Here is a 57,671-nt window from a genome sequence, read left to right on the forward strand (position 1 = left end):
CTCCATGTATCGCGGCCCACGCTTTCTCGAAAGCGCTGGCCATTTGCGCCGAGCCCTTGCCGGCGCCAATGACGATAGTCCGTCCTTTTGGCTTCGGCGGAATATGCGCTGCAATGGTCCGCTCCGGATCCGCCGCTTCGACTGCTGCCTGAAACAGCTTCGTGAAGAATTCCTTGTCCTGCATCGGTCTCAAACTTCCATATCAAAAACGAAAACACCGTCAGTCCCACCGGCGGTCGAAGCAACGATCCGCCCAGCAATTTCCTGATGTTCCGGATGAACAAGATAGGCGTCACGCGCTACCGCATCGGCAAAATCGAGAATAAAGCCTTCAGAAAATCCCTTGTCCATGCCCTCCTCAGGGCTGACATTTGCCCCGGACATGATGGTCAGCGCACCCTTCAGCTTTGCGCACAAAATTTGAAGATCGCGGTAGATGGACTGGCGGTCCAATGACGGCACGTCGTCACGAAAACGCAGAAATACACAATGACGGATCATAGAAGTGACTTTCCTTGCAAGGCGTGGCGCATCCTGACGACATTCCTCGAAATTGCGAGCGCTATTTCGAGTTGCTTCAAAATTATCATTTCAAAGGGGCCGGCGACTATATAGCTCAAGATAGAAGCTGTTCCACGGACAGCGCCATGGCCAGCAGCCGTCTGTCTGCGCCATGTCGAGCGACAAGCATCAGTCCGCCCGGCAAAGTCAGGCCCGGCATTGGCAGACTGATCGCAGCAAGATCGAACTGATTGGCGACCTGTGTGTTGCGCAGGAGCAGCGTCTCAACCCGCTTGTAAACGGCGTCGTCCCTCACCGAGGCGATCGTTGGCGCGGCAATAGGTGTTGTCGGCAAGGCGAAGAGATCATAAGCGGAAATACGTTGATCCATCTGCCGCACCAGCGCCTGTCGCTTCTGCATCAGCTTAATATAATCGGATTCGGAAACACCAAGACGACGCAAGAGCGGACGCTGGACGCGCTGATCAACGTCGAGCGTCTCATCATGCAACCACTCAGCATGAATCCGGCTGGCTTCAATGCCGGCGATAGAACCGATCGACGTCGCATTGGCCAACGCATCGATCAGATCATCTACCGTAGAATCGAAAATGATCGCTCCCGCTTTTGCGCAAGCCTCCAGGCATTGTTCGAAGGTATCGGCAATCGGCTTTTCCATCTCCGCAAACAATTGCCCTCGCGGTACACCTATCCGCAGTCCATTCAGCGAAATCGCCTCAGGGACCGGAACCGCCTCCCCGCTCATAACAGCATCGGCGATCGCGCAATTGGTAACCGACCGTGCCAATGGCCCGATGGAATCGAGACTTGGTGACAACGGAAACGCACCTTGCAGCGGCACACGCTTGGCTGTCGGTTTAAATCCAACGACTCCGTTCAGCGCTGCAGGAATGCGCACCGACCCTCCCGTATCAGAGCCTATGGAAATTTCGCTGGTATCCTCCGCCACCGATATACCGGCGCCAATGGACGATCCACCGGCGACGCGATCCGGATCGACAGCGTTCGGCGCTGTCGGATAGTGCGGGTTCAGGCCGACAGCGGTGAACGCAAATTCAGTCATGATCGTCTTGCCGATGATCACCACCCCGGCAGCACGTAGTCTTTCAATAATGAGAGCGTCGGCAATTGCCGGGTTGGCCGTACGCCGGATGGTCGAACCGGCCAGGGTCGGTTCGCCTGCGACATCGAAAAGATCCTTGATCGACACAATCCGCCCGTCGAGCGGTCCGAGACCCGCCCCCTCGCGCCGGCGGCGATCGGCAGCATCAGCCTCGCGGCGCGCCGTTTCGGGATAGAGTTTGACGAAGACGCGCTCATCTTTGTCGCCTGCCGTCAGTCGCGCCAGTCTTTCCTCAAGCCTGTCTCGAGCGGTCGTTACTGGCTGTGACATGGTTTATCCTGAATAGATAGAAGGGTCTTGCTGGCCCTTATAGCTGCAAGTATCTGTTCATGAAAAGCCTCGCATCGAAAGCTGGCGGCAAGCGATCAAATCGCCTCATACCGGTATGCACCAAAAGCAATGCTGCTGTGCAACATTCGCAATTTTAAATCGATACAGATCGCAGCATAATTGTTTTCAGGGAGGGCAATAAAAGGGGTAAGACCAATGAGCCTTCGCAACCGTATTCACAAATATCGTCAGTACCGGCAGAATCTCCACGAACTGCGTTCGTGCACCGATCGCAATCTTGCTGATCTCGGCATCGCACGCACGGACATCCGGCGTATTGCCTGGATGGCCTGCATCTAATAGACAATCGTGCCGTTGAATTGATAGCGCCGCAGCTCAAAGCTGCCGGCGCTGTTTTCGTTTAAAGGTCTAGATTCCCGGAACGCTCGCGACATGCTGTCGATTACCGGCTTGGCCAGGTATTCGAAGAAAGTGCGCTCGTGCGTTGAATAAGAATATCTGCAAGCATCGCCGGGGCGATTAAACCAGAATGCGGGCGTTGCAGATTTCGTGCTTCTGTTCGCCCGTCTTATCAGCCACGAATGCGATGGAAAAAATACATCACATCGATATACGCTACTTATGTTTACGTGGTGATACTTGGTGCAACTCCAGACAGGTACTATAAAATCCAAGCCGGCGGACGTTGTGGCCCGCGATGGCCCTGATCCAAACCTACCAATGTTGCTTAGACCTTTTGGCTGCACCCGACTGCGCGAGTCGCCCTCTGGCCAAGCCAACTAGTCATCGGACTTTACGGTAGTTTTTCTACTCACGGCGCCAAAACGGACGCCAAAAATGGGCGACCGCGGGTTCAACACGAACAATAGTGGATCGGCCCAGGCCGGACAACCCACCGTCTTTGCAGGCTAAATCACACTTGCTTATGTCACGACCGCGTCACGCGCCATTTATTAATCCTCTATTAATCAACACGGGTAGCGGGGGCTTACTGTCAGGTTGAGGCAAATGAATAAAAGAACTTATTGGGCTAAGCGAAAACGCAAATAAATCCTGAAGAGAAATACTCTTCTCATCAAAGGGCGTAGGGAACTATTATGAGCGGAACAACACCTGATCATATTCATTATGCAGCAAAGCTTGAAGGCGACTCAAAGTTCAAAAGTGGCATATTCATCTATGCCGAATCGGGAGTGGTATTTCAGGGCCTGGTTCAATCCCTGGAGAGAACATTTCCCGACATTGATGTTCACCTGTCCAGCAAATTCGTCGAGTACGAAAAGTTTGATGAAGATGTCGGCCTCGTGCTTATTCACAGCGGCTTTGTCGCCGATGTAACCGAGTGCATCGCACGTTTCAAAAAGCGCTTTCCCAGCGCATCGATCACAATGATGATCGATGAAAACAGCGCCGGTTTACAAGAGTTGAACAGCCTGTTCGATAACCGGCAGGTCCAGGGACTTCTCCCCTTCAGTCTCAAACTCGATATCTGGCTGGCGGTGATCTGGCTGCTGCTGAATGGCGGTGAATATTATCCTTCGGCGATTATCCGTTCAATCGAGAAGAATTCGAACATGGCCGGTGGCCAGGCACATGCGTTCGGCAACCAAGGAAAAAACAGTTCGGGCGTCGTCAAGCAGATCAAGACCCTGACGCTCCGCGAAACTCAGATATTGGAACTCCTGTCGGAAGGCCTGCAGAACAAAATCATTGCGGATCGCCTGACATTGTCCGAACACACCGTCAAGGTTCATGTGCACAATCTTATTCGCAAGCTTCGGGTTCACAATCGCACCCAAGCCGCAGCGGTATACCGGAACAGCATGGATCAGGAGGCGTACCAGCCCCCTTTTAAAGCGTACGGTACGGGCATGGGTCGCGTGGACGGCTCGATTGAGATGGCCCGGGCCGTATAAGTCAAACAATGTCCCGCATTAATGATGTATTGATGCTGGTGGGCGAACTCAACGATAGGTGGACGAACACCAAAAGCGTGTTCATCTACCTGATTGCCCACCTCTTAACTCCGACAAGGAAGTTGCAAGTGTCATCTTTCTGACACTTGAACACGACCAAAGCCCGCATCGATCTGCTGGAGCGCCTGGCAAAGATTCGCTCGACAAAGTCCGGAAACCAAAAGTGCCGTACTCACGATAACGGGCGGGGTGACGCGCGAGCAGCGCCTGCGCAACAATACAACCATTGTATTCATTCGTTTGGCAACACAGGAGCTTTGCATCGACCCAGCTGATGGGAATCGTCGATATGGACACAATTTGAAATATGGAAAAGTCGAAGCGCTGGACGATGCCGAGAAGAAGCTAATCCAAGGGACAATCGACGCCTTTATCCATGTGAACAAATCGATCTGTCATTCACAAAGCTCAAAAACAATCCAGGTCTGACGGGCCAAGCGCACAAGCGCCAAAAGTTGTATCTTGAAATTAATCGCTGACTGCAAATGCGAAGGGCTCTGTTTCTGGAGCTATAATAATTATTACTATGGTTTCGCTAGTACTGTTAATCAATTTTAATTATTGACGAAAAGTCAATATACTATAACTTATTTGTCAAAAGCGAATCGAAAAAACTACAAAATAAAGAAGAACTATAAATACAAATAAAGTATTTTTCAGAATGTCCGCATCTGTATTTCGTTGTAACTATCAGTACTTCTTGGTGGGGCAAGGGGAGCTCAGGTTATATGGCATATAACCACGGTCTTGGCGGTAGTGCCTTGAGTTTTTCTGAACTGCCAAGGCAAATAGAGGAATGAATGGGGTCGTTGGGGGGCCCGAGTTATGCCGTATAGAAGAAAACCGCTGAACGAACAGCGGAGAAAAAACACAATGGGAACGGGCCGCCTTCTCCAAGAGATGGCGTCCTTTATCCCTGCGATTGCCGGGCTCACCGTCCAGTTCCCGGCATCGGCCAGAACTTTCCTGGCCACGCGTGGCAAAGAGTTTCTCCGTTGCACATCCCAATCCAAGGCAGAAGGCAGTTGCCGAGCATAGCGCCGGCCCTGCCCCAGGCCAAAGGAACGGGAAAAGCAATCTCACGCAACATTTGCCAAGGGTATTTATGCGAAATCGTCTGCAGACATTCTGCCCCTCAAAGACAGTGCATTCACGCATCGTGAACGCACTGTGGATAGAGTTTGGTGGAACCCCATGGAATATGCCGCCAGATTGGGAGCCCGAGCGAGCATGGGCGCGACAGCTTGACCTGACACTGATTCCCAATCTCGGCCCGATGTCCGTCGCAATTCTCGATCAATGGCTTGCCGCCGACGATGATGACGAAAGTGATGAGGGCACAGAGCGGACTGGCGGCGCGGAGTAGCTCTCTTCCAGAAATTTTATCCAGACACGAGAAAGAAAAACGCGCCCCGGAAGGGCGCGCAATGCGTGGCTTTCACCTGTCGTTTTCTGAACTTTATTTTGTAACTAATCCCCTACTAGACCAGTGCTACGCCGAAATTCTGAGTTTACTGTTTATAGAATATTTAGAATTCCGGCGTAGGTCCCCACTGACTGCCCGCTTGCTCCCACACACGCTTGAATGCTTTTTTGTTTTGTTTTCATGCGTTAAACTTGCGACCACGTGATGAGATTATGTTTCACAGCGTTACGCAAGCGTGACTCAAATGCCTTTTTCTCGTGTTTTTTCAAGAAGTCACGTAATTAATATGGGTTAGGCGCAATCAGGACGAAATAATCAATAAGTTCAGACCCGAAGCTTGCTCCACTGCGTGGTTTCGTTGAATTGCCATCCGGCGAAATCAGGCTGCAGCTCTGTGACCGGTTTAGCGCTTTTACGCTCCAGAAGAACGTCGAGCAGCACCGCGGCATCTTCACGCTTGATATTGCGGATATGTGGTTTCAATCGTTCGGCCGCGCGATCGATGTCGGGCGCGACAACCTCGAATATCCGCCGCCAGGTCCGTTCCTTGAAAAACACGGCATCGGCGCGCGCGCGAATGAGAGTGTATTCCCCGGCATCGATTGTTCCGGCGGCAAGCGCCGCATCGAGCGTCGCGTCGATGGTCACCATGGCTTCGCTGAAGGCGATGTAGCCGAATTCGGCCGGCGCATGAACCTGCGCGACGGCCGCATCGTCTTCCAGGCCGCCAAAGGCATAGCGCTCGAACACGTCGCCAATGCCGATCATGCCAAACGGATGGCACTCGGCAGCGCGCAGGGCGCCCATGCTGGCCGCGCCGTAAACGGTGGCTCCGCGCGACAGCGCGTAGAGAATCTCCTTGTGCCAGACCGCGGCAACGTCTTCGAACCGCCCGTCGACCACTGCGATGACGCGAAAGCCTTGATCTACCGCATGGGTGATATCACCGCATTTGGCCGGACCGCGGCAGGTCAACCCATATTCAGGCAGCACGCGGTCTTCACCGCCTCGCACAGGTACAAATTCAGTTCCGGAAAGGCTTGGGCCCGCAAACAGGATCTTCATCGCCCTCTCCTATTGCCGAAGCATGGCGTTGAGCGCACGGCCGCCAAAGCGATGCTTGCGGATACCGGCCGGACTTTCCAGCTCGTTGACCAAAACACGGCAGACTGACATTCCGTAATCCTCGCCGCCCATGGGAACGACAACGACGCTGCCAATACCGCGCCGGCGCAAGGGTTCGAGATAGGTTTCGAGGCTGGCGCGGTCCGCGGGTTCTGGCTCGTCAAACCGCCAGTGACCGGCCGGTTCGGCGTGGATATAGACGCCGAGATCCGGCGCAAGGCGCTGCGCATATTCGGATGGGTCGAAATCATCGCGTGCACCGGAAATATTGGTGATTCGTGTCTGGGCTGCCTCGGTTATAGCCCGCATAGCTGCAACGCACGGCGACAAATGGCAACCATAACCAGCGGCCAGATCGAAATGCAGATAAGTGCCATGCTGTGTCGCCGGGCTGATCGTCGCCATGAACACCGGCAGGCCAATATCCGACGTTACGTTGAACAGCCGCAAGACAAAGTTTGCCGTGGCGATCCGCTCCGCCAGCCAGTCAATGCCGCTATCTCCGAAAACCGCCGGATCGACGCAATGCGCCTGCACACCTGCGTCGCGTTGAAAGCGCCATAACTCCGTCGCATCGCGTTCGACACGCTCGCACAATCCGTGAATGACTGCTTCCAGCAGGCAATTGCCCGAGGCAAGGCCATCGGTCGATTGGCAATAATGCCAGGACTGCCGCGCCGACGTGAAATCGAGCGAAACCAGTTCGCGCGGCACAAAAACCGGCTTTTGTTTCAAAAGGTCGAAGCCTTCGAGCCAATAATCGTTCTCATCGGCTCCGGCCTCGTCCGCGCCACGCATCAACAGCATGCGCCCATCAAAAACATCGTGGCCGGCGTCACGTAGCTCGCGGCGGCTGGCGGCAAAGGAAGCGAGCGGAACATCTTCCGCAATGGCGATTTCGGCCGCCTCCATCACAGCGGAAGCGCGGGCATGCGCGGCACTGATGCCTTTGCCCTGGCTGACGGCCAATGTCCGGCTATTGGGCCGCACGGCCATCCACACGGGAATGCCGATCCGGTCGAGGCCGGTCACCTCTGCCATCCGGACGATGCCCAAACGCGGAAAGTGCGGCCGCAACCGGTTCACGGTTTCGTCCGCATCGATCAGTCTTGTCGATGACGGTTCTCCTGGACGGAAAGCAGAACGAAGGTTCGCTTCGTCTGCCGCCAGCCGGTCAAGAACCGGTACCTCGGCCAATGGTTTCATTGCCACTCCATCAGGCCGCAAAGCACGCATTTATTGCAAACTATCCAGATGCTGGATAACGCGCTTGCAACAGTGTTTAGTTTAGTGCCGCGGGACCAGCGGAATGCGCCCGTTCCGACGGATTGCTGCGGTACCCACTGGCCACAACCGGACCGGCAGAATGCGCATGCTCCGACGGATTGCTGCGATACATGCTGTCCACAACCGGACCAGCGGAATGCGCACGCTCCGATGGATTGCTGCGATACACGCGGTCCACAACCGGACCGGCGGAATGCGCTCGCTCCGATGGATTGCTGCGATACACGCTATCCACAACCGGGCTGCTGGAGTGCGCACGATCAGATGTTTCATCCCGTGCGTTCACTGTTACGACGATATCTGCTTCTTTCGACGCAGGGCCAAAGAAATGCGCACGGTCCGACGGATCATTCCGCCTGCCCGCCGTCATTACCATACCGCTAGAATGAGCGCGACCAGTAGCGTCACTCCGGCTTGCATCGGCAGCAAAGATATTTCCGGGTCGATTGGCAATCGAATCAATGAATTCACTGCCAGCCAGTCCTGAAGAGGCGATTAAATCACGATCGAGAGGCTCGACCGTTTGAGTTTCAGAGTTGACGAGCCAAAGCGCGTTCGTCTCTGGATCATTCATGATATAAAACGTTGCCATGCGAATAACCTTTCTATGAAGGAGAGCCCACATGGCGAACGTATGACGATTCTATTTTAGATCAAGAAGAAGTATGAAAACGACCCCTTTTTCTGCAAAATTTAACTTACTTGTTAACTGGGGCTGGATCAACAATATGCGATTTCGTTGCGCTATCGGATCTGTTATTGGTTGCAATCGCAACATCCACACCTTTTATGATCGTTAATCCTTGCTTTCTTGCGGTCTCAATGGTCTCGACCAAACCAGCGTCGCCGACCCCGGCCGCCGGCGCAACTGTTCCATTTTCCACGTCAACCAGCCAAAGCTCAGCCTGCCCGGCCTCGCCGAGGATAAAATATTTCGCCATAGTATGGTCCCTTTACTTGAAGTTCGGATGTTGCTGATTATTGAAACCCTGCTTCACGGAGCGAGTCTTCGTATTTCTGACGCTGTTCCGGGACTCTCAGGCACATGCCCTTGATCCAGTCATCAATTCTAAAGTTTGGATTGTCCTCTAGTGCTTGATCTCTGCATTCGAACGCTTTCTCTTTTTCGCCAAGCATGGCCCAGCAGGCTGCCATAGGACGCGCAGCAACGCGCGGGTTCTGCATGCGCTGTATAAAGTCGATGGCCTCAGAATACCGATCGAGGTCGTGAAGTGTGCCCGCGCCTACCCAATAATAGTAGTCAGGGGCTAACGGATTCAAAGCGATGGCCTGCTCAATCTTCTCAAATGAAAGCTCAAGATAGCCGTAGTGGTTAAGTGCATCAGCATAGTCGGCAAGGAGATCGGCATGCTGCGGATTAATGGACTCGCCCTGGTCGAAATATTCGAGACTGTCGTCGAATTTACCAAGATACATGCTGATGGTGCCAAGTTCGCGCAAAGGCCGCTCATCATCTGGGTCGGCCGGTGCGGCACGCTTGGCGATCTGCTCACCCTCAAGGAGGATATCCTTCTCGCTTCGAGCACGCATCAACCATTCCTTCTGCATCGTTCGCGCGATGCCACTTAGAGCCGGCACGAAATCTGGCGAAGCCGTCAGGGCATTCTTGAACGCCTGGCGCGATTGATGCAATTTTGGAAGGTCGAACTTGTCTATTTCCTTCTTGCCGATGAGATACCAGTAGTAAGCATTCGGGTCCTGGTAAAGCTTGTTGTAGCGGTCAAGTTCGGATTTCTCGATGACCGAAACAACGGAGAGTATGATGCGGATCGACAACTGGCGGTACTGCTGCTCGGGCAGGACATAATCGAACTTCTGTTTTTCGGCCCAGACGATTTCCTGCGTAGCAACATCGACCAATTTCACCGACAGGAAACAGAAACCGTCGCGGCGCACGATCTTGCTGTCGACGGCATAGTTGACTCCGAATTGCGCATTCAGCCCTTCGAAACTGTCAATGGGAGATTCGGAGACGACCCTCTTCGATGTATAGGGCGCAACAACCGACAGCGTACGCAGACGGCAAAGCCCGATGGTAATATCGTCTACGAGCGAGGCTGCAAGCTGCTCCATGGGATCCGCTGCATTGTGCGGCATATAAAGGACCATGACTCGCGGCAGACCAGCCCTTTTGTTCTGCTCAAGCTGGGTCGTCGCCAGGATCGATTGCGGGGTCTGGATTTCCACGCCATTGGCAACGAGCGGAGGAGCCGGCTGCGGCAGGATAAGGGCTCGCGTTGTCGCTGGTGAAAGCTTCGGCAGCAGTTTCTGGTAAAGCTCGATCGTCTCTTCTTCCGGATCGACATCGAGATCGTCACGGAGCTTCTTGGCGCATTCGCGGAACGTGCGTTCCACCTTCGCGATCAGACCCAGTTGCGATGCGGTCTGCATCAAAGTGCGATAGCCGACCTCCTGATAGGGATCGATCTCGATCAGCTTGCGGGCGCATTGACGCTTTTCATCGATGCTGACCCCAACCGGCTGGTTGACCATCCTCAAGAGTGTCGTGATCAGATCATCGCGCAGCTTGACGCGCTGAACGTCCAGCCATTCGTCGAAATCGGAGTTCTGCGGCTCGTTATGCGCGAGCAGGTCGCCAGTATAAAGGCCGGCGAGACTGAGGACAGACTCTATGTCGCCCAACTGCGCAAATTCCAGATATTCAAGGAGATCGATGCTGAGCAGTTCTGCCCTCACCTGCGACAGGTTAAGATAGACATATGTGGCGTCACCCTGGACAAGGTTGAGGCCGTACTGTTCCTGGAATTTGCGGATGCGCGCCAGGCTCTGGCGCAAATTCATGGAAGCATGGGCCTGATCCGTATCGGACCAGAAAACCTGAGCAAGCTTGCCGCGGGAAACAGAATGATTGGGACTCTCGAGAAGCAGATAGACTATTATACGAAGAAAGTTCGCAGGTACGCGCGGGACGAGTTGCCCGCCCAGACTAACAGTTGCCTCTCCAAAAACCGCCAGCTTCATTCCGCCTAAACCCCGGATTTTATTTGATTTTCTGAATACGTAACCCTGTCAATCGATAAATGCCGTTCTGCCTTGCCATTAACTCTACTATAGCTTCAAATAGTTCACTAGAGGGAGTATTAGCATAAAGTCTAATAACTATGAATTAAGGTATTCCTGATGGCAAGCGCAATCGCCTGATAAGACGCTGAAATTCGAGACTTAGCCGCTGATTTCCTTCCCCACCGCGGCCATGGTCGCGGTCTTTTGGCAGGAACCGGCTAGTAAATAATAAATTCGATTGAGTCACCGAAATACTACAGTGCAGAATATTCAAAAAACTATACACAAGAGAAATTCAAGTGGAGAAACACGAGAAAACGCCAGAACTGTCATTTAACAGTCATGACAGCCTGATCCATTTTGAATGGACGGTCAGAACGCGCGCTTGATTTCGAATATCGCTTTGGCGATCGCGATGTCGGCTTCGGAGCCGGCACTCTCAGCTGTCGCCTGGACCAGTTGTTCGCCAAGTTCGGACAAAGCGAGGGAAACCTCATACCTGTCCCAACCGGCGGTCAACGCCTCATCCACCAATTCCTCAAATGCTGCCTGGAGCGCGCTCTTGCATTCGTTGGTTCTGTTCGATTGATCATCGAATCTATGTGGCTGGAATAGCGTCATGTTACCATCTTACATCTGGTGTGAGACCGTACAAGGCGCCAATATGAGGTAGAAGGCCTGCATTAGAGGTAGTTGGACTGACCGTTGGGTTAGTGCACAACTGTTGTGTCGAACGGTTTCATTCCATGATGGTTCATGCTGTTGCGATAGATCGCCGTCGCTTGTGTGCGGTTATGCGCCCGCAACTTGCGGATCAGATTGTGCACATGAACCTTGACCGTGTGGATCGAGAGTGTCAGGCGATCTGCAATGATCTTGTTCTGCAGGCCTTCCGATAAAAGCTGCAGGATCTCGTGTTCGCGCAATGTCAGTGTCTTGACGGGCCATGCCCGGCTGGAAGCATTATCTGCCTGACTGTAGAGCTGCGGTACCTTACCAGACACGTTGGGTGACTTTTCCATCGAACGGATGATGGTGGAGGGATAATAATCGCCCCCGTTAAGCAATAGCCAGACGACCGCGAGCCAAACATCAAGTTTCAAGCTAAAGGGCAGAAGGCCCTGGATTGTCTTGCTGTCAAAAAGGCCGGTGAGTTCCTGAGTGGAAGGACTGTGCTCATCGATCATCAGCGTAACCGATGCATTCGGGAAGCGCATCTTGCACCGTGCAATGCAGTCGACGACGTCGGAAGCAAAGTCGGCGTGAAGCAGCACAAGGCCCACATCGGGATCGGGTGTGCCCGTGTCCCCAACGTTATTTGAGAGGCTGACCTGAATATCCGGGAATGTTCTTTCGAGAGATTGCATCAACCCCTGGAAAACAACTCCGGCTTCGGCATGAATAAATATACCGCCACGGAATTTCGATCCGCCGTCAACCGGGGATCCTTGCTGAATAAGGTCAGTTCCCATACGCGCAACTGTTACACTCATGTTCATACCCTACGCCCTTGGTGAAAGAAGTATTCCCCTTGTACTTGGCTTATTTCGAAAGGAATTTTTGAAAGGCCACTTCAATTCTGTTTTGTGCTGCAAATACTTGCGGATCAGCAAGGCTATGTAACCAAACGTGACGCGACCGTGACACGGAGCAACAATGGCGGCCTATCAGTATCCAATTTACCCAGAATAGCCCTTTATACGCGCGATTCCATTAGTCCAAAGGGACACAGGCAAGATCGCGGGGCTCATCCTTCAGGAGGAACTGCTTCTCACTTCTCCTAAATGGTGTCGCGCGAATGGCAGCGATATTCTCCATGAAAAGCATTCCGTACGGCCGTGACGAGGTGAACACATCTCGCACGAGGGATGCACAATCAGCTGGAGGTGTGTCTTGTTTGTTTGGATCACCAATTGTCTCGCAGCTATGGCAGTCAGTGCCTTGCTGATCGTTGTTTTGAAGAAGGTGTCGCACGCGTGTTCTCTCGTCGATTATCCGGACAGGAGAAAACTGCATGATGGCGTCGTGCCGCTTTGTGGCGGTATCGCGATATTCGCCGCCTTCGCAATGGTCATGCTCGTTCAGGGGAACGAGCCACTACTATCCCTGAACTTTTGGGTCGGCCTCCTCATCACGATTATCGTGGGCGTGATCGACGATCGTAATGAACTCTCGGCAACGAAGCGTCTCGCCGCGCAATTTGTTGCAGCAATTATACTGGTCAATCCGCTGTCAGGGTCGACCATTGTGACCGGAATCGCACTTCCGCCTGCCCTTCTCGACATATCCTTCCTGCTCCTTACGGTCGTGGCTATTTTGTTCGTAGTAGGCCTGATCAATTCCTGGAACATGATCGATGGCATAGATGGTTTGGCAGGCGGGAGTGCGGCCGTGGCTCTTTTCTGGCTTGCGGTCGTCGCCGGATGGAAAGGCGCTGGCGAGCTGGTGCTGCCGATCGTCGTGCTGTTGGCTGCAGTCAGCGGGTTCCTTGCATTCAATATGCGCAGCCCCTGGATCGCGCGTGCCAAAATATTTCTGGGAGATGCCGGCAGCACGACGCTAGGCGCTGCAATCGCCTATCTGATAATCCGTTTGTCGACCAATACCCACATTGCGTTTTCCGTACTCCTGTGGATCGTCGCAATTCCCGTGATCGATACGCTCAGCCTGATTGTCCGGCGGCTTTATGCAGGGCGCAGCCCGTTGGCGGCCGATCGCTCGCACCTTCATCATCTCTTGCTCGACAGGTCGATTTCCCCACGGACGACGACCAATATCATTCTTGCAGCATCGGCGCTCTGCGGTGCGATCGGATGCTTTGGCATCATTATCGAAGCTTCGAACTATCTGATGACGGTGGCCTTGCTGATACCACTCGCAGCGCATTCCGCCTTCGTGTTTCTCTCGAGCGAGACGGGCACGGATTGGGTTCAGCAGTCGCGTTCAGTGGCGGTCGCCCAGTTGAACCCGATGCCGCCGACTCCAATTCGCGCCGAAATCGTTCATACGCCTCAGCCCCCTAGTGCCAACAACAACGCCGGCATGTTCTCAGATGCCGTTTAAGCTAGCCAAAAGTGTGGAGTGATCCCTTGTCAATATCCGTCCTGATCATGACCTTGAATGAAGAAGAGAGCTTGCCGGCATGTTTGGCATCGCTGACATGGTGCGACGATATCGTTGTGCTGGATTCTTATAGTACCGACAAAACCATCGAGATCGCCAAGGCCGCGGGCGCGCGTGTCTATCAACACAAGTATGAGACCGAAACAAAACAGCGCATGTATGGCCTGAAGGAAATCGAATTCAAGCACAAATGGGTCTATATGCCCGACGCAGACGAGATCACTCCCGAGGACCTGCGCGATGAAATGCTGGCGATCGCTGCCGATCCGGACAGGCCCGAAGCAATGTTCAGCGCTCGCTACAAGAACATGTTCATGGGTCGCTGGATCAAGCATAGCAGCCTTTATCCCACGTGGATTACGCGCCTCGCCCGACCGGAACGTATTCAGTACGAGCGCGAATGTCATTCGCGTCCCGTTGGCGATGGTCCGACCGGGCGTCTACAATCGCATTTCGTTCACTACAGCTTCAATAAGGGAATGACCGCCTGGTTCGACAAGCATAACCGCTATTCGGGTTTCGAAGCGCGCGAGTCGCTGCAGATCCTTCGCAGCAAGAAGATTCCGTGGACTTCTTTCTTCAGTGCCACACCAGAAGCCAGACGGCGTGCGCTCAAGGAATTCTCGTACCGCCTGCCATTTCGTCCCGCGGCCAGATCTCGCCTATATGTATTTTCTCCGCGGCGGTTTCCTCGACGGCTGGCAAGGCTATCACTACTGCCGCCTCATCGCGTCATATGAATACATGATCGTTATTAAGATGAGAGAGTTGCAGCGGCGAGAACTCGGCCTTTCCGTATGACGCGCGCCCAAACCCATCCCGGATGGACGATTCGGCGCGCTCGCAAGCGATCGCGCAAGTGGTTCTTCGCCGGACTTGGTCTCGCTGCGGTGCTGGCGATATCCACCGCCCCCTTGGCGCTTTTCCTGGCTGATCCGCTCCTGACGATTCGTGATCCAATCGGCAAGGTCGACATGATCGTCGTTCTTGGGGGAGATGGTCCTTCACGGGCCACCAGAGCTGCAGGCTTGTGGCAAACGGGTGTCGCGCCAAGGGTCTTGGTCAGCGGCGACGGCGACTGTTACTGGATACGCGAAGCAATGGTCGACCAAGGTGTCGACCGAAGCGCCATTGCCATCGAGTGCCAGTCGGGGACGACTTGGGAGAATGCGCTTTTCTCATCACCGATCCTCAAGCAAATGAATGTACGGAGCGCCGCTCTCGTGACGAGCTGGTATCACTCACGCCGAGCTATGGCGAGTTTTGAGGCCGCGTCCGCAGATATTCGCTGGATGTCGGTTCCAGTGGAGCCGCGTCAGCCACTCGAGAAGATCGCATTCGGCCCCGATGGAATTCAGATCATGAAAGAGTATCCAAAGACGGTCTGGTACGCCATTCGCCATTCTCTCGGCTTGGAATCCACCCGCATCCCTGCCCCATTTCCTTCGCGGGAGGCGAGAACATGAGCTGGGTTCTGACGTGGCTAGTGCTGGGAACGGTGCTCATGCTGCTCCTGTGGGGTATGCTGAAGCCAGAGCGCATCTATCAGTTTCCTTTTCTGGTAGGCGTGATCACCTTCGCTTTTATTCTGCCGCAGATTCCGGCACTGGCAGATGATCGTTTTCTTCCAGAAGGCGGGTATGCGAAGACGATCGCTTTCACGATCCTTTGTCTTTCGATGTGCTGGTTGGGGTGGTCCTCAAACGCCAGGCCCTTTGCCTTTTTTCGCTGGGATTTCGACGAAAAACGCCTGCTGATCGCGGCTTTTTTTCTTTCTCTCACAGGCGCGTACTTCTACTTCAAGCTCAGCCGGTTGCCGGGTGAGATGATGGTTGGCGTGCAGATCAGCGGCGCGCCGGTCGCGTGGCTCTTTTTCGCACGATTCATGAGCTATGGCATGGCCATCGCCGTTCTGTGTTTTGCCCGCCGCTATTCGTGGACCGCTGCGTTTATCATTGGCGTCGATCTGATGTTTTATTTCGACCGGATTGTCGTTACCGGAAAGCGCGCAGAAGCAGTCGAGCTAATTATCATTTTTGCGCTGGCATTCTGGTATTATAAGGGGTGGGTCATACCGCGAACCATCATGCTGGCGGGCGTTCTTATCGGTACGGTCCTGCTGAATAGCATGGGTGACTATCGCACGATTACGAGGGCCAATTCGGCACCCGTGTGGCAGGACATCGCTCAAATCAACGTCGCCGCCAATTTCGATGATTTGCTGAAAAATGGTGGTCCGGAAATGCGGAATGCCATTTGGCGCCTTCATCATACAGAAGAGACGATGGACTTCGACTATGGCAAGTTCCACTGGAACAGGCTGGTCTTCAACTATGTACCAGCACAGCTCGTCGGAGCGAAGTTCAAAGAGTCACTCATGATGACAATGCCTGTCGCGGCACGCGATTACGATCCGCTGACAGGTACGACTGAAACGGGTATGGCCGATGCGTTTCAGTCCTTCTGGTATTTTGGCGCCCTGAAGTTTCTTCTCCTCGCCTATCTGATGAGTCGCTTGTGGGCCTCGGCGAAGAGCGGAGAGATGTCGGCCCAACTCGTCTACATATTTTCGATCGTACCCGCCATTCATGCCATATCACACCAGACGGACTGGGTCCTGACAGTCTGGGTTCACATGCTGATATTCTTGCTACCAACATTGGCGTGGTGCCGGAGTCGTTCACCAGATCTCCATCCATATTATTCGAGCAGAATGTCGCTTCCTGCTAACTTTGGCGTGGCAACAGCCCGATAAGGAAAGTCATATCATGCGATCACGCTACAGCGATCCAACATTCGACAGCACGGCGCAGCCCCTGCCGCGCCTGGGCGGTGCCACGTTTGCATTTCGCTTCCGACTGATGAGACTATTCTGGACGATCTGCTGGATATTGCTTGCAGCCTGGACGCCATCATTTTTTTATCCCTGGAGAAGCTGGCTCCTCCGGCGGTTCGGCGCTCGCATTCATTCTACCGCAATCGTGCGCAGCAGCGTGAAGATATGGTGGCCTGGAAACCTCATCATGGGACGGTACGCTTCCATGGGACCCGGTGTTATCTGTTACAACGTCGCGGAAATCACGCTCGAGGACTTCGCCATCGTGTCACAGCGTTCCCATCTGTGCACGGGCACCCACGACGTCAATGATCCAGGATTTCCGTTGAAGAGCAGGCCCATTTCAATCGGATCCAATGCCTGGATCGCAGCCGAAGCGTTTGTGGGACCCGGAGTCGTCATTAGCGAGGGAGCGGTGCTTGGTGCCAGGGGAGTCGCCTTCAGCAAGCTCGATCCATGGACGATCTACGTTGGAAATCCGGCAAAAGCTGTCAAAGGGCGCAACCGGGATGCGGCAGCTCAATGATCCGCAGCAGCCACAAGTCTACTTGTACTAGATAGAGGCTTTGGATCGTGATTGGGAGCATATCCCTGGATCGTCAATTCGGCGATGCGCGGCCATGTGTAATTCTCGCGAACAAGCCGTTGACCATTCTGCCCCATGGCCGATGCGATTTCCGGATTGTCCAATACACTTGCGACCGCGGAAGCAACGTCGGCCGGATCAAGCGGAACCACCAAGCCAGCATTTGCCGTTTCAACTTCTGGAAAGTGACACGCATCGCTAATTACTGCTGGCAGGCCACAGGCCAGAGCCTCTGTAATGGCGACGCTGAAACCTTCTTGGCGGCTCGGAAGACAAAAGCAGCTGGCATCAACCAATGCGCGCAGTTTGTCTCCGCCATAGATGGGGCCGATCAAATGAACCCGATCCGCGATATGCAGTCGATCGATCTGGGCCACAAAACTTTCCCGGGCGCCGCCATCGGGACCTGCCACAACAAGGTCGACGTCTGGATGCGATGCAGCGATAACTTTGAAAGCGTCCGCGAGGATATCCAATCCCTTCTTGGTATGCAGGCGTGACAGAAAGAGAACGACCCGCTTTTCGTGAGCGAGAGAAAGCCGCTCGCGAAAAAAACCTGCCCCCGGAAGATCAGTGAACTCTTCCAGGAATATGCCGTTCGGTATCGTGAGAGTCGGTGCTTTGAGGCGAAGCGGCTGAAGCAGTCGGGACTCATCGTTATTGAGCGTCACCAAAAATTTTGCCTGATCCAGCATCTTGCGATAGCCAAGAAGCAACGCGATTCGCTTCTTCAATTGCTTTTGCTTCATACTCCAGGCATCGAGCATACCATGTGGCTGGACGCAGTACGGGATGCGGTTCGATCTTGCCGTGTTTGCAGCTTTTCTGAGAATAGGCTCCCACACGCCGTGAATGTGGACGAACGACGCGGCCTTCAACACCTGGCGCAACTGGCGGGAACCTTCAACGCACAATATCTGTTCCATCCGGTCCGGATCATCCAGCAAGTGCCAGTGAACAAGCGCGAAGAATGGAACATCTTGAGCAGATGTGAATGCTCGCTTTTCAACTTCGGTACCGCCATAGCTGACGATGTGAACGTCATGGCCTAGCGCTGACTGGGCAGCAGCCAACCGCACGCAAGCGCTCTGCGGCCCTCCTTGGGCAGGGTCGATCGAAGATATGACATGGACTATTTTCATGCGACACACACGGGCGCGCGCTGCTCAGTAAGGCCCGATAGTGCGGAAAGCAACCGTTTACCATAACGGTCAACAGTGAAGTCCGCGGCGCGCGCCACAGCGCTTTCCGACATTGCCGCGCGCATCCCGACATTGTCTGCCAATGTAGTGATTGCTTTTGCTATCGCCGTGCCGTCGCGAATGGGAACAATGAAGCCATCGATCCCATCACGAACCACGCTGCCCGCATTTTCCGTGCAGACGACGGGGAGTCCAGCGGCTAGCGCTTCATAAACAGCAGTTGCCGACCCTTCGCAAATAGACGGCAAAAGGAAAACATCGGCCCACTCATATTCGGCCGCCATCTCCGCACGCGGGACGATTCCCCGAAGTTCGACATGCCTCGATAGTTGCGCCGTGACACGCTCGGGCAAGCTGTTCGGGCCTGCCATACGAAAGATCGCGGACGGGCCGAGCAAACGCGCTGCCTCTGCGACATAAGGTGAACCCTTTCGAAGACCGACTTGTCCCACGGTCAACACGCGCAAGGACCCGCCAATTCGAATAATGTCCTGAGGCGGGTATTGCGGATCTATGCCATATGGAACGACCACACATCGTTCAGCTTTTCCGCCGCGTGCAATGACGTTGCGTCGGACGAATTCCGAAGGACATATGATAATGTCCGCGAGCTCCCACTCGGCCTTCTCACGATCTGCAAAAACTTTGGCATGTGCATTGTCAGTATTTGGTCCGGCCCAATCAGGAAAACTTTGCTGCTCGCTCCCGACCAGTTCTTCAACGACCTCACGTGGGGCAATCATCTGTTCGACTGCAGTCCACATGCCTTGTTGTTTTGCTGCAATCATTTGCTCCAGCGCATCGCCGGCAAAAGCGTAAAGGCCCGCTGCGCCATGAAAGCCGCTTGACACCACCAAACGCGAAAATTCCGATCCGGCCCATACGGCGTGTTCCGTCTCCTCGACGACGTTCGCAAGGCGGAGCCTACGGACCGCCGAGCGGAGGCCAAAACCAGGAAAGGTGGAAATCAAATTCGGTGCTACGCCTTTTGGCACACGACCGACAAGGCGTTTAACTGACGAGGGAAGGAGGTTTTTTGGAAGACCATTGACAAGGCGCGGCCAGCTTTTGGTTGCGCAGATGTCTGTGTAAAAATGCGCCAGCTGGTTTTCGGATGCAAAGATGCGGGGAACGGCGTAATGCATGCGAGCGCCCAGCTGGCTAACAACAACGGTACCAGTCATTCTGCGGGCTCATAAACAGAAGATCCTGATGGAAACCCGGTCTGCCTATCAAATCTGAGCATCACGTCCGACCATGCAACTTCGGCGTTCTCCCGTGAGAACAGAGTTTCCAGGACACGTCTTGCGTTTTGACCCATCTGGCAACGACGCTCGGAAGAATTTTTCATCTCCATGATGAAATCCGCGAGTTTTCTTCCCTCGCCAATTTCCACGGCCGCGCCGCAGTCTTCAGCGGCGACCACTCGCGCTACCTCGCCGTTTGGGTCGCCGATGAAGAGAGTTGGCCGGCCAGCCGCCAGGATTCCATAGAACTTGCTCGGGACGATGCAATGTTCGAGCCTGGGCAAAAGTGACACGATGTGAGCATCGGCCGAGCTCAAGCTTTCTGCGATATGTTCCGCCGGCTGAAGCGGCTTGAACACGACGTTCTTCAAATCGCGATTCCGGACGATTTCTTCGACGTGGCTTCGCTGCTGACCGCCACCAATCATCAGGAACTGGATATCGTCATGCCCGCTCAGCAGCACGGCCGCTTCCAAGAGTGTCGAAAAGTCGTGCGCTCGGCCAAAGTTACCCGAGTAGCCGACCACGAACTTGTCCTGCAACCCCCAGCTCGCCCGCAGCCTGTTGGATGCCGGTTCCACGGGATAGATCTCATCACCATCGGACCAATGGTGCATGACAAAAACCTGTTCCTCGGAGAAACCACGCTCGGCGAGATAAGCGGCCATCCTGGCGGTCGGGCAAACGATCATCGCCGATTTGCGCATAGACCAATTGCGCATCGATCGGCTGATCGTTCCTGACAAGCTTTTACTCGACAGTATGCCCAGCTCCATGGCGACCTCGGGGAAAAGGTCCATAATCCAGTTGACCATTCGTGCGCGACGCAAGCGAATGGGCAAGGAAGTGGTGACGGAGAGCAAGGGGGGATCAGTGCAGACGACACAGACGTCGCCGCTCTTGAGGTTCCACAAACACCAGAGGAATGCAGAGACGTGAAAGGTGAGATAATCGATGGCCCGGCCGAGAACATTGCTCCGTCCGAACCGTGTAGCCCATAGACGGCTTACCTTAACCCCTGACACCATTTCTTCCGCCGGCAATGTCACGTCAGGTTGATCGTGCGGTGTGCGGCTAGCGATTGCCGCGACTTCAAAACCGCGGCGCGCCAATGCGGACGCCAATCCCGACACCATGCGGCTGGTTGCTGATTGATCAGGAGAGAAATAGCGGTTTGCAAATACGATTTTCATTTGTGGATGCCTCAAGCCCGGGCCGTCTGTCAGACACAGATTCTTGGTCATGATTGTCGCAGTTCGCGGTTGGCGAACAAGTTCAACAAAGGCACTACGATCTTCCGCGACCGATCACCCCGCCTACTCCTTCCGGAGAGGTTGCGGTCGGTTTCCACCCCTTTTAGACGCCCCATTGCGCCCGGCATGCCTTGTATTCCCTCAGGTTGGGAGCCGATCTTATCCCTATTGCCGAAGTGTATCGCGCCGCGCGCCATCTATAGTGAAGTTGAAATGTTTCATCGTCTTCGGCTGCCGTTTGAATTGGGAAAAATGGTCACGAGGCTAAAGCAACAAGAAGCTCTCAAGAGCGAGACCGGGGAATAACGGATGGCCGCGAAAACTGCACTGATCATTGGCGTTACGGGACAGGACGGCGCCTACCTCAGCGAACTGCTTCTCAACAAGGGCTATATCGTTCATGGCCTAAAAAGGCGGTCCTCGTCATTCAACACGGCGCGTATCGATCATCTTTATCAAGACCCACACGACGACGACGTTCGCTTCCGGCTACATTTCGGCGATCTAACCGATGCTACCAACCTCTGCCGCGTTGTGCAGGAGGTTCAGCCTGACGAAATATACAACCTTGGCGCCCAAAGCCACGTGCAGGTCAGCTTCGAGACCCCGGAGTATACAGCCAATTCGGACGCTCTTGGTACCCTTCGCCTGCTCGAAGCCATGCGTATCATGAAAATCGAAAAGACTTGCCGCTTCTATCAGGCCTCGACATCTGAATTGTTCGGTAAGAGCATCGAAGCACCCCAGAGTGAAAAGACGGCGTTCTATCCGCGTAGTCCTTATGCAGCTGCAAAACTCTACGCCTACTGGATTACTGTCAATTACCGGGAAGCATACGGGTTTCATGCATCGAACGGCATCCTGTTCAATCATGAGAGTCCAATGCGGGGTGAAACCTTTGTGACGCGCAAAATTACCCGCGCCGTTGCAGCAATTGAACGCGGCTTGCAGGACAAGTTGCGGCTCGGTAATCTTGACGCCAAGCGCGACTGGGGCCACGCTCGTGACTATGTCGAAGGTATGTGGCGCATCGTGCAGCATGAAACGCCCGACGACTTTGTTTTGGCAACCGGTGAAACGCATACTGTGCGTGAATTCGTCGAAAAGGCCTTTGGACACGTCGGCAAAGAGATCGAATGGAATGGCACTGGTGTAGACGAAGTCGGCTATGACCGGAAATCCGGCAAAGAGCTGATAGAAATCGACCCGCGCTATTTCCGGCCCACCGAAGTTGAACTTTTGCTCGGAGATTCTGACGAAAGCGCGAAAGGCATTGGGTTGGACGCATACCGTTTCGTTTGACGAGCTGGTCGCGGAAATGGTCGCTTCCGATATGAGTAATATCATGCGTGAGGAAGGGCGGAACGACCTTTATGGCTGAGTCAGATAATCACCACTTCGATCTGCAAGGTAAACGCGTCTGGGTGGCAGGTCATTCGGGCATGGTCGGTTCGGCATTGACACGCCGCCTCCAGAGTGAAGGCTGCGAGCTGCTCGAAGTTACCCACGAGGAACTCGATCTGACGCGGCAGCTGGAAACCGAAGAATGGATGTCGTCAGCACGTCCTGACGTCATTTTCATTGCGGCCGCCAAGGTCGGCGGAATAATCGCGAATTCAACCTATCCCGCTGAGTTTCTTTATGACAATACGATGATCGCCATGAACATCATACATTCGGCCCACAGGCTGGGTGTACAGAAATTGTTGTGGCTGGGATCGAGTTGTATTTTCCCCAAGTTTGCCGATCAGCCGATCCAGGAGAGCTCCTTGCTGACAGGCGCACTGGAACCTACTAACGAAGCTTACGCAGTTGCAAAAATCGCGGGCCTCAAGCTTGCCGAAGCCTATGCGCGGGAATACGGGCAGAATTTCCTGACGGCGATGCCGACAAGTCTCTACGGGCCCAACGACAATTTCGATCCGCAGAATTCTCATGTCCTTCCAGCTCTCATTAGAAAGATGCACGAAGCCAAGATATCAGGGAGCCCCACAGCCGTTGTCTGGGGTACGGGGACGCCAAAACGGGAATTCCTGCATGTCGACGATTTGGCCGACGCCTGCGTGTTCGTGATGAAGAAGTATGTCGGTCCTGAATTTATCAACATCGGGTCGGGACACGAAATCTCGATCCACGATGCCGCAATCCTGATTGCAAAGATTGTCGGCTACGACGGCTCCATCATCTTCGATGCATCGAAGCCCGATGGAACCCCGCGAAAGCTGGTCGATCCTACACGTCTGCAAAGCATGGGGTGGCGGCCGAGCATCGATCTCGAAACCGGACTAAGCGATCTATATATGCGGTGGCAACAGTCGATGCTCACGCCAAACAATATTGCGCCGACTGCTACGGCAGCGCGATAGGCTCTATGCCCGGGATTAAAAAAGCAGCCAGGTTAACCTGGCTGCTTTTTTTGCATAAGTATACCTCCTGGCGTGGTCTAACCGGGCGGGTTGATACTATTGGCTGCAACGTCCTTCGGAACCGCCAATTGGGCCCGCAGGATATCGCCCGCCTTGATCGGATCATGTTCAGTCAACTCCGATTCCTGATACTCGCCATTTACAATGCGGGCAACAGAGAAAGTTAGCCTCACAGACTGATCGCGCGTGGTTGCCCGCTGCGCTGTCGCACCAATCTCTGCCATTGTCTGGACAATGAAGGCCAGTCGCTTCTTCAAGCGAATGAGATCCAGCTCAATGTCCCGCAGTTGATTGGCGGCGTCATTTGCTCGCTGCTCCTTCAACGCAAGCAGCCGCTGCCCGATAGCGTTTTCATTTTGCCGGGCACGTGCGAGAAATGAACCGAATTCAAGGGCATCGCGGCGCATGGCGGAAAGTTGCCTTTGGCTATCTCTCAACGTCGACTGCGCCGTGAGCCCCTGCGATACAAGCTTCTCCGAGGATCCTACATTCTGTTCCAAAAGAGAAATTTCCTCGTTACGAAGCTTGGTACTTTTTTCCAGCGTATCGATCTCTTCCCGATAATTCTGCTTCTGGTCCTGGAGAGCTTTTTCTTCGCTGTGCAAAGCTGCCAGGCGCAAATCAAAAACCCGACGCTCGGAGTCGACTACTTGTTGGCGAGCGGGCAAATCGTCGGTGATGGTTTCCTTGTCCAGAACGTATTCAAACGGCTTTTCGTCGAGCTCCGCCTGGAGACGCGCACGTCTCACATCTTGAGCAAACAGTTGCAGAGACGTCTCCGAATAGTCCTGACGCGCAGTAACCAGCTGGGTCCCTGCTGTGTCCATCTTGTCCAACGCCTCTTTCAGACCACCGCTAAGGGCGAACAGTTCAAGCGCAATCATGCCAGGGCGAAACTCATACTTACCGGGCCTCTGGACATCGCCAATGACAAACACTGGCGCATATTCCTTCATTGCCACGGAAACAGAAAGGCCCGGAATGTGTTGCAGCAGCTTCTGATTGATAGTGCTGCTGATCTCTGCAATGGTTTGATTTGCAACGGGGATATTGCCGAGAATGGGATATCCTATTGTCCCTTCCACGCTGACGGGAAACGTTCCGGACAATCCTGTATCGCCATAAACGGTGATCAGGAGAACATCGCCCGATGCCACTCTATATGGATCTTCGTTCCCCCATGCCGGCGACAACAAGAGGAGCGAGGAGAACGCACAAGCGGTCATCAGTTTGTTGATCCGGTGAGCAAATCCCGGGCGGTTATTTCTTTGTTTGATCAACATTGCCTCAAGCCTTTGCAGTGGAAGAGCGTTTTTTTGCGTAGTCAGCAAGCTCCTTGACGACACGTCCGGAGACGAGTTTCGTGGGAGCAAGTGGAGCGCTCAAGGCGACCGGACGCCGGCTTTCGTGGTCGCTGTTGAGAACGATACCGCTGACTTTCCGGCCGTCAGCGCGTAGTTTGGCAACGGCAGCCACGACGTCCTCCATTCTGGCGACATCACGGCGCACGACCAACACCGTCGTGTCGGCAAGCGACGCCGCGCGTATGGCATCCGCGCTGTTGGAGATAGCGGGCGTATCGATAAGAACAATGTCGTACTGTCGCTTGAGCTCTGCGATCATTTTGGCGAATTGCTCGTGGCCAAGCAAGAATTCTGCCGGAACCTGACAGGTTTGCGTTGCGACAAAGTCGATCGAGGATTCCGGATCGTGCTGCACCGCCGCTTCGAGCGTGTGCCGGCCACGGATCACCTCTTCCAGGTAGGGTCCGAACTGATCGCCGAATTCATGCGCAACCATCGGATTCCGGAAATTGGCGTCGACGACGACAGTACGTATCCCCGTAGCCGATAGCGATCTCGCGAGGCCCGCTACGATCAGCGTCTTGCCCTCCTGGTCGCCGGCTGAAGTGATGGCAATTGCCCGCGCGGCCTTCGTCGATGCCGACAGTAATAGCTGCGCCTGAAGGTCGGCGATCGCACGGCCAAAGCCCGAATTACCATCGGTAACCATGCGTGCGGCTTCTTTCCGCTCGCGGACCGACAATTGCGGTATCCGGCCGATGATGGGTAACCGCGCTGCTGTTTCGAGAGCCACGCTCGATCGGATCGATTTATCACGCAATTCCATGAGAAAAGCGCCGGCCATGCCGAAACAGATGCCGCCAATTCCACCCAACGCAAGCCACGATGAGAGACGCGGACTTACCTTCGACCTTGCCGGAACTGCACGCGAAATCATACGTGCTTCAGCCGTCGCGATACCGTCCTGCTCGATCGTTTGTTTGTAACGTGTGAGATAGCTTTCATAAATTGCGCGGTTTGCCGAAGCTTCGCGATCCAGCTGATCAGCCTGGACAGTGGCTTTGTTGGCAGTCGACATGCTGTCCTGCAGCTCTTTGAGATTTGCCTCAACCGACGCTTGCTGGAGGTGCGTGACATTTATCTCGTTCCGGAGACTATCCAGAATTTGTTGAACCTCGGCACCGATCTGGCCTTTCAACGAGTCAAGTTGCGAATTAAGTTGTGGGAGCTGGACGCTTTGAGTTGCCCCGCTCTCTTTGATCTGCTGAATATTCCTCTCGATTCGGGATTGTTCCGTCCGTAGTGCCAAGATGGCCGGGGAATTGAGAATTTCCGACAAAGCCACGCCAGAGTTGTTCTTTGACGCCTCGATTGCGGTTGAGAGCCGGGCCTCAGCACCTGCAAGCTTTCCCCGCAACGTCGCGAGTTCCGCATTCAGCGCAGCAATCTGCTGCGACTGCAGCGTCATGCCGTTTGCCTTCACCAGTCCCGATTGCTCGCGAAAATCGGCGGCGGCGCGTTCAGAATGTTCGAGCGTTGCCCGCAGGCTGGTTAGCTTTCCGCCCAGCCAATCACTGACACGGCGCGTGGCCGTAGTCTGCAAATCGATTTGATAGTTGAGGTACGCTTCACCAAACGCATTGGCGACAGCAGCAGAATATTCCGGATTGTTCGCGCGGTAACTGATGTAAATCGTGTATGATCGGCCGTCATTGAGAACACTAAGATTTGACAGGAGTTCATCAATTCTTGACCGATCGGACGGCGTTTCTTCATCCGTCGCGACAAGATTTTTTTGCCCAGGCACAATGATTTTGCCTTTGGAGTCAAAACCTTGACGATCCAGGTCGGCCAGTACTTTCTCGGCCATGGAGCGCGAACTGATAATGTCGAGTTCCGTCCTCAAAACCGGACTTTCCTGCGGAAGCGGTGAGACGACCGACTCATTTGGAAGCGCCTGCAGTTTGCGAACGTTGAGAGCCAAGATCGCTTCGGAACTGTACTTGGCCGGGGCGGTCATATAGCCCACTATCGCCAACCCCAAGCACAGAACAATGGCTGATAGAACTGTGAGCCATCTGTTCATCAGGAGCGAAAGGATACGCGATAGTGGCATTCCGCCTTGAGGAGGCAAAACTTCAGAAACGATCATGATCAATACCTCTGAAAATCAGATATCGGTTAGCAGGTAACCCGTTCAGAATCTGGATTCATGCGGAATCATGTCGCTGATTTTGTACGCAACCTCCGTCCGATTGGTAGCACCCAGTTTCTTCATGATATTGCGAATATGGACCTTTACCGTGCTTTCGCAGAGGTTCAGCTCATAGGCGATAATCTTGTTTGCCTTGCCACGACGAAGACCCTCGGCAACTGCGGACTGCCGCGCTGTGAACGAAGTGGTGATGTGACGAAACTCATCGCTTCGACCGCCCAAAAGTTTACGCAAAGTCAGAACGCTACTCGCCGGCACGAACTTACCGCCGGCGATTGCCAGTTCAATTGCCTGCATGCAGATTTCGATACCAACCGTTGTGGGGATGTATCCACGAACGCCGAGTTCCAGTGCCTTCAGAATAGAGGTTAGATCATCATTGTCGGCAACGACAACGACAGCCGCCGTCTGGAATGTCGCGACAAGTTCGCTGATTTCAGCGGTGAGGTTGGCATCGTCCAGCGTGCGGTTGCCAGTGTTGATTAACACTGCGCGCAAATTGGATAGTTCTTTTTTAGAGGCTTGCCATTCTTCCAAGCTACCGAATGTAAATACTTTGAGGCCTATGTGATGGTTGATCAAAGCCTGCGCGAGACATTCGCGTTCCAAAGCGCGCTTGTCGACAATGGCCAAGTAATCTTCCGCGCTGTATTTCTGGAATTGGCGATTACCGTTGTATTTATCGTTGGATTGTTGGTTGTTATTTACAATGATCTCACGATCATATGGCTCTTGTTCATTGTTGCCCAAGCGGGATGGATGAATATTCTCCATTGTATTAACCCCAATTTTTATCTTTTGTTGCGAGTTGATCTATTGAACGCACCTAAACACGTCCAGCCGCACTTCTTTTTCACGAATATTAATTTACGCTCTTTATTTGTTAGTGTCTTTAATCCTCTTATAATTCCTTCGATGGTGGAAAATTTGACGGTGTAGCCAGCTATAGCCCGATCCCATACGCTGGATTAATTCGTCGGGGATGCTTATTAGTTCGTTTCCCCCGGCATTTGCCTCCAAACTAAACATATAAAGAAAGTCTTATACTTGAGATCAACGCTGCGTAGAGCGTCGAACCACGCGAATGCAGTGATTCGCATCGTTTTAAACACGTGATTCGTTAGATTCTGAGATGTCCTCAAGGATAATAGAACTGATCGCGTTTTTGGACGCAGAGCTGCTGGAACAACAGGGCGTTATCCTATAGCCAAGGCCAATTTGCGATTTGTGAAGGCTTCGGCGAAACGCTCTTCAGCGCGGCATTCCATACCCCGTAGGCGGGCCAAGCCTTTGAATGTCAATTCATCGAACCAGTCTTTCGAGCGTTGCGTCCCGAAGTGCTCGAGAAGAAGTTCGGTCTTCCGGTCCATGATTTTGGACGGCAACGGCATATACGTGTTGTGCTGCATGAGATCTCCGTCCCATTTTGGAATTTCATATTCGAGCACAAGATGGTCGCGGAAGACATTGGTTGTCAGACGGTTTACTTCCCTGTGATCCTGGTGCGCGTCGTCGCGGGCATGGGTGAAAATCACGTCGGGCGAGAACCGCGCGCGCGCAGCATTGAGCCACTGCTTGATCTCTCGCGATTGACTGGGAAAATAGCTGTCTTCGAACTCGGCGAGTTCGATATTCGTCGTGCTAGCGCCTTGAAGGAAAGCAATGGCTGAAGCATTTGCTTCATCCGCACGGATCCCGGGTGCGCTCAACACGCACCAGTGGATGTCAACCAGAACGCCATCGGCAATAAGGCGCAGGATTGTTCCCCCTGCGCCTATTTCGATATCATCCGAATGCGCTCCGAGGCAAAGGACAGAAAGACGCTCTCCGCGTCTCGCCAATGGCAATTGCCTCATAGCGCCTTGACCAAACGGATGTTGGAGCCATCTTTCAGTGCGCCATGGGCTGTCCAAGGCATTTCACCGCGCTCAACCATTTCCTGGAGAGCCTGCCAATCGCGCAGCGTATCCATTGAACGCCAGAAGCCTTCGTGCTTGTAGGCCATCAGCATGTCGTCTGCGATGAGCCGGCTGAAGGGTTCGAGTACGAGTTCCTCGGATTCGCGCATATAGTCGAATATCTCGCCACGGAATAGGAAGTAGCCGCCATTGATCCAGATGTCGGAACGGTCGGACGATCGGAATTCACGCACACGTCCGTCTTCGGCTATGTCCGCCAGATGATAGGTAAGCGGCGGGCGAACGGCGAGGAAGCATGCGATTTTTCCACTGGCTTCGAACTTTTCTATCATGTCGTCCAGATCGACATTGCTCAGGCCGTCGCTATAGTTGGCGAGAAATATCTTTTCGTTTCTGACTTGATTGCGCACAGCCCAGAGGCGCTCACCGATGTTGCGCCAGATGCCTGTGTCGATCAGAGAAATACGCCAATCTTTTTGCGACTCACCCAACACCTCCACATTGCCATCACCGGTGACCACACAGTCGGAGAATGTCTGTGGGCGGCAATTGAGGAAAAAGTCCTTGACGACGTTGGCTTTGTAGCCAAGGCAAAGAATGAAATCATCATGTCCATAGTCGGCATAGTACTGCATGACATGCCGCAGGATCGGCTGGGAGCCAAGCGGGATCATGGGTTTTGGAACGTTTTCCGAATATTCGCGAATGCGGGTGCCCATGCCACCACAGAACAGAACAACCTTCATGACTTGAGCTCCTTCGGATCGATGACGGCGACACCTGGAATGGGAACAACGAATTTTGCGCCCCATTCCTGGACATGCCGCATCTGTGCAACGATCTCGTCCTTGAGATTCCAGGGCAGGATCAGGATGTAGTCTGGTTTCACCAGATCGATGGCTTCAACGGGTTCGATCGGGATATGCATACCGGGTGTATAGCGGCCGTGCTTGTACGGATTCCGGTCCACGGTGAAATCGAGGAAATCGGTCCCGATACCGCAATAATTGAGCAGCGTATTGCCTTTACCGGGTGCGCCATATCCGCAGATGGTCTTGCCGGTCTTTTTTGCTTCAATCAGGAAGGATAGAAGCTCACGCTTTACCTGGCGGGCGTTCTCCACGAACGAGGTATATGTCTCGATCCTGTCGAGGCCTGCATCGACCTCATTTTTCAAAACTCGGGCCACACTTGGCTGAGTCGGACGCTCACTGTCCATATGAGCCAGGTGAACGCGCAACGAGCCACCGTGCGTACCGAGTTCTTCTACATCGATGACTTTCAACTCGTGCCGTTCGGCCATGAGTTCAATTGTGAGAAGCGAGAAGTACGAAAAATGCTCGTGATAGATCGTGTCGAACTGATTTTCGGCGATCAGTTTCTCGATATGAGGAAACTCCAGAGTAATTACACCTTCCGGCTTCAACAGGATTTTCATGCCGGCAACGAAATCGTTGAGATCCGGTACCTGCGCCAATACGTTATTGCCGGCGATGAGGTCTGCGCGCAGTCCTTCATTCACTAGCGTCTGAGCATATTTTTCACCGAAGAACTCCACGCGCGTCGGGATACCCTTCTCAATGGCGACCTTGGCAACATTGGCCGCTGGCTCGACCCCGAGCACGGGAATGTTCATCGGAAGGAAGTGCTGAAGCAGGTAACCATCATTGCTGGCGAGCTCGACGACAAGACTGTCGCGACCAAGCTGGAGTTGCTCGGCCATCTGATGGCAGTACTTCTTCGCATGCGCGACCCAGCTGGTGGAATAGGAAGAGAAATACGCATACTCTTCAAAAATGGCCTCCGGGCTGACATATTCGCTCAGTTGCACCAGCAGACACTCCTCGCAAACGTAAGCGTGGAGGGGATAGTATGCTTCCATAGAATCGATCAGTTCGCGCGGAACAAAGCTCTCACAGGGAGGTGACATTCCGAGATCAATGAAAGTGTCCTTCAAACCGGTGCCGCACAGGCGACAGGAGTGTATTTTGTCGCTTGGGCGGTTCGCCAACAAAAGAGTACTGGTTTGAATGTTCATGCCTCGGCTCCTGATCGCGTGTAGTCACCTGCCGCATAAGGTTCATCGGGCAAGCGCCATCCTCAGGCTCCGAAGTTACGGCCTTCAGCACGCGCGGGCGATATGACAATGCGATCAGTGGGCTCATCCGAACGGTGGAACGTCCCCATAAGGTGTCCGTCAAACGGAGTGCGGCTGTTGCTGTCACGCGGGGCATTCAATCCGCGTGGCATGAACATTGGCGATTGTTGGCCTACCCCTTATTGTGAGTTTCGCGCGTGCGCAGAGTTTGACAAAACTACAGTGTTGGACATGGCTGAAATCAGGGGTGAATAGAATGAGATTTACCGAGACAGAACTGAACGGTGCGTGGCTCGTCGAGACGGTTCCGCTCTCGGATGCACGCGGATCCTTCGCCCGAACGTTTTGCGTAGACGAGTTCAGAGAACATGGACTGGAAACAACATTTGTTCAGCACAGCATGTCGCATTCGGTGACCAAACATACTTTGCGAGGTATGCACTTTCAGAGGGCACCGCACGCTGAGGTGAAGGTGGTTTCCTGCGTAAGGGGGGCGATCCTGGACGTGATCGTCGATCTTCGTCCCCACTCACCTCACTACCGGCGTTGGGCGGCCTACGAACTTTCCGACACCAATTGCCGCCAGCTCTATATCCCGAAGGGATTTGCCCACGGTTTCCAGACGCTGCACGACAACGCGACTGTCTCCTATCTCATATCGGAGTTTTATAATCCGCAGGCCTCGACCGGCGTCAGGTGGAACGATCGAGCATTTGCAATCGACTGGCCAGCGAAGCCGACCGTCCTGTCAGACAAGGATCAAGCTTGGCCGCTGCTGGACGCCTCACCCGCTTGATCTTGTTCCGGCGCCTCGGCAAGCAGGCCGTTTGCGAGCAGCAGTTGCGCGGCGCGGGCGATATCGCGGAAGGACATGTGTGATTTCTGTGCGATGTCGAGCAGAGTGTGATTGCCATCCGCCAGATTGAGCACCCAAAGGTACCCCATGGCGGTTTCCCCGGTAGACTTGTCGCCGCCTAATGCGGAATAAAGACCACGCCTGCCAAGCTGAGGTTCGCCTTTCGGGAAAAGATTGATCGGCGTCCAGTTCATCTCCAATATATCGATCGCATCCATGATCATCCGATAGGACGAGCCCAGATGCTCCGGTGAGATGAACTCCAGATTGTCAGCAGAGGTGTGATATTCTGGAAATGTTCCAAAGGCGCTCCGTTGAAACAGCCCAACCGGTAGATTGAATCCCGGCGAACAATATTGACGCTCATCGTAGCCATAAGGACTGAAATCGCTAAGCTTTCCCTGCCTGCCGTCCGCGTTCAATACGTACTGCATCGCTTGATCGATCATGGAATTGCCACGGCGGCTCCGCTTGTAGTTGGGCCCGCCGCCGTCACCGACGCAAGAGACAACCAGTCCATGGTCGATCCGTGAGATCTTGTCTTCATTGCCTGCAAGCCACGTCAGCGCACCGATCGTTCCAGGTGCGAAAAGGAAGCGGTAATTGTAGCGTGTTTTGCGTGCGCGCAAGGCTTTGGCCAGACAGGCCAACAGTGCCAGACCAGAACAATTATCATTGGCAAGCGATGGATGACAGATATGGGCGGAAAGCAGCACATCTCTTTCTGACTGACCCTTGTGGACAAATTCGCCATAGGTCAAATGTCCGTCACGCTTCTCCGAGTCAATCAGAACTTCATATTCACCCTCCTCCAGTTGCAGGAACTCCTTGTGCGCCATACACAGGCCCCACTGCTCGCTGTAGTAGGACGTTCTGTAAGGAATAAGGTCTGGCTGTTCAGGCAAGGTATGGATGTGGGATTTCAGTTCGCTGAGGGACATTGTCTGTCGCACAGCCGCGCTGTATCCCAGCACGTGTAGATTATTGTCGGCGAAGTCGAGAACCTTCCGGCCAGATGGATCCTTGATATAGGCGTCTCGGATATTCCATTCCTGCGGCACCGTCCAATCAAGCACCTGCGTCCCGGTCGGAACCTCGTATTGTGTCAGATCGATGTGCTGACCGAGGACTTGCAGTGTTTCACGCACGCCCTCCCCGGTGATGCTTCGACAGATGGGGAAAAGCCGGGCAGCGAGCGCGTAAATGCGGATTCCCACATCAACCTCGACGTCCCCCGTCGCCCTGATCGTATCAAACGATACCATAAAGCTATTCATGGCAGACACGGATGGTCATATGACAGCATCGGCCAAAGCCGGATGCCGAGATGACGACGGAATACGGCGGAGACTCTGGTTCAATGTGCCCTCGTCCAGCGACTTCCGGATGTTGCTGATGCGTTGATAGCGTGGCCCCTCGAATTCCTGGAGGGTCAATCCGGCACTCATGTAAGCAGCATGCAACTGCTCTGCACCGGCCCTTGCGTCCCAGACGGGCTTGAACGCTGGCAGAACCCGAGCGATTTTTTCGAAACTTACACGGTAGGAACGCGTGTCGGGACCCGCATCATCTGCAAATTCAAGCCTGCAACCGGGCACGACCTGCGCCACAATCTCTGCAATTTCCCGAATGCGGTAATTATGCGCCGACTGACCGACGTTAAATGCTTCGTTGTGTACTTTGGCTTTTGGAGCTTCCATGGCGGCGAGGAAGGCGCGAGAAATATCTTCGATGTGGACGATCGGACGCCAGGGCGACCCATCGGATTTGAGCAGGATGACACCTTCGGTGACCGCCCAAGCGACGAGGTTGTTCAAAACGATATCAAATCGCAGCATCGGAGACAGACCATAGGCGGTTGCAGGCCTCAAATAGACAGGTGTGAAATTGTCATCAGCGAGCTTCGCAATGTCCTTCTCGGCAAGCACTTTGGACGAGCCATAGGCCGTAACCGGATTGAGCTGTCCGGTCTCATCTATCATGCCCTCGCCCGACTTGCCGTAGTTGCTGCAGGACGAAGCAAAGAGAAATCGGGAAACACCGGCCTTCTTTGCCGTTTCAGCAAACTTCACGCTGCCGCGATGGTTGATTTCATACGTGATATCCGGATTGAGGTTGCTGAGCGGATCATTCGACAATGCGGCGAGATGAATAATCGCGTCGAAGCCTTTGAGATCGCTCACCGTCACGTCTCGTACGTCCTTGCAAACCGCCGGAATGTCCGCAATCGAACCGCCTGGGGCGTAGGAACAACTGCGATAAAGCTCGGCGTCGTAGCCGTGAACCTCATGGCCGGCTTTCATCAGGAAAGGCGCCATGACCGTTCCAATATAACCGCGATGCCCTGTCACAAGTACTTTCATTGTGTGTCGTCCTTCTGCGCATGGATATTTTTTCTGGTAAAACGGTACTTGCGGGTGGGCGGAACCGCGAGAGAGGAGTTCGGAGGATCATCGACGATACGAACTACACTTTCGGCAAATGTGCTACGCCTTTTGTCCGATATGATCATCTGAACGCTGGCGCGCTCAGTCCTTATCGGTCAGCAGAAGGAGCCAGTCCGAAAAACCCGCTGAGTTTTGCGCCCGTGGGGTCTCGAATGCGATGGTGTTAGTGGAACGACTTTTCGCGAGCGCTTCACTGAATTGCCCGGAGGAAGGATCAAACCAGCGAGCGTATTGTGTTGTTGGCGCTAGCGCTGCTGTATCGAGGGTGACGCTGGTCCGGTCGGACAGGTAGATCACCGCGAGGTCGCTCTTTGCCGAACGACTGCCAATGGCATATCCAGGAAGCGGTGGATTCGCCGCGACAAGAAGTTTCCCCTGTTCTGGTTCGAGTGTCCACCAGGCGATGGTTTCAAAGAATACTTTAAGATGAGTTATGCTTTGGGCGCCGCGACTGGAAAGCGCCTCCTGCCAGCTGAGCGGTTGTTTGAAGAGGGCCGGGCCGGCAAAATGCCAGACCGGATTATTGCCAAACACTTGGCCGGCGGCTCCTGAAAGAATTGCGCCATACGCGATCTCCCGAATAGTTTGCTCGGTCGTGTTGTGCTCTCCTTCGTACATGCCTTCGATGAAAATGAATGGGCGCGCCGTTCCGGAGAGATAGCGTTCTAGGTTGGCAGTGTGAACATCGCCGTAGGTGTAAACCGTATCAAGGCCGAGCCATTTTTCTTCCCAACTGTGAAGAACATCCGTATCCCGCCCCGCATGCACCGTTTGGAGGGCTTCAGGATTTATCTCCTTGATTCCCTGTGCAAGAGCATCCACCAAGGTTTTTGTGGGCGGGTCCCAATCGCCACCCTGAACCCAGATAATATTATCGAAGCGGCGGTAGCGCTGACCGAGATAACGTCCGTATGATCTGAGCGCATCCGCGCCCGCATCGTGCATTTCCTGATACCATCCCTCGTCACCTCCATTGGTTCCCAGATACGCCGGTGTCAAAAGAACCAAAAACCCCCGTTCTCGAGCGCGTTCCAAAATCCAGTCTGCATCAGCAAAATAAGCCTCGTTCGGCCTCGTGAAGTTTCCGCCGCGAGCAAACGGAGCATGTTTATAATAGTTTTGCGGGGCATTTCTGCTGAAGCGATGTTCGATCAGTGAAACCAGTATCGTGTTAAAACCCCGACTCTGGCGATCGGCGAGGTACTTTTCTGCCTCCTCGCGCGACAAATCTCCAATCAACGACCATGCCGCATCGCCTGTCAGGAGAAAGGGGTGACCTGATGTATCCTGGAGGTAGCGATGGTTTTCGGAGACCTGCAGGGGAAAAACCGGCTGCTGTGCCTGGGCGGCGAACGAGCAACACATCGCCGATACAAGAAACAGCCAGAAGAATCTTTTTTCGGCCCAGTCAGCCATTGCCTGCTAGTTCCAGCGCGCGTTCGGCAACCGGCGGTCTATTAAAGCGCCGGAATACAACTTGCGATGGCTTACCTACGAGATAATTTTCAACACCGTTCTCGAGAGCCTGCTTGTAGATACCAAGCGCCCCATCGACCGCGTCGATCGTGCGCTGAACGTCGTCATCGCTGTGCGTATAACTGACCACTAGTGATGGCATAAGCACGCCGCGCTTGATGGTTTCTTGTAGGAACAACGTCCGGAATGCTTGAGACGGCGTCTTGGCTTGATCCAGCGTCGCATAAGCGAGGCAGCAGGACCGACCGGTAACCCGGAAATATTCGCCGACACCGTGACGAGCGATGACTTGATTTATGCCGGTTCTTAGAGCTTCACCTTGATCATACAGGTGCTCGATGACAGGCTCGTCTTGATAGATGCGCATCGTAGCGATGGCTGCAGCCAAGGCATGGGTTTCTGCGCCATGAGTTGTGGAAAGCAGGAATACGCGCGGACTACCCGTTTGTTCAAGTCCGCCAAGTTTCATGTATTCGCGTTTGCCAGCAAGAGCAGAGACGGAGAATCCGTTGCCCAGTGCTTTGCCGAAGCAGGACAAATCAGGTTCAATGCGATAGAGCTGCTGAGCGCCACCTTTGTGCCAACGAAAGCCTGTGATCATTTCGTCCAGAATAAACAAGGCTCCGTTGCTGTGGCAAAGATCACGCGCTGCATGAAGGAAATTATTCTTCGGATCATCACCACGTGACGGCTCAAGGATTAGCGCCGCGATTTTCCCCGGGTACCTGTTGAATAGCGCACGTATGCTATCAAGGTCATCGTATTTGAAAGTAACGGTGAGTTTCTGCACGGCATCAGGGATCCCTGCGTTCATCTCGGTGTTACCGATAAACCAGTCGTCGGTGGAAAAAAATGGATGATCACCGCAGCGCGCGATCATATCCCGTCCGGTCACCGCTCTTGCCAACCGGACCGCGCCGGATGTTGCATCCGATCCATCTTTGCAAAACTTCACCATTTCGGCACTAGAGATGGTTTCGAGGAAGGTTTCTGCACAGTGCACTTCTATGTCGGCGGGGCGGGTAAAATTGCACCCGAGCTGCAACTGATGTGTCGCTGCCTCCAGGACGGAAGCAAATGCATGGCCCAGTCCAACGGCACGGTTTCCCATTCCGTATTCTATGTATTCATTGCCATCGACATCCCATACGTGGCTACCGAAACCTTTGGCTATGAAGCCTGGCGATAGCTGCGGATATTGATCGTCGCCCTTGGCATAGGTATGTGCCCCTCCGGGAATTACATGGTGGGCAAGTGTGCGCAGGCGGCTTGATTCTTCGAAATTGTTAATCAACTGTGTCATCTGCCAAACCTTGTGGAAATCTTGGCCAGCACAGCTGGCGACAAAACTGCTGAGAGAACTATGGGCGTTTCAGGCCACATTTTCACTTCGGCAATTCAGTTACGAGAAAGAGCCAAAAGGCGTATAGGCGTACCGCTCTCTCATAACACGCAACCAGTTCTTGACTGGCCGTGGCACGTATGTGCGCAAGCCGGAACGAAGGCCCCGAGGAAAAGACCAGTCGTTTAGATCAAGCGGAGCGGCTATAGCCGGTCTGGTGGCGACAACACGGTCAATGACCTGGTGGTATCCGTTGGCCATTACTTCGAAAGTGAATGCATGTTCGGCTGCCTCTTTTGCCGCAAGGGAAGCACTGGCGAGTTTGGCTGGATCGGCGTTGAGCTTTGAAATGATCCGTGCAGCCTCAACGTAGTCACCTACCGGAAAGAGAAAGCCGCTTTTCTTGTCAGCGACAATAGTATCCGTTACGCCTTGTATATGCGAAGCAATTGGCACGCACCCTGAAGCCATCGCCTCGATAAGGGTCATCGGGTAGCCCTCGAATCGGGACGGCATGATCAGAGCATCGTGTTCGAACAGCAGTTGTGGAATAAGATCTGGTTGAATTGCCCCTAAAAAGGTTACCCTGTCTTTGTGATGGGCCAGCTTTTTTTTCAGTTGCTCCAGGTCCGGTCCACTGCCAGCAACCGTCAGGTTCACCGATGCGGGCGAGTTATCCAGGATACCGGTTAGCCAGAATACACCCTTGGACGTGTCCTCAACGCGGCCAAGAGAGAGCATTCGAAGGCCGTGTGCCTCGCGAGAAACCCGTTTCAAGGCCGTGAATGGTTCGATATCGATGGCGTTGGCGATTACAAACGTGCGCTCCTTGTCAAATTTGTATTTCTCTACCAGATCCCGGCGACAGCGCTCCGATACTCCAATCGTAGCGTGGACGTGATCCTTGATAGCTACAGCCGCCGCATAGGTTCCCGGAGTGATATTGTGAACGATCATGATACGCATGACATCGGCGGGCAAGTAGCGCGCGATGTTCATCTGGATGCGGTCAGTCAGAACGTTGACGAATACGCCATCGAATCCGCCATTCTGTACAGCAGCAGCGACCAATCTCGCCTGTTCCTGTTCATCTGCCGCCTCGCCCGCATCCACCATGGTGCCGAAGGCCGCCTCGGATTGCCATTCCGGCAATAGAGGATCGCCGAACCCGAGCCAATGCACGTCTATCCCGTGCATTGCCAAACCTTTGCGCAATTGCTTGAACACGGTGTAGGTGCCGCCGAGGTGCGGTCGAACGAAGTACGCGAACTTCATGGGCATTGATCCCCAAACTTTCCCGGCGCCCGCCGCCGAAACCCAATTGAATCATCATAGAGCCAGAAACCTACAGAGCAGAATGCGCCGTGAAGGGTAACAGGTGCAGCCTTTTGGAGGAGAACCCCAGTCGTTCGGTTGCTGCTGATACTCCAATGGCCATGTGTCGTTTGTCAGCAGATGGCAGCAAGATCAGAATGACAAAAGTGTATTGGATCGCGCTTGCGGGGGTGTCCGATAGCTTGAGTCGAGTCGTTGAAATGAAGCGTTGTCCTGTAGCAGATTCGAACAGGTCGATTGAGAGGCCTTGGATGAAAATCGCCTTGCTGGGTCAGTTCGGCAGCGGAAATACGGGCAATGACGGCTCACTTGAAGCCATGCTGGACTTTCTGCGTTCATCAAAGATCGACGCGGAGCTGCTCTGCATTTGTTCCAATCCGGAGGCTATTGCGAAAAAGTATAATATTGAGACGATAAGTATCCGTGTACTTGTCTCAAGAGGCCTCTGGTTCAATCGCATCAATCGAATGCTCGGTGATATTCCCCGACAAGTGATCGGATTCTATACAATCTTCGCTCAACTCAATGGACTGGATCTGATGATTATCCCAGGAACAGGGATACTGGACGATTTTCAGGAGACCGCATTTGGCTGGCCTTTCGTGATCCTCAGATGGTGTTTGGCCGCCAGACTGAACGGTATGCGCATTGCCTTTGTCAGCGTCGGTGCCGGACCAATCAGACTGCCTCTGAGCCGCTTGTTCTTGAAAACCGGCGCGCGGATGGCACACTATCGTTCCTATCGCGACAAACTATCGCGAGATTTCATGAAGAGTATCGGTTTCGATGTTAGTCGCGATCCCTTGAGCGCTGATCTCGCTTTTGGTCTTCCTGCTGCGGCGGAATCCGGTCGTGACAACCCGGATACAGTATGCGTTGGGGTGGGCATAATGGCTTATTCCGGCTGGAAGAAAGCCGACGAAGACGGCGAGGCCATTTATCGCACATATCTGGACAAGATAGCCGAGTTCATTTCCTGGCTGCAGGAGCGCGGACTGAACGTAAGATTGTTGACGGGAGATATCGTTGATCGCCGGGCGGTTGCCGACATCATGAATATGTTTCCCCAGAATGAAGCCCATAGCGGCAGCATGCATATTGTGGCGGAGGAGATGACCTCTTTGCATGACGTGATGGCGCAAATTGCGCACACCGATATCGTTGTGGCGACGCGCTATCACAATGTGATCTGTGCGCTGCGAATGGGCCGCCCGGTGATTTCGCTGGCCTACTCGACAAAAAACGACGCGCTGCTCAATGCAACCGGCCTTGAAGAATATTGCCACTATGTCGAGACATTCGATGTCGACGTTTTGAAATCCCAGGTTGAGAAAATGCTGGCCGAGCGTGCACGTCTTGTATTGGAAGTGAAAAAAGGCGTCGCTGCCTTCCAGACGCAACTGGCAGAGCAAGAAGCTTATATCCACTCGATCCTGGTCGATCCTGTTGAACAGCGCGGCGAAATCAAGGACGTGAGCCAGCTTCCCCAATCCTGAAACGCTTGGTTCCACGCGCCCACATATCAACAAGTCGCTGGAGGCGACGCAGCGTGTCTGGCCTCTGAAGCAGATATCCGACAGGTGGCAGAAACGCTGTTACAGGACGCCAGCGGAAAGCCAGCTTCAACAGCTCGCCCACACCCTTTTCCCCACGAAGGAGGTGGGAAATCGCCGACCAGTAAGCACGCTCGGCCAAACCGCGGCGCGCGAGACGGTGCAGATATTTGGCGTCGGGCATTTCGCCACCCTCATGGGCAAAGAAGCATTCGGCAGCATCGGCAGTGTGCAATATGTGCAATATCTGACGGGCCCACAAATCGCTGGAGCGATTAGTCCCGTGCGTGCGAATGCCCGCCTGAATGCAATCGAGCTCCGCTACGCTGCCGTGCAGCGCCAAGCGCAGCCACACATCGTAGTCATCGCTGTGCGGAAGTTCCGTGCGATAATAACCCGTGCTTTTTTGCACGCTGGTCCTGATGACAATCGATGGTCCAGGTATCTGGAAAACCCCTAAACGACAGAAGCGTTCGATGAAGGAGCGACTGCTATCCAGCCGATACTGTGGTCGTGCCTGTCCCGCTATACTGGGAATCGGGGAGTCGCCCTGGATATCCACATCACGACCATAGGTATAAGCAATGTCGGGATTTTCTTCCATGATGGTGATGGCACGATTGAGCGCGCCCGGTACCAGGAAATCATCGGAACATAATATAAGGAAATAATCCGATTCCGCCCAGTCGATTCCCTCGTTGAACGACGCGTGCGGGCCAAGATTTGTTTCGCGCAGCCGCAACTCGACACGCGGATCCATCGCTGCAAGCTCTCGCGCAACTTCGGAACTGTCATCGGTTGAGGCGTTGTCGATGATCAGAACGCGCAGTCTCTCGACATCCTGCGACAGCACGCTGCCAACGCATGCCCGCAAATAGCGACCGTAATTATAGTTTGGTATGACGACGTCAACGGACTTCACAGCATGCATCCCCAAGCTTTAGAGCGCGATTTAGTCATTCGGCCGGCACTCCCTGCTTGCTCGGCAGAAGCCGCGGCAAAAACAGGCCAACGATCCGGGTAAGCTCTTCGAGGAATGGATGCTTGACGATGACCAGAGCCGCCACCCACCCGATTGCCGAAAATAGGCCAGCAACAAGTGCCTGCAGAATGGAGAGATCGAACGCGAAGCCATTTGCGGCAAGAACACAGAGTGGTCCCAGAATCCCCCCGAAAGTCACTACCGCACTTTTGGTGAGTATTGCGAACAACTCCCGCCAGTGAAATGGCGCATGCCGGCGAACATAGATGAGCGAAATCAGCATCTGGAACGGCAGAGCGATGAATTGGCTTAGCACCAGCGCATACAATCCAAAGAAGCTCGCGGTACAGATGACAATTATCGACATGCCCCGGCCGATAAAATTTGCCCGGAACGCTTCCCGGTTCGCACCGAGAGCAACCAACACCGGGAACGTCAAAATGTTGGGAAACCAGAAGATGGCCGCGACTGACAGGATTTGCACAAGCGGAACTGTGGCATCCCAAGCTTGGCCAAGGGCGACGTGCACGATCGGGTGAGCAAGAATAGCAACGACGAGAACAGCGGGCCAATAGAGTGCTGTGATATAACTGATGATTTTGAGATAGGCGTCCTTGACGCTTCGTTGGGCTCTCGCTTCGGCGGCAAATGCAGGAAACGCGACTGAAAAAATCGCCGACAGCAATATTTTGTCGGGGAGTCCGCAGACAACATTGGCTCGGTTAAAAAGGCCGACGGCAGTCAAAGGCATAATGCGCCCCAATACCAGCTGGGGAAGCGCCTCATATGTTCTGTCAAGAACGGTCGAAGCACCCTTGTAGCCACCGAAAATGAAGAACTCGTACCAGCCTTTCAGTCGTGGCCTGAACATCCAGAAAATCGGTCGTGCATGGAATGCAAGAACCATTCTGACCAATGCAGATGAAAGTGTTCCCCACGCAAAACTCATAAAGCCAAAGCCAAACCATGCAAACGCTATGGTTACCAAGGCGTTGACAATGCTCCCCAGTGCGTTGATGCGTGTGAGGTTGCCAAACTCCATATCCCGGCGCAGCAATGCAGCGATGGTACTGACTGGTGCATCGATCACACCGGAAATTGCCAGAACACAGACGAATGCACTAAGGCCCGCTTCGGAATAAAAACCCGCAAACCAGTGGGCCAAGAGAATAAGAAGCGAGCCGATTGCAACCGAAAAGCCGAATATAAGTGTAAAGCCAGTACGAACGTCTTCCTCTGAAACATCTTCGCGTTGAATGAGATACTCCGACGTCACGAACTCTCGGAAATTGAACGCAATGGTTCCTATCCCCAGGCCAATGACCGCAAGCCCGATCGCCGTGCTGTCTAACAGACGGGACAGAACGGCAATCATCGATATGCTGACAATCACCTGTGAATATTGTTCCAAGGCCGCCATAAAATATGCCCGGCGAACGTTCCCCACCTAGATACCTCGCGTGTATTGGTCAAAGTCTACCTAACCAACGCTTGATGAGTGCAAAAAACTTGGGTTTTGAAACTATTCTTCAAACGCACAGAATCGCACAGAACGCCGATTTCATCACGACGATAACCGTTGCCGTCACTTCCTTTAAGCTGACCAATGAGATGAACGATAACATAGCCATTCGACGTAATCGCGAGAGACAACCGAACATGCTCGAATCAATCCGAGGTAGCCAGCTTCATCCTGACATCGCTCAAATGTGGAGCGCGGCAACATACTCGTTGTTGAACTAGCACATATTATCCGCTTTTGGATGTGTCCGATGTCCCTGAAGCCAATTACCAATTTTCCCTGTAAGTGTCTTTAGTTAGACGGCTGTACTGACTGCATCGGATCAGAGAACCCATGATCGAAGACGAACAAATCCGGATTGAACTAATGGCCACACAATTTTGGCTACGCGCTCTGTTCATGCATATGGCGACGGGGACGCCCCCCACTTCCATTTCCGTTCAGGAGTATCTGACCGAACTCAAAAATTCCGCGCCCCAGGATTATGGCAGCAGCCTTTCCCCCGCGGATTGGGACAAGGAACATCTCTTGCACTATCCTTGTTACGAGCGAGTCGGGCTTCAGATTATCGAAACCCTTCAAAGCCTGGAAAGGAAGCTCGCACCTTTTGCCGTGCATGGAGGGCACTGACAATTGGAACGTGTGGAGTGCCTTATCGCGGGCGGAGGTGTCATCGGGCTGGCGATCGCTCGTTCGTTTGCGCGTCGCGGTATCGAGACTCTGATTGTCGAAGAGGCCGAAACAATCGGAACGGGCACGAGTTCGCGCAACTCCGAGGTTATCCACGCCGGCATCTATTACCCGCAAAACAGCCTGAAAAGCAGGTTATGTATCGAGGGCCGAAATGCTCTATATGCTTTTGCGGAGAGGCATGGCGTTCCGCATTCCCGCTGCGGCAAGCTGATCGTAGCTACAAACGAAGTTCAAGTTCCGATATTAAGTACCATAGCTCAAGGAGCGGAAACGTGCGGTGTTTCTGATCTGGAGCATTTGTCGGAGCTGGAAGCGTGCAGACGCGAGCCGGAACTAACGTGTACTGCTGCCCTGTTTTCGCCTTCAACGGGCATCATAGACAGCCACAGCTTGATGTTGGCGCTGCTCGGTGACGCGCAGGACTACGGCGCAGCAATTTCATTTCGGACCACCATCGTTTCCGCTGAAACCAACGCCGATGGTTTGCGAATGGAAACAATTGATGCCTCCAATGGACGCACGTTTGAGCTTCAGGCATCCACATTCATCAATGCGTGCGGCCTCCAGGCACCAGCCATCGCTTCATCCATTACCGGACTACAGCGAGAGTTCATCCCCGACAGGCGATTTGCCAAGGGCAACTATTTTTCGGCGACGGGCAAGACGCCGTTCACGCACCTGATTTATCCAGTCCCGGAAGAAGGGGGTTTAGGCGTTCATCTCACGCTTGATCTGCACGGCCGGATGCGGTTCGGTCCCGACGTCGAATGGGTGGAATCGATCGAATACAGTGTCGATCCTAAACGGGCAGACCGTTTCTACGACGAAATACGCAAATACTGGCCCAATCTCGCCGACGGTTCATTGCAGCCTGCTTACAGCGGCATCAGGCCAAAGCTGACCATCGGCGGCGAACCGATAACTGATTTCGTCATCGAAGGTCCTGCCACACACGGTGTCAAAGGTTTGGTGAATCTTTTTGGTATTGAAAGCCCGGGGCTGACATCCTGCCTTGCGATCGCAAACCATGTATCGAACATGGTGTGACGTAACACTGCAAGCGAGATGGTGGGATAAAACGAAAACGGTGAGCCGCGGGGCCCACCGTCTCGTGAGAATGAGGCGACTGGAGATCACATCATCACACTCTGGCGTTGCAGTCCTTCTACAGCGCCAAATCGGATAAAACCCGGGGGCAATAGCCCCCGGATAGTTGACACCGGCGATTAGAAGTTGCGCTGGAAGCGGATGATGCCGCCGAATGCGTCGTCGCTGCCGCCAAGGGCATCAGAAACGTCAGCACGTACGCCGTCGAACTTGGTGTAGTTGATTTCTGGCGTGATCATGAAGCCAGGAACCAGCTCGTAAGCTACGTTAAGAGCGAGGGCATATGTGCCTTCTTCTTCGTAAGCAGCCTGTGCGTTGATGGTTGCCTTGTCGGTAGCCTTGACGGAGAACCCGCCCCAAGCTGCCCAATCGCCTTCCCATGTACCGAACCAGTTACGCTCGACCAAGCCTTCGTCGTAGTTGGACTGATAGCCACCCATGATGAATGCCGAGAACATTTCGTTGAACTTCACGTCCAAGCGCAGCTTGCCAGCGAATTCTTCAACGTTGGAGTCGTAACCGACAACACCGGAAACGCCACCCCAAGCCTGTTCGAACTTCGCACCAGCGAGAACGTGAGGCATGTAGTCTTCGATGACATAGTCATCCTGACCCTGTTCAGCACCGATGATAGCGGAGAAACCGTTGCCACCCTTGAAAGTGTAGCTGACCTGGTTGCTCTGGCCGGACTGGTAGTTGATCACGTCGTCGTTGATGACGCCACCAGCATAATCTGTCCACGAACCGTAGAGTTCGTCAGCAGTACCGATGCGGAAACCACCGAGTTCAATCCATGCCTGCGGCAGCGAACCCTCGCTGGATTCACCATCGTCATACTGGAAACGGCCCTGGATGTAGGAACGCAGAGTGCCAAGTTCGGTTTCCGAACGAGCGTCGAAACGTACTTCTGCACGAGTACGCTTATGCCAGGTCTCGTCACCATTGGCACCAACGTTCCCACCGGTATAAACGTCGTCGCCAGCCTGGGCATCATAACGGACGTAGCCGCTGATCTTCAGGCAGGTCTCGGTCCCCGGAATGTAAAAGAAGCCAGCGCCGTATGCGTCGCAAACGCGAACGTATTCGACGGGCTCTGGTTCAGCAACAACGACTGCATCTGCAGCGCGTGCCCCCGAAACTGCAACCAGGGCTGCAGCGGAGCCGATAAGAAGGCTCTTAATGTTCATTGTTGATCTCTCCATATGTGTCTTGTTGACCCGGCGATCTAACTTAACTTTAGCGGCGGGGTCAAAGAACTTATGGCCAGAACGGCCTATCCTATGCAACTTGGGGTTACAGTGTTGCCGTTTTATCACGAAAACGTGAGCCAATCGTGAGTCATTTCCCATAAGGTATTGAAAACGAATCATTATTTGAGTGAATCTTTGTGATTCTTTAAAAGTTACTTAATTGCCTCGGCCTTCATGATTTTGGTTTCGCATATTATTCATTTACCTCAGTTCAACTGTTAACAGCACAATCATTTTCTGAAGCAGGCTATCACAGTGTAATTGCTTATATCTGTCTTTGTACTTTATGCATTAAACTAAGGTATAAAGAACAATACTTGATATCGAAGATAGAGTCGGACGGCCTGTGGCGTCTGTCTACAACTCAGCGCATCAAATGCCGCACAAGATCCGACGCTGCGACGGGACCAGACTGGGGACAGCGGAGCGCGTGCAAGCGCGACGAAAAGGTGCCGCGCCCGGTTACGAGGGTTAACATAATTTCTTTTTTACTGAGAGAAAGAGTGGTGCCCAGACGCGGATTCGAACCACGGACACGCGGATTTTCAATCCGCTGCTCTACCAACTGAGCTATCTGGGCATTCGTGGCGTTTCCGTTATCCGGCAAGCCATATCGACGGGTTGGCTTTCCGTCAGAAGCGCGTGGGTTATAACACTAAAAATCGTGCTGTCCAGCATCAACAAGTGAATTTTTTGCCGTTTTTCTGCCTCTTGCAAAGGGCATGCATTGGTGCGTTTGTTGGGGCTTGTAGACGGGAATCGTATTGCATGGATGAAATGGGGGAAAAGACAGCCAAGGACCGGGTCTTTGGTTGGGGGATTATTGGCAGCGGCGAAATCGCCCGGCGATTTGCGTCGGACCTGATGCTCGTGCCGGATGCCGCGCTTGTGGCCAATCACTCCCGGAGTGCGTCCAACGCAAAGGAGTTCCGCAACGCTTTCCGCAGCCGCCGCGCTTATTCGGACCTTGATCTCGTTTTTGAGCGACCCGTCCGTCGATGCAGTCTATGTTGCGACGCCAAATTCCCTACATTTGGCCCAGTCGCTAAAAGCAATGCGAGCCGGCAAGGCGATCCTCGCGGAAAAACCCCTTGCCCCCTCGCATACGGAGGCCTCTGTCATCCAGCGGGAAGCAGCCAGGGTGAATGTCTTTGCCATGGAAGCGATGTGGACGCGGTTCCTGCCTGCCGTAGTTGCAGCCAAAGCAAACGTCGATGCGGGCGAGATCGGCGCTATTCGCAAGATAACGGCGGAGCTGGCCTATAAATATGAGTATGATCCGGAAAGTCGCTATTTCAGCCGGTCGCTCGGCGGCGGTGCCAGTCTTGATCTCGGTATTTATTGTGTATCTCTCGCTATGTACTTTCTAGGCCAGCCACAGAAGGTTTCAGGTCTCTGGTACCCTGCGCCAAATGGCGTCGACATGAGTTCAGAAATAACGCTGCATTACAACGAGGCGGAAGCGCAGCTCACGAGCGGGTTCGACCGAGATGGTGCGAACCATTTCGTCATCGAAGGCACAAAAGGTATGCTCCGGTTGAATGCGCCGTTCCTGAAGGCGCAGCGGTTGACAGTCTATCAAGGTTTCACGCAGCGCGCGCCCTTTGGTCCGCTGTCAGGACCATCCGGGCTTGCCAGCAAAATTCTCGACCGACTTCCCCTGCCTGGACGCAGAGTGGAAGACTATCCTTTCGAGGGCAATGGGTTGCAATTTGAAGTGATGGCAATGATGGACGCGATGCGTAACGGCGAAAAAACCTCGGCGGTCATGCCGCTTTCGGATAGCATCAACGCTCTGCGTGCCATCAACATCGTCCTGGCGCAACCGGCGACAACGCGCATTATCAAGCTCTAGAAAGTACTTCGCATCTTGTAAGGTTGTGGCAGCGAACCAGCGTTGTTCAACGCGAGCGCCAACTCGGTAATGTGAAGCGCAACCTTGCCCGACGAAAACAACGACCTGCCCTGTTCAATGGCATCAGCCTGCGCGGCAATGCCCCCGGCAAAATCGATCTGCGATGGATAAGCCGGGAGCTTCGCACGTCTTGCCGAATTGTCATAAGCGAGTTTGCGTCCCGGCAATGGCTTCCAGCGCAGGAAGCGCTTGAGATGCACTTCCATAAGATCGACAACCTTGGTGCGTAGCGTCCGGCCTTCTGCGGCAGTTTCAAGATAGATTGCTGATCGGTGATTCCAAAGATCTTCCGCCGTCAGTGTTCCCCTATCACCGAGAATCATCAATGATCGGTCGCGCGGCACAGCAAGACCGCACGTGACACGAGCGATGACACCTGAATGAAACTGCAGGCAACCAACGGAAAAATCGGGCCCCATCTTGATTGTCCCGGTTCCCGGTCCCTTGTCCGGAAATGTGAGGGTCGAGAAAGCGGCTAGGCTTTCGACGGGACCAAACAAAGAAACCAGCCAAGACAGCGCATAACCGGCGTGTTCGAGCGTACAGCCTATTTCGAACTCATGCAGACCGGGCCATCGCGCGCCCGAAACGGAACGCCATCCCTGCCAATTGGCGCGGAAAACCGGACCGTCCTCCATCTGGGCATAGACCAGTCGCGGTTGACCGATGTCGCCAAGCGACATGGCGACGAGCCTGTACGCATCGCTCATAGCATTGGCTGGTGCTGATGCCAGGATAAGATCAAGGCGTTCGGCAAGCGCTACTAGTTCCGCCGCTTCTTCGTAGCGCATGGCAAGCGGCTTTTCGCAATAGACATGTTTGCCGGCCTCCAACGCCTGTTTCGAGAGCAAGTAATGATTTTCGGGTGTCGTCAGATTGACAACAATCCTGACCTCGTCGTCGGCTAGAATTGCTTCGAAGTCGGGATACGTCGCGACCTTATAGTGATGAGCAAACTGTTTCAGGCGCGCTGGATCCTCGTCATAGACGCCACCCAGCACGAGCTGCGGATGGTTGACGAGCGTCGTCATATAGTAATCGGCAACAAAGCCGGTGCCGATGATCGCAATCTTCATAGAGCGTTCCTGTCCTGACCAGGGCAGAAATTAGCGACATGAAATGAAAAGAACGTGAAGCGGCTCGGCTATTCCTCCTCGTCGCCGCTGTCGTCAGCACTTTCGACGGCTGGTAACACATAGGCTCCGGTCAGCCAGCGATTGAGATCGATGTTGCGGCAGCGTGCCGAACAGAAGGGGTAATGTTCCCGTTGGGAAGGACGCTTGCATTCCGGGCAAGGTCGCGTCGGCCGCAAGGGCGTGACGTTTGCCGTGCTTTTCTTTGTCTCAGTCAATAGATCAGTTCCGTTTAATGTCCTGAAGATTGCCAGTTGGCATAGACCGGATAGCCTTCACCATGCAGGAGGCTGGCGGTCTCATAGAGCGGCAGTCCGACGACATTGCTATAGGAACCAACCAGCTTGACGACAAAGCCGCCTGCAAGTCCCTGGATCGCATAGCCGCCGGCCTTGCCGCGCCATTCCCCAGAAGCAAGATAGCTCTCCAGCTCCTCTCGCGAAAGACGTTTAAAGCGCACGCGAGTTTCAATCAGATCTTGACGCTGCTTGCCTTGGGGTGTGATGAGACAGAGCCCGGTATAGACACGATGCGAACGGCCTGAGAGCAATCGGAGGCATGCAGCCGCATCGTCGAGGATTTCCGCTTTTGGCAGAATTCGCCGGCCAACCGCGACAACCGTATCAGCAGCCATGATATAGGCACCGCTGAAATCCGGATCGTTCCTCAGCTCGTGTGCGATTTTCTCTGCTTTCAGGCGACTCAGACGACGAGCAAGCGAACGCGGATGTTCGGCCCGCAGCGGGGATTCGTCGACATCCGCAGGCAGCAAGCGATCCGGCTCGATACCGATCTGACTCAGGAGCGCCAGACGGCGCGGCGAGCCAGATGCAAGAACGAATTTGTGCTGATCGCTCATTGACGTGGAATATCCTGCGTAGCGCGGAGCTGATTATTTGAAGCGGTAGGTGATGCGACCCTTCGTCAGATCGTAAGGGGTCATTTCAACGAGAACTTTGTCGCCGGCGAGAACGCGGATGCGGTTCTTGCGCATGCGGCCAGCCGTGTGTGCGATGATTTCATGATCATTTTCCAGCTTTACCCGAAACATCGCGTTGGGCAACAGCTCCGTCACGAGACCAGGAAACTCCAATACTTCTTCTTTCGCCATGCGTAGTGCTATCTCCGATAAGGGAATTTGAGGTCATGCTCGACCGCAATTTTGCGCGGAACCTATAGTATTGCGCACCATTTGTGAACAAGGGAGTTCGATACAATTACAAGGGTTGCACAGGCGTTCAGCCGGTTCTACCGAAACGCTCCAGAATATGACGTTTCAGATTTTCCCGAACATCACGATAAGCGTCCAATATCTGATTGCGGCGGCCCCGTACCAAGGTAGGATCGGGTGTCGGCCAATATTCGACATGTACAGACGTCGTTCTGGTCAATTCAAGTGCCATGTGGTGGGCCTTGGGCGACAATGTAATGATCAAATCGAAATAATCATCTTCCAGCTCTTTAAATGTGCGCGGCTGGGCAGAGATTCGTTTCAATCCGACCTCTTCCAGAACCGCTTCCACAAACGGATCAGGCTCGCCTTTCTCGACACCTGCCGAGGCGATATAGATCCTCGATGGCAGGAGACTGCGTGCTAGTGCCTCCGCTATCGGCGATCGGATCGAATTCAGGCCACAAATGAACAAGACTGCACTCGGCACCACCGCTTTTGCGGGTTCCTGGTCGTCAGGCAGCTTTTCCACTCCGATAGTCACTGGTTCGCCTAACCCCGCCAATGCAGCACACATACCAACGTGAAAAGTCGGCGGGCGGTGTCGAAGTCCACCTCGATCTTGCCGTTCAAACGATCCATCAGGGCCTGCGAACCCTCGTTGTGCAATCCGCGCCGACCCATATCGATAGCTTCGATCTTGCTTGGGCTGGAAGCGCGGATGGCCTCATAATAGCTTTCGCAGATCATGAAATAATCCTTCACGACCTTGCGCAACGGCGTCAGCGACAGGATATGCGTAACGACTTCATCGCCATTTTCGCGCGAGATGGCGAATATCAGCCGGGATTCCACCAGCGATATCCTAAGCCGATAGGGACCATTCCCCTCATCCCCCACAGGGCGAAAGCTGTTCTCTTCGATTAGATCGAAAATGGCGACAGCGCGTTCGTGCTCAACGTCCGGCGTAGAGCGGCCGATCGTCTCGTCCAGCTCCACATCAATCAGTCGCGCCATTTCCGTCGCTGTCATTATTTCCCTACAGGTTCAACCGGATTGCAACGGAATTGCCATGGGCATCGAGGCCCTCTGCACGCGCAAGTTCGATCGCTGCCGGACCCAGGGCGCGCAACTGCTCCACACCCAATTTCAGGATCGAGGTTCGCTTCACATAGTCGAGCACCGAAAGACCGGAAGAAAATCGCGCCGAGCGTGCCGTGGGCAAAACATGATTTGAGCCGCCCACGTAATCGCCGATCACCTCCGGTGTGTAACGTCCAAGGAAGATCGCCCCCGCGTTGCGAACACCTGCCAGCAGTATTTCGGGGTCGGCAGTCGCGATCTCGAGATGCTCGGCAGCGATCCGGTTAACGAGCGGCAGCGCCGATAATAGGTCGGATACCAGAATAATGGCACCATAATCGCGCCAGCTAGCGCTTGCGGCCTCGGCTCGCGGCAATGTCAGTAGCTGGCGTTCCACAGCGGCGATGACCGCGTTACCCAAGGCCTCGTCGTCAGTGATCAGGATAGACTGTGCGGCACTATCGTGTTCCGCCTGCGCCAAAAGGTCAGCTGCGATCCAGTCCGGATCATTGTCGCTGTCAGCCACAATCAAAACTTCCGACGGACCCGCAATCATGTCGATGCCGACCTTGCCGAACACGCGGCGCTTGGCGGCTGCCACATAGGCATTGCCAGGACCTATGATCTTGGCGACCGGCTCAATTGTTTCAGTGCCATAAGCGAGCGCCGCAATGGCCTGTGCGCCGCCAACGCGGTAGATTTCCGAGACGCCGGCAAGCCGGGCTGCAACCAGCACGAGCGGATTGAGCTTGCCGTCAGGCGACGGTACAACCATGACGATACGTTCGACGCCGGCGACCTGAGCCGGAACAGCGTTCATAAGCACGGAACTCGGATAGCTCGCCGTGCCGCCCGGAACATAGAGCCCGACCGACTCGACTGCCGTCCAACGCGAGCCGAGCTCGACACCCAACGCGTCTGTGTAACGATCATCCTGCGGCATCTGCCGCGCGTGATGCGAATGAATGCGATTGCGCGCCAATTTCAGTGCTTCGACCGTTTGTATTGGCGCGGATGCTACGGCAGCGTCGATCTCGGCCGAGGTGATCGCAATGCCGTGTTGCACAAGATCGATCCGGTCGAAGCGTAGCGAATAGTCAATCAGTGCGGCGTCGCCCTCGGTGCGGACGCGATGAATTATATCGGCAACAGCGCGGTCCACGTCCTCAGAAACCTCACGCTTGGTAGCGAGAAATGCAGAAAACCGCGATTCAAAATCGGGTTCGGACTGTCTCAGCACAAATGCCACGCTAATCACTCCTCAGACTTCGTGTTCCGGTTTGAACGTGGTTTGCCAAGCAGGACCGAGATCGGTCAACTGCGCCTCAATGGCTTCCACTTCCAGCCGCAGCGCCTTATTGGCGGCGAAGGTCAACTCGACGATGCCGGAAGGGGCGTCCGACACGATAAAATGGATTGCAAGAAGCGACAGGACATCGTCCTTGCGCTGGTGATCAATGCCGGTCGCCTTGACGCTATATATGCGATCAAAAAGCAATGCTGCGCGGCGACGTTCAAAGCTACGGCGGCGCTTGCCATCGGCAGCCTGTTCCCAGACAAACCGGTTAACGTCAAGAACAAGTTTCTTTTCAGCGACCAGATATTCAATGTCGCTAACTTTCAACACAGAATCCTGCAGATGCGCGGACAGGATCTGCAGATCTTCCTCATCAAGCGCGATGAGTTTGAGAGTGTCCATGTCTTCCCTTTGCAAAATTGAGCGAGATCGCAATGCCGGGCCGACATCACGATATCCTTTCCTGTTAGAGGAAAGTGCAGGGAAATGGAATTATGCGTTACGCAGAATCTGTGATGACACCACGAAAGTAAGATCAGTCACTGATACGCTCGACAACTGCGCCGCAGCGCGTCAGCTTTTCCTCGAGGCGTTCGAAACCGCGATCGAGATGGTAGACGCGGTTGACGATTGTGTCGCCCTCGGCGGCAAGTCCAGCAATGACCAGCGAGACCGAGGCCCGCAAATCGGTCGCCATCACAGGTGCGCCCTTCAGCCGTTCGACACCTTCGATCTTCGCTGTCTGGCCCGATAGTGAAATCTTGGCTCCAAGCCGCGCCAACTCCTGCACGTGCATGAAGCGGTTTTCAAAGATAGTCTCCGTGATGTGGGACGTGCCCTTCGCCTTGGTCATCAGGCCCATGAATTGCGCTTGAAGATCCGTCGGGAATCCTGGGAACGGCTGAGTCGTCACATCAACCGGCATGATGCCATGGCCGTTGCGGACAACACGCAGGCCCGAATTGGTTTCGGAGATTTCCGCTCCGGCCTGACCGAGCGTGGTCAAGGCCGCGCTGAGCAAACTGGCATCGGCGCCTTCGAGTATGACGTCACCACCGGTCATGGCGACAGCCATGGCATAGGTGCCGGTCTCGATTCGATCTGGAATGACGCGAACGCGTGCTCCGGAAAGGCTCACGACACCTTCGATCGTGATTGTCGGCGTGCCTGCACCGCTGACCTTCGCCCCCATGGCATTGAGACAGTCAGCCAGGTTGACAACTTCGGGTTCCTGTGCGGCGTTTTCGAGGACCGTCTCGCCCTTAGCCAGAGTCGCGGCCATCATCAATACATGGGTCGCGCCAACCGAAACTTTCGGGAACACGTAGCGGGTACCGACAAGACCGCCCTTGGCACTGGCCTTGACATAACCATTCTCGATCTCGATATCTGCGCCAAGCGCGCGCAGGCCATCGATAAACAGATCCACCGGACGCGTGCCGATGGCACAGCCGCCTGGCAGCGAGACCGTAGCCACCCCCATCCGCGCAAGAAGCGGGCCAACGACCCAGAAGCTTGCACGCATCTTGGAAACGAGTTCATAGGGCGCCATCGTATCGACGATATTGCGCGCCGTGAAATGGATGGTGCGTGAATATGCGCCGTCCTGGCGTTCGCGGCGACCATTGACGGAATAGTCGACACCATGATTGCCGAGAATACGGATTAATTGTTCAACGTCGGCGAGATGAGGAACGTTTTCCAGCGTCAGTGTATCGTCCGTCAGGAGCGATGCGATCATCAACGGCAAGGCCGCATTCTTGGCACCCGAAATCGGAATGACGCCATTGAGCTTGTTACCGCCAACAATCTTGATGCGATCCATATTGTGTCACTTTCGCGGGAACGTACCCGTCCTGTCGTTGAGACTCTTTGCAGAGCCGGTTGCTGTAAACCATCACACGAAATGGTTCAAGAAAGGCTTATGACCTGTTTGGGCCATTCATGATTCCTCTTGGGAGGAATCGGAAGGCTTTTCGGTTGCGGCGACAATGCCCTCGTCGCGTTCATCGGCGCTACCCGCCCGGCGCGAACGTGATTGCTGTTTTCGCCTTGCCAGATTCGCTCGCAATTGTTCGGACCGTCGCTTCTCACGGTCAATTTGTTGGGAATTCGGGTTTTTCGACGGCGAAGTCATGTCGTGTCACATATATTCCAGATGGGTTTCATGCCATTTTATACCCAACGAGTCATCACTTTTGCCGCGTATACATAATTTGGCCCAGAGATTACGATTGCTTGCTTGCGATTTAAGCAATGATATGGCAGAAGTCCGCCGCGTTCGCAAATCGGCTGCAACTCATGTAGAGCACTTCGTTACGAGGTGGTATACGGGAAACGAGGCCATGGTGGCGATCCGCAAGTGACATGGAAACGCTGTTGTAGCTCAGTGGTAGAGCGCGTCATTGGTAATGACGAGGTCGGGAGTTCAATCCTCCCCAGCAGCACCATCCCCGCTTCTAGCAAGTTCGATACGAGCTGTGAGTGTTGCTAGTTCATCGCGGCTAGGTAAAGCCGTAAACGCACCCCGACGTTGTGCGGTCAGTGCAGCGGCGCTTTGAGCGAGATTGATGGCGGTCTCCTGGCCCAATCCCATCGCAAGCTCCGCTGCAACTACGCCGCAAAAAGTGTCGCCACAACCGGTCGTGTCAATCGCACCGATTCGTACGGCTGGATAATGGCGAATCGTTCCTTCACGATCAAATGTGAGGCACCCGCCTGCTCCAAGAGTGATAATCGCCACGGATGCACCGAGCTGGCATAGAGCTGCAGCAGCGTCGGTTGGGTCGGAAAATCCGGTGATTTCCCTCGCCTCGCCGCGATTTGTGACGACAATATCGCACAACGGCAGGATCGGCCTGACTTCCCACCAAAGCGGCGCAGGATTGAATAATGTTGTTGCGCCGCGGGCAGTTGCTGTCCCGAGAGCGGCCCGGGTACTGGCTTGTGTAAGGTTGCCTTGCAGCACCACGACATCGCCCGCGTTCGTGTTCGCGGCAAAGCTTTCTGCCATTTCAACAGTCAATGCAGCCGCGCAACTCCCGGCACTCACTATGCTATTCTCCCCGTCGGGCAGCACCATTAAGAGAGAGAAATCGCTCGAATAGGGAACGCGGTGCAGTTCGAGTTCGGATATGCCCTCGGAAGCCAATGCCGCCGCGATTTGTACGCCTTGCGCGTCGTGCCCAACGGCGGCATGGAAGATGACCTGCACACCAGTACGCGCGGCGGTAACCGCCTGATTGAGGCCTTTACCACCCGGTGCGCTACCGGCGTCGTCACCGAGAAGCGTTTCACCCTTTTCCGGCAAGCGCGGCATCTGGAGCGTCAAATCGACGCCCGCATTGCCGAGAACGAGCACACGCCCCACGATTGTCAGCTCCGCGCTTTCTTGACAGCTTGCATGAATACCTGCAGCCGATCCGGATCGACCGGGTTCCACCACGCGCCCTCGTGTTTGAGGTAACTTGCAACAATTACCGCATCTGCAACAGTAAAAATGTCGCCAATATTATCCGGTGTAACACCGGAACCAACGGCGACCGGTAACGACGTACCGGACGCAATTGTCTGCAGTTCATCCATCGTTGCACTATCGCCCGTGCGCTGGCCCGTGGCGATGGCCACATCGGCATCGAAAAATTCATTGTCGCGTGCAAGTTCAGTGATGGTGCGGTCGCCAGTGATAGCATGAGCGCCGTGCTTCACATGCACATCGGCAAAGATGCGAACGGATTTAGCGCGCAGCCACGCCCGATAGCGCGCTGCCTCGCCTGCAGGTCCGTCGATCAGACCTTCATTGGCGACATAGGCGTTCGACCATTGGTTAACGCGAACGAACGCTGCACCAGCAGCCTTGGCTACCGCCAGCGCCTGAACCGCTCCGTTGGCTAAAACGTTGACGCCGATCGGGAGGCCGCTATGACGGCGAACAGCATCCGTCATGACTGCCATGGCAGCAGCGGTTTCCGGACCAAGGCAATCCGGCTTGGCAAAAGGGATGTCGCCGTGGTTCTCGACAATCAGGCCATCCACACCGCCGACCTTGTAACGCCCGGCTTCCGCCACGGCGAAGGCAACAACGTCCTCCATCGGCTCTCCATCATAATTCGGAGAACCCGGCAGCGGCAGCGAATGGATCACGCCGATGACGGTCTTGCGCCGGCCGAAGATTTCCTGGATGGCGTTCGGCTTGGCGCGATAGATGGACTTGGGTTGAGAGGTCATGGTGATGCTTTCTACATGGGATTAAAGCGGGGACGTTCCGTCGTTGTTATGAACGGGCGAGACCAACCTGGAAGCTGTATCGATCCGCCCGATAGTGCAGGACGACATATTCGACGGGCTGCCTTGCCGAATTCCACGACGTGCGATGGCAAACCAGAACCGCGGCCGGTTGTTTTAGTCCGAGGCTTCTAGCGGTAGTGACATCGGCAATGGCCCCTTCGGTTCGTTCTTGGCCGCCAGTCAGCGCAACGCCCGCTGACTCTTTGAGCCAGCCATAAAGTGAGCTGCTATCCAGAACTTCAACGGTGGGCAAGCCAGAGCGCTCGAATGCCACAGGAGCGAGATAAGTCAGCGATGTCGCCATCGGGCTTTCATCCGCCAGCAAGATGCGATCTATCTCCAGTACTGGAGAATTATTGGCAATTTTCAACTCTGTCGCCACAAATTCACTCGCCAGCGTAAGTTTCAGTGATCGTGTTCGATAACTGGGCTTCAGGCCCCTCACCGCCATGTCTTCGGAAAAAGATGAGAGACGATTTAGCGGTCGTTCGATGCGCGGTTCAATGACAATCGAACCGCGACCCGACTTACGGCTTATCAATCCTTCCGCCTCCAGAAAGTCGAGCGCCGCACGCGATGTCGTGCGACTCACGCCGAAACGGCGGTTTAGCTCGGTTTCACCCGGCAACGCTTCGCCCGGCTTGAACGCACCCTCGTCGATAGCCTGCCGCAACCGCTCGGCGATCTGCGACCACATCGGCGCTGCTCCACCCACGAGTTGTTTTTCATGCCACATCATGTGCGAAATGATATGACGTCATGACATTTAGATCAAGCGCTTCCTGTTCACTTATCGTTGTCTCAGCCAAATCTCTCCAATTCCTGCTTGAAACGCTCCACTAGCCACGACCCGGCAGGTCCGAGGGGACTGTCCACCTGATAGAGTGCCAACAGAGGATAGGCCGCTTCCGGATAGGGTTCGAGATCGAGGAGCACCAGCCTTCCTTCAGCGAGATCATCTTTTACCATCCACTTCGGCAAACCGCCCCAGCCCAGGCCGGCCAACATCAAGTCGTGTTTGGTGCTCACATCCGTTAGCCGCCAGGTCTTGTACGCGAACACGCCAAAATCCCGCCCCTTCGTTTGCTCGCTCAGATCGGTGATCACGAGCTGGATATGGTCACGAATGTAGGAGAGCGGTACAGGGCCTTCATAGAGGGCCAACGGGTGATCGGGGGCGGCAACGGGTGTCATGGCCGTCTGCCCCACTTGAACCAA

At 54.3% G+C, this 57,671-nt stretch carries 55 protein-coding genes, 2 tRNA genes and 2 pseudogenes (2 of these 59 only partly in view); 17 read left to right on the forward strand and 42 right to left on the reverse strand.

Annotation, left to right across the window (positions count from 1 at the left end):
* The 3 genes from N8E88_RS13780 to N8E88_RS13790 form a co-directional block, all read right to left on the reverse strand.
* On the reverse strand, positions 1-184 hold the 5' portion of the coding sequence (locus N8E88_RS13780; protein ID WP_410010646.1) for a glycerate kinase type-2 family protein. The gene continues 1,088 nt to the left of window position 1, outside the view; the window shows 184 of its 1,272 coding nt (coding positions 1-184); its start codon is at positions 182-184; the stop codon falls past the left edge of the window.
* Positions 185-189: 5 nt separating this feature from the next.
* Positions 190-501 carry a Dabb family protein gene (locus N8E88_RS13785; RefSeq protein WP_262294161.1) on the reverse strand — a complete coding sequence of 104 codons (312 nt, stop codon included), beginning with the start codon at positions 499-501 and terminating at the stop codon, positions 190-192.
* Positions 502-616: 115 nt separating this feature from the next.
* A complete protein-coding gene (locus N8E88_RS13790; RefSeq protein ID WP_262294162.1) occupies positions 617-1,915 on the reverse strand; it encodes an amidase in 1,299 nt (432 codons plus the stop codon).
* Between the two features lie 216 nt (positions 1,916-2,131).
* Between N8E88_RS13790 and N8E88_RS13795 the strand changes: the two genes are divergently transcribed.
* The 4 genes from N8E88_RS13795 (at position 2,132) to N8E88_RS13810 (ending at position 5,278) form a co-directional block, all read left to right on the forward strand.
* Positions 2,132-2,275: a DUF1127 domain-containing protein gene (locus N8E88_RS13795; protein WP_112526153.1), complete on the forward strand. Its 144-nt coding sequence runs from the start codon at positions 2,132-2,134 to the stop codon at positions 2,273-2,275.
* Positions 2,276-3,033: 758 nt separating this feature from the next.
* Positions 3,034-3,852, forward strand: a complete 819-nt coding sequence (locus N8E88_RS13800; RefSeq protein ID WP_262294163.1) for a response regulator transcription factor — start codon at positions 3,034-3,036, stop codon at positions 3,850-3,852.
* 249 nt (positions 3,853-4,101) lie between these two features.
* On the forward strand, positions 4,102-4,341 hold the full coding sequence (locus tag N8E88_RS13805; protein ID WP_262294164.1) for a hypothetical protein: 240 nt from the start codon (positions 4,102-4,104) through the stop codon (positions 4,339-4,341).
* Between the two features lie 772 nt (positions 4,342-5,113).
* Positions 5,114-5,278: a hypothetical protein gene (locus N8E88_RS13810; protein WP_262294165.1), complete on the forward strand. Its 165-nt coding sequence runs from the start codon at positions 5,114-5,116 to the stop codon at positions 5,276-5,278.
* A gap of 384 nt (positions 5,279-5,662) precedes the next feature.
* On the opposite strand, the gene N8E88_RS13815 is transcribed toward N8E88_RS13810, so the two are convergent.
* The 7 genes from N8E88_RS13815 to N8E88_RS13845 form a co-directional block, all read right to left on the reverse strand.
* Positions 5,663-6,403 carry a TfuA-like protein gene (locus N8E88_RS13815; protein WP_262294166.1) on the reverse strand — a complete coding sequence of 247 codons (741 nt, stop codon included), beginning with the start codon at positions 6,401-6,403 and terminating at the stop codon, positions 5,663-5,665.
* 9 nt (positions 6,404-6,412) lie between these two features.
* A complete protein-coding gene (locus N8E88_RS13820; RefSeq protein ID WP_262294167.1) occupies positions 6,413-7,669 on the reverse strand; it encodes a YcaO-like family protein in 1,257 nt (418 codons plus the stop codon).
* A gap of 76 nt (positions 7,670-7,745) precedes the next feature.
* A complete protein-coding gene (locus tag N8E88_RS13825) occupies positions 7,746-8,342 on the reverse strand; it encodes a hypothetical protein (RefSeq protein ID WP_262294168.1) in 597 nt (198 codons plus the stop codon).
* Positions 8,343-8,448: 106 nt separating this feature from the next.
* Entirely contained in the window at positions 8,449-8,691 is a 243-nt protein-coding gene (locus N8E88_RS13830) for a hypothetical protein (RefSeq protein WP_262294169.1), read from the reverse strand.
* Between the two features lie 37 nt (positions 8,692-8,728).
* On the reverse strand, positions 8,729-10,753 hold the full coding sequence (locus tag N8E88_RS13835; RefSeq protein WP_262294170.1) for a BTAD domain-containing putative transcriptional regulator: 2,025 nt from the start codon (positions 10,751-10,753) through the stop codon (positions 8,729-8,731).
* 414 nt (positions 10,754-11,167) lie between these two features.
* Positions 11,168-11,416: a hypothetical protein gene (locus N8E88_RS13840; RefSeq protein WP_262294171.1), complete on the reverse strand. Its 249-nt coding sequence runs from the start codon at positions 11,414-11,416 to the stop codon at positions 11,168-11,170.
* 89 nt (positions 11,417-11,505) lie between these two features.
* Positions 11,506-12,288, reverse strand: a complete 783-nt coding sequence (locus N8E88_RS13845; RefSeq protein ID WP_262294172.1) for a response regulator transcription factor — start codon at positions 12,286-12,288, stop codon at positions 11,506-11,508.
* Between the two features lie 400 nt (positions 12,289-12,688).
* Here N8E88_RS13845 and N8E88_RS13850 point away from each other — a divergent pair, with 400 nt between their 5' ends.
* The 5 genes and pseudogenes from N8E88_RS13850 (at position 12,689) to N8E88_RS13870 (ending at position 17,280) form a co-directional block, all read left to right on the forward strand.
* A complete protein-coding gene (locus N8E88_RS13850; protein WP_262294173.1) occupies positions 12,689-13,858 on the forward strand; it encodes an MraY family glycosyltransferase in 1,170 nt (389 codons plus the stop codon).
* Between the two features lie 26 nt (positions 13,859-13,884).
* Positions 13,885-14,719: pseudogene (locus N8E88_RS13855) on the forward strand (glycosyltransferase family 2 protein).
* Positions 14,716-15,384 carry a YdcF family protein gene (locus N8E88_RS13860; protein WP_262294174.1) on the forward strand — a complete coding sequence of 223 codons (669 nt, stop codon included), beginning with the start codon at positions 14,716-14,718 and terminating at the stop codon, positions 15,382-15,384. The pseudogene N8E88_RS13855 and the gene N8E88_RS13860 overlap by 4 nt, the downstream one beginning before the upstream one ends.
* Entirely contained in the window at positions 15,381-16,673 is a 1,293-nt protein-coding gene (locus N8E88_RS13865) for a hypothetical protein (RefSeq protein WP_262294175.1), read from the forward strand. Before N8E88_RS13860 ends, N8E88_RS13865 begins: the two co-directional genes overlap by 4 nt.
* A gap of 13 nt (positions 16,674-16,686) precedes the next feature.
* The gene (locus N8E88_RS13870) at positions 16,687-17,280 is read left to right on the forward strand and encodes an LbetaH domain-containing protein (protein ID WP_262294176.1); all 594 of its coding nucleotides are present in this window, start codon (positions 16,687-16,689) and stop codon (positions 17,278-17,280) included.
* Here N8E88_RS13870 and N8E88_RS13875 read toward each other — a convergent pair.
* Genes N8E88_RS13875 through N8E88_RS13885 form a run of 3 tightly spaced genes read right to left on the reverse strand, consistent with a single transcriptional unit; the run spans position 17,274 to position 21,033 of the window.
* The gene (locus N8E88_RS13875) at positions 17,274-18,482 is read right to left on the reverse strand and encodes a glycosyltransferase (RefSeq protein ID WP_262294177.1); all 1,209 of its coding nucleotides are present in this window, start codon (positions 18,480-18,482) and stop codon (positions 17,274-17,276) included. The genes N8E88_RS13870 and N8E88_RS13875 overlap by 7 nt on opposite strands.
* On the reverse strand, positions 18,479-19,726 hold the full coding sequence (locus N8E88_RS13880; protein WP_262294178.1) for a glycosyltransferase family 4 protein: 1,248 nt from the start codon (positions 19,724-19,726) through the stop codon (positions 18,479-18,481). The genes N8E88_RS13875 and N8E88_RS13880 overlap by 4 nt, the downstream gene beginning before the upstream one ends.
* On the reverse strand, positions 19,723-21,033 hold the full coding sequence (locus tag N8E88_RS13885; protein ID WP_315975285.1) for a glycosyltransferase family 4 protein: 1,311 nt from the start codon (positions 21,031-21,033) through the stop codon (positions 19,723-19,725). Before N8E88_RS13885 ends, N8E88_RS13880 begins: the two co-directional genes overlap by 4 nt.
* A 318-nt stretch (positions 21,034-21,351) precedes the next feature.
* Between N8E88_RS13885 and gmd the strand changes: the two are divergent.
* Positions 21,352-22,423, forward strand: a pseudogene (gene gmd, locus N8E88_RS13890) (GDP-mannose 4,6-dehydratase).
* Positions 22,416-23,408 carry a GDP-L-fucose synthase family protein gene (locus N8E88_RS13895; protein WP_315975286.1) on the forward strand — a complete coding sequence of 331 codons (993 nt, stop codon included), beginning with the start codon at positions 22,416-22,418 and terminating at the stop codon, positions 23,406-23,408. The pseudogene gmd and the gene N8E88_RS13895 overlap by 8 nt, the downstream one beginning before the upstream one ends.
* A gap of 77 nt (positions 23,409-23,485) precedes the next feature.
* On the opposite strand, the gene N8E88_RS13900 is transcribed toward N8E88_RS13895, so the two are convergent.
* The 6 genes from N8E88_RS13900 to N8E88_RS13925 all read right to left on the reverse strand — a co-directional run bounded on the left by N8E88_RS13900 (position 23,486) and on the right by N8E88_RS13925 (position 30,944).
* Entirely contained in the window at positions 23,486-24,694 is a 1,209-nt protein-coding gene (locus N8E88_RS13900; protein WP_262294179.1) for a polysaccharide biosynthesis/export family protein, read from the reverse strand.
* Positions 24,695-24,755: 61 nt separating this feature from the next.
* A complete protein-coding gene (locus tag N8E88_RS13905; protein WP_262294180.1) occupies positions 24,756-26,924 on the reverse strand; it encodes a GumC family protein in 2,169 nt (722 codons plus the stop codon).
* A gap of 45 nt (positions 26,925-26,969) precedes the next feature.
* A complete protein-coding gene (locus tag N8E88_RS13910) occupies positions 26,970-27,761 on the reverse strand; it encodes a response regulator transcription factor (protein ID WP_262294181.1) in 792 nt (263 codons plus the stop codon).
* 422 nt (positions 27,762-28,183) lie between these two features.
* Positions 28,184-28,843, reverse strand: coding sequence for a PIG-L deacetylase family protein (locus tag N8E88_RS13915; RefSeq protein ID WP_262294182.1), 660 nt, complete (start codon positions 28,841-28,843; stop codon positions 28,184-28,186).
* Positions 28,840-29,652 (reverse strand): sugar phosphate nucleotidyltransferase, encoded by an 813-nt coding sequence (locus N8E88_RS13920; protein WP_112526197.1) that lies wholly within the window; start codon positions 29,650-29,652, stop codon positions 28,840-28,842. Before N8E88_RS13920 ends, N8E88_RS13915 begins: the two co-directional genes overlap by 4 nt.
* A complete protein-coding gene (locus tag N8E88_RS13925) occupies positions 29,649-30,944 on the reverse strand; it encodes a class I SAM-dependent methyltransferase (protein WP_262294183.1) in 1,296 nt (431 codons plus the stop codon). The genes N8E88_RS13920 and N8E88_RS13925 overlap by 4 nt, the downstream gene beginning before the upstream one ends.
* 316 nt (positions 30,945-31,260) lie before the next feature.
* On the opposite strand from N8E88_RS13925, the gene rfbC reads away from it, so the two are divergent.
* Positions 31,261-31,800, forward strand: a complete 540-nt coding sequence (rfbC, locus tag N8E88_RS13930; protein WP_262294184.1) for a dTDP-4-dehydrorhamnose 3,5-epimerase — start codon at positions 31,261-31,263, stop codon at positions 31,798-31,800.
* Here rfbC and N8E88_RS13935 read toward each other — a convergent pair.
* The 5 genes from N8E88_RS13935 to N8E88_RS13955 form a co-directional block, all read right to left on the reverse strand.
* Positions 31,764-33,125, reverse strand: coding sequence for a DUF4910 domain-containing protein (locus N8E88_RS13935; protein ID WP_262294185.1), 1,362 nt, complete (start codon positions 33,123-33,125; stop codon positions 31,764-31,766). The two genes, rfbC and N8E88_RS13935, sit on opposite strands and share 37 nt — an antisense overlap.
* 27 nt (positions 33,126-33,152) lie before the next feature.
* On the reverse strand, positions 33,153-34,223 hold the full coding sequence (locus N8E88_RS13940) for an NAD-dependent epimerase/dehydratase family protein (RefSeq protein ID WP_262294186.1): 1,071 nt from the start codon (positions 34,221-34,223) through the stop codon (positions 33,153-33,155).
* A gap of 165 nt (positions 34,224-34,388) precedes the next feature.
* Entirely contained in the window at positions 34,389-35,723 is a 1,335-nt protein-coding gene (locus N8E88_RS13945) for a glycoside hydrolase family 140 protein (RefSeq protein ID WP_262294187.1), read from the reverse strand.
* Positions 35,716-37,086 carry a glutamate-1-semialdehyde 2,1-aminomutase gene (locus N8E88_RS13950; RefSeq protein ID WP_262294188.1) on the reverse strand — a complete coding sequence of 457 codons (1,371 nt, stop codon included), beginning with the start codon at positions 37,084-37,086 and terminating at the stop codon, positions 35,716-35,718. Before N8E88_RS13950 ends, N8E88_RS13945 begins: the two co-directional genes overlap by 8 nt.
* Before the next feature lie 99 nt (positions 37,087-37,185).
* Positions 37,186-38,400 (reverse strand): glycosyltransferase family 4 protein, encoded by a 1,215-nt coding sequence (locus N8E88_RS13955; protein WP_262294189.1) that lies wholly within the window; start codon positions 38,398-38,400, stop codon positions 37,186-37,188.
* Between the two features lie 311 nt (positions 38,401-38,711).
* On the opposite strand from N8E88_RS13955, the gene N8E88_RS13960 reads away from it, so the two are divergent.
* Positions 38,712-39,956 carry a polysaccharide pyruvyl transferase family protein gene (locus N8E88_RS13960; protein ID WP_262294190.1) on the forward strand — a complete coding sequence of 415 codons (1,245 nt, stop codon included), beginning with the start codon at positions 38,712-38,714 and terminating at the stop codon, positions 39,954-39,956.
* On the opposite strand, the gene N8E88_RS13965 is transcribed toward N8E88_RS13960, so the two are convergent.
* Entirely contained in the window at positions 39,925-40,935 is a 1,011-nt protein-coding gene (locus tag N8E88_RS13965; RefSeq protein ID WP_262294191.1) for a glycosyltransferase family 2 protein, read from the reverse strand. The two genes, N8E88_RS13960 and N8E88_RS13965, sit on opposite strands and share 32 nt — an antisense overlap.
* Positions 40,936-40,969: 34 nt before the next feature.
* Positions 40,970-42,415 (reverse strand): oligosaccharide flippase family protein, encoded by a 1,446-nt coding sequence (locus N8E88_RS13970; RefSeq protein WP_262294192.1) that lies wholly within the window; start codon positions 42,413-42,415, stop codon positions 40,970-40,972.
* A gap of 435 nt (positions 42,416-42,850) precedes the next feature.
* On the opposite strand from N8E88_RS13970, the gene N8E88_RS13975 reads away from it, so the two are divergent.
* On the forward strand, positions 42,851-43,147 hold the full coding sequence (locus N8E88_RS13975; RefSeq protein ID WP_112526220.1) for a hypothetical protein: 297 nt from the start codon (positions 42,851-42,853) through the stop codon (positions 43,145-43,147).
* 3 nt (positions 43,148-43,150) lie between these two features.
* Entirely contained in the window at positions 43,151-44,257 is a 1,107-nt protein-coding gene (locus N8E88_RS13980) for an NAD(P)/FAD-dependent oxidoreductase (RefSeq protein WP_262294193.1), read from the forward strand.
* A 179-nt stretch (positions 44,258-44,436) separates the two neighbouring features.
* On the opposite strand, the gene N8E88_RS13985 is transcribed toward N8E88_RS13980, so the two are convergent.
* Both N8E88_RS13985 and N8E88_RS13990 read right to left on the reverse strand, forming a co-directional pair.
* Positions 44,437-45,504, reverse strand: a complete 1,068-nt coding sequence (locus N8E88_RS13985) for a porin (RefSeq protein WP_262294194.1) — start codon at positions 45,502-45,504, stop codon at positions 44,437-44,439.
* A gap of 567 nt (positions 45,505-46,071) precedes the next feature.
* Positions 46,072-46,147: transfer RNA gene (locus tag N8E88_RS13990), tRNA-Phe, on the reverse strand.
* A gap of 306 nt (positions 46,148-46,453) precedes the next feature.
* Between N8E88_RS13990 and N8E88_RS13995 the strand changes: the two genes are divergently transcribed.
* Positions 46,454-47,422, forward strand: coding sequence for a Gfo/Idh/MocA family protein (locus N8E88_RS13995; protein ID WP_262294195.1), 969 nt, complete (start codon positions 46,454-46,456; stop codon positions 47,420-47,422).
* Here the strand turns inward: N8E88_RS13995 and N8E88_RS14000 are convergent.
* From N8E88_RS14000 to N8E88_RS14045, 10 genes are all read right to left on the reverse strand, one after another.
* On the reverse strand, positions 47,419-48,558 hold the full coding sequence (locus N8E88_RS14000; protein ID WP_262294196.1) for a Gfo/Idh/MocA family protein: 1,140 nt from the start codon (positions 48,556-48,558) through the stop codon (positions 47,419-47,421). The two genes, N8E88_RS13995 and N8E88_RS14000, sit on opposite strands and share 4 nt — an antisense overlap.
* 68 nt (positions 48,559-48,626) lie before the next feature.
* Positions 48,627-48,833, reverse strand: coding sequence for a DNA gyrase inhibitor YacG (gene yacG / locus N8E88_RS14005; RefSeq protein WP_262294197.1), 207 nt, complete (start codon positions 48,831-48,833; stop codon positions 48,627-48,629).
* Positions 48,834-48,847: 14 nt separating this feature from the next.
* Positions 48,848-49,474, reverse strand: coding sequence for a Maf-like protein (locus N8E88_RS14010; protein ID WP_262294198.1), 627 nt, complete (start codon positions 49,472-49,474; stop codon positions 48,848-48,850).
* Between the two features lie 33 nt (positions 49,475-49,507).
* On the reverse strand, positions 49,508-49,726 hold the full coding sequence (gene infA / locus N8E88_RS14015; RefSeq protein ID WP_008122731.1) for a translation initiation factor IF-1: 219 nt from the start codon (positions 49,724-49,726) through the stop codon (positions 49,508-49,510).
* 127 nt (positions 49,727-49,853) lie between these two features.
* Positions 49,854-50,363, reverse strand: a complete 510-nt coding sequence (locus N8E88_RS14020; protein ID WP_410010647.1) for an arsenate-mycothiol transferase ArsC — start codon at positions 50,361-50,363, stop codon at positions 49,854-49,856.
* The gene (locus tag N8E88_RS14025) at positions 50,339-50,818 is read right to left on the reverse strand and encodes a UPF0262 family protein (RefSeq protein ID WP_262294200.1); all 480 of its coding nucleotides are present in this window, start codon (positions 50,816-50,818) and stop codon (positions 50,339-50,341) included. The genes N8E88_RS14020 and N8E88_RS14025 overlap by 25 nt, the downstream gene beginning before the upstream one ends.
* 7 nt (positions 50,819-50,825) lie before the next feature.
* Positions 50,826-52,118, reverse strand: coding sequence for a histidinol dehydrogenase (hisD, locus tag N8E88_RS14030; protein WP_262294201.1), 1,293 nt, complete (start codon positions 52,116-52,118; stop codon positions 50,826-50,828).
* A 12-nt stretch (positions 52,119-52,130) separates the two neighbouring features.
* Complete coding sequence (locus tag N8E88_RS14035; protein WP_262294202.1) at positions 52,131-52,568, reverse strand: DUF2948 family protein; 438 nt, start codon at positions 52,566-52,568, stop codon at positions 52,131-52,133.
* A 133-nt stretch (positions 52,569-52,701) separates the two neighbouring features.
* On the reverse strand, positions 52,702-53,991 hold the full coding sequence (gene murA, locus N8E88_RS14040; protein ID WP_262294203.1) for a UDP-N-acetylglucosamine 1-carboxyvinyltransferase: 1,290 nt from the start codon (positions 53,989-53,991) through the stop codon (positions 52,702-52,704).
* A 117-nt stretch (positions 53,992-54,108) separates the two neighbouring features.
* Positions 54,109-54,303 carry a hypothetical protein gene (locus N8E88_RS14045; protein ID WP_262294204.1) on the reverse strand — a complete coding sequence of 65 codons (195 nt, stop codon included), beginning with the start codon at positions 54,301-54,303 and terminating at the stop codon, positions 54,109-54,111.
* A gap of 238 nt (positions 54,304-54,541) precedes the next feature.
* Here N8E88_RS14045 and N8E88_RS14050 point away from each other — a divergent pair.
* A tRNA-Thr gene (locus N8E88_RS14050) sits at positions 54,542-54,616 on the forward strand.
* Here N8E88_RS14050 and N8E88_RS14055 read toward each other — a convergent pair.
* The 4 genes from N8E88_RS14055 to N8E88_RS14070 all read right to left on the reverse strand — a co-directional run.
* Positions 54,595-55,536: a ribokinase gene (locus tag N8E88_RS14055; RefSeq protein ID WP_262294205.1), complete on the reverse strand. Its 942-nt coding sequence runs from the start codon at positions 55,534-55,536 to the stop codon at positions 54,595-54,597. The two genes, N8E88_RS14050 and N8E88_RS14055, sit on opposite strands and share 22 nt — an antisense overlap.
* Positions 55,537-55,541: 5 nt before the next feature.
* On the reverse strand, positions 55,542-56,393 hold the full coding sequence (locus tag N8E88_RS14060) for a BtpA/SgcQ family protein (protein WP_262294206.1): 852 nt from the start codon (positions 56,391-56,393) through the stop codon (positions 55,542-55,544).
* Between the two features lie 46 nt (positions 56,394-56,439).
* The gene (locus N8E88_RS14065; RefSeq protein WP_262294207.1) at positions 56,440-57,150 is read right to left on the reverse strand and encodes a GntR family transcriptional regulator; all 711 of its coding nucleotides are present in this window, start codon (positions 57,148-57,150) and stop codon (positions 56,440-56,442) included.
* A 104-nt stretch (positions 57,151-57,254) separates the two neighbouring features.
* A protein-coding gene (locus N8E88_RS14070; protein ID WP_262294208.1) for a LysR family transcriptional regulator crosses the window boundary here: on the reverse strand, positions 57,255-57,671 show its end. It continues 486 nt past the right edge of the window; the window shows 417 of its 903 coding nt (coding positions 487-903); its start codon lies off the right edge, out of view — the gene reads right to left on this strand; it ends in the stop codon at positions 57,255-57,257.

The organism is Phyllobacterium zundukense (assembly GCF_025452195.1).
Classification (GTDB): Bacteria; Pseudomonadota; Alphaproteobacteria; order Rhizobiales; family Rhizobiaceae; genus Phyllobacterium; species Phyllobacterium zundukense_A.

Bases quoted from the DNA above. Each gene is read 5' to 3' on its own strand.
- N8E88_RS13785 (WP_262294161.1), bottom strand. From the start codon at position 501: ATGATCCGTCATTGTGTATTTCTGCGTTTTCGTGACGACGTGCCGTCA.
- N8E88_RS13790 (WP_262294162.1), bottom strand. From the start codon at position 1,915: ATGTCACAGCCAGTAACGACCGCTCGAGACAGGCTTGAGGAAAGACTG.
- N8E88_RS13795 (WP_112526153.1), top strand. From the start codon at position 2,132: ATGAGCCTTCGCAACCGTATTCACAAATATCGTCAGTACCGGCAGAAT.
- N8E88_RS13800 (WP_262294163.1), top strand. From the start codon at position 3,034: ATGAGCGGAACAACACCTGATCATATTCATTATGCAGCAAAGCTTGAA.
- N8E88_RS13810 (WP_262294165.1), top strand. From the start codon at position 5,114: ATGCCGCCAGATTGGGAGCCCGAGCGAGCATGGGCGCGACAGCTTGAC.
- N8E88_RS13815 (WP_262294166.1), bottom strand. From the start codon at position 6,403: ATGAAGATCCTGTTTGCGGGCCCAAGCCTTTCCGGAACTGAATTTGTA.
- N8E88_RS13820 (WP_262294167.1), bottom strand. From the start codon at position 7,669: ATGAAACCATTGGCCGAGGTACCGGTTCTTGACCGGCTGGCGGCAGAC.
- N8E88_RS13825 (WP_262294168.1), bottom strand. From the start codon at position 8,342: ATGGCAACGTTTTATATCATGAATGATCCAGAGACGAACGCGCTTTGG.
- N8E88_RS13830 (WP_262294169.1), bottom strand. From the start codon at position 8,691: ATGGCGAAATATTTTATCCTCGGCGAGGCCGGGCAGGCTGAGCTTTGG.
- N8E88_RS13835 (WP_262294170.1), bottom strand. From the start codon at position 10,753: ATGAAGCTGGCGGTTTTTGGAGAGGCAACTGTTAGTCTGGGCGGGCAA.
- N8E88_RS13840 (WP_262294171.1), bottom strand. From the start codon at position 11,416: ATGACGCTATTCCAGCCACATAGATTCGATGATCAATCGAACAGAACC.
- N8E88_RS13845 (WP_262294172.1), bottom strand. From the start codon at position 12,288: ATGAGTGTAACAGTTGCGCGTATGGGAACTGACCTTATTCAGCAAGGA.
- N8E88_RS13860 (WP_262294174.1), top strand. From the start codon at position 14,716: ATGACGCGCGCCCAAACCCATCCCGGATGGACGATTCGGCGCGCTCGC.
- N8E88_RS13865 (WP_262294175.1), top strand. From the start codon at position 15,381: ATGAGCTGGGTTCTGACGTGGCTAGTGCTGGGAACGGTGCTCATGCTG.
- N8E88_RS13870 (WP_262294176.1), top strand. From the start codon at position 16,687: ATGCGATCACGCTACAGCGATCCAACATTCGACAGCACGGCGCAGCCC.
- N8E88_RS13875 (WP_262294177.1), bottom strand. From the start codon at position 18,482: ATGAAAATAGTCCATGTCATATCTTCGATCGACCCTGCCCAAGGAGGG.
- N8E88_RS13880 (WP_262294178.1), bottom strand. From the start codon at position 19,726: ATGACTGGTACCGTTGTTGTTAGCCAGCTGGGCGCTCGCATGCATTAC.
- N8E88_RS13885 (WP_315975285.1), bottom strand. From the start codon at position 21,033: ATGACCAAGAATCTGTGTCTGACAGACGGCCCGGGCTTGAGGCATCCA.
- N8E88_RS13895 (WP_315975286.1), top strand. From the start codon at position 22,416: ATGGCTGAGTCAGATAATCACCACTTCGATCTGCAAGGTAAACGCGTC.
- N8E88_RS13900 (WP_262294179.1), bottom strand. From the start codon at position 24,694: ATGACCGCTTGTGCGTTCTCCTCGCTCCTCTTGTTGTCGCCGGCATGG.
- N8E88_RS13905 (WP_262294180.1), bottom strand. From the start codon at position 26,924: ATGATCGTTTCTGAAGTTTTGCCTCCTCAAGGCGGAATGCCACTATCG.
- N8E88_RS13910 (WP_262294181.1), bottom strand. From the start codon at position 27,761: ATGGAGAATATTCATCCATCCCGCTTGGGCAACAATGAACAAGAGCCA.
- N8E88_RS13915 (WP_262294182.1), bottom strand. From the start codon at position 28,843: ATGAGGCAATTGCCATTGGCGAGACGCGGAGAGCGTCTTTCTGTCCTT.
- N8E88_RS13920 (WP_112526197.1), bottom strand. From the start codon at position 29,652: ATGAAGGTTGTTCTGTTCTGTGGTGGCATGGGCACCCGCATTCGCGAA.
- N8E88_RS13925 (WP_262294183.1), bottom strand. From the start codon at position 30,944: ATGAACATTCAAACCAGTACTCTTTTGTTGGCGAACCGCCCAAGCGAC.
- rfbC (WP_262294184.1), top strand. From the start codon at position 31,261: ATGAGATTTACCGAGACAGAACTGAACGGTGCGTGGCTCGTCGAGACG.
- N8E88_RS13935 (WP_262294185.1), bottom strand. From the start codon at position 33,125: ATGGTATCGTTTGATACGATCAGGGCGACGGGGGACGTCGAGGTTGAT.
- N8E88_RS13940 (WP_262294186.1), bottom strand. From the start codon at position 34,223: ATGAAAGTACTTGTGACAGGGCATCGCGGTTATATTGGAACGGTCATG.
- N8E88_RS13945 (WP_262294187.1), bottom strand. From the start codon at position 35,723: ATGGCTGACTGGGCCGAAAAAAGATTCTTCTGGCTGTTTCTTGTATCG.
- N8E88_RS13950 (WP_262294188.1), bottom strand. From the start codon at position 37,086: ATGACACAGTTGATTAACAATTTCGAAGAATCAAGCCGCCTGCGCACA.
- N8E88_RS13955 (WP_262294189.1), bottom strand. From the start codon at position 38,400: ATGAAGTTCGCGTACTTCGTTCGACCGCACCTCGGCGGCACCTACACC.
- N8E88_RS13960 (WP_262294190.1), top strand. From the start codon at position 38,712: ATGAAAATCGCCTTGCTGGGTCAGTTCGGCAGCGGAAATACGGGCAAT.
- N8E88_RS13970 (WP_262294192.1), bottom strand. From the start codon at position 42,415: ATGGCGGCCTTGGAACAATATTCACAGGTGATTGTCAGCATATCGATG.
- N8E88_RS13975 (WP_112526220.1), top strand. From the start codon at position 42,851: ATGATCGAAGACGAACAAATCCGGATTGAACTAATGGCCACACAATTT.
- N8E88_RS13985 (WP_262294194.1), bottom strand. From the start codon at position 45,504: ATGAACATTAAGAGCCTTCTTATCGGCTCCGCTGCAGCCCTGGTTGCA.
- N8E88_RS14000 (WP_262294196.1), bottom strand. From the start codon at position 48,558: ATGAAGATTGCGATCATCGGCACCGGCTTTGTTGCCGATTACTATATG.
- N8E88_RS14010 (WP_262294198.1), bottom strand. From the start codon at position 49,474: ATGAGCGATCAGCACAAATTCGTTCTTGCATCTGGCTCGCCGCGCCGT.
- infA (WP_008122731.1), bottom strand. From the start codon at position 49,726: ATGGCGAAAGAAGAAGTATTGGAGTTTCCTGGTCTCGTGACGGAGCTG.
- N8E88_RS14020 (WP_410010647.1), bottom strand. From the start codon at position 50,363: ATGTGTGCTGCATTGGCGGGGTTAGGCGAACCAGTGACTATCGGAGTG.
- N8E88_RS14025 (WP_262294200.1), bottom strand. From the start codon at position 50,818: ATGACAGCGACGGAAATGGCGCGACTGATTGATGTGGAGCTGGACGAG.
- N8E88_RS14035 (WP_262294202.1), bottom strand. From the start codon at position 52,568: ATGGACACTCTCAAACTCATCGCGCTTGATGAGGAAGATCTGCAGATC.
- murA (WP_262294203.1), bottom strand. From the start codon at position 53,991: ATGGATCGCATCAAGATTGTTGGCGGTAACAAGCTCAATGGCGTCATT.
- N8E88_RS14045 (WP_262294204.1), bottom strand. From the start codon at position 54,303: ATGACTTCGCCGTCGAAAAACCCGAATTCCCAACAAATTGACCGTGAG.
- N8E88_RS14060 (WP_262294206.1), bottom strand. From the start codon at position 56,393: ATGACCTCTCAACCCAAGTCCATCTATCGCGCCAAGCCGAACGCCATC.
- N8E88_RS14065 (WP_262294207.1), bottom strand. From the start codon at position 57,150: ATGTGGTCGCAGATCGCCGAGCGGTTGCGGCAGGCTATCGACGAGGGT.